At 41.5% G+C, this 57,671-nt stretch carries 58 protein-coding genes (2 of these 58 only partly in view); 29 read left to right on the top strand and 29 right to left on the bottom strand.

The genetic code is table 11. The annotated features are described in order from the left end of the window. The 4 genes from QWZ17_RS04200 to accC form a co-directional block, all read left to right on the top strand. Positions 1-785: the 3' portion of a Hint domain-containing protein gene (locus QWZ17_RS04200; protein ID WP_290303691.1), read on the top strand. 214 nt of this gene lie to the left of the window's left edge; 785 of the gene's 999 nt are visible here — the last part of the coding sequence; its start codon lies beyond the left edge, outside the window; its stop codon occupies positions 783-785. A 132-nt stretch (positions 786-917) separates the two neighbouring features. Then, positions 918-1,754: an SDR family oxidoreductase gene (locus tag QWZ17_RS04195; RefSeq protein WP_290303690.1), complete on the top strand. Its 837-nt coding sequence runs from the start codon at positions 918-920 to the stop codon at positions 1,752-1,754. A 106-nt stretch (positions 1,755-1,860) separates the two neighbouring features. Beyond that, complete coding sequence (locus QWZ17_RS04190; protein WP_290303689.1) at positions 1,861-2,397, top strand: c-type cytochrome; 537 nt, start codon at positions 1,861-1,863, stop codon at positions 2,395-2,397. Between the two features lie 515 nt (positions 2,398-2,912). Continuing rightward, complete coding sequence (gene accC / locus QWZ17_RS04185; protein WP_290303688.1) at positions 2,913-4,394, top strand: acetyl-CoA carboxylase biotin carboxylase subunit; 1,482 nt, start codon at positions 2,913-2,915, stop codon at positions 4,392-4,394. Here accC and QWZ17_RS04180 read toward each other — a convergent pair whose 3' ends face one another. Further along, entirely contained in the window at positions 4,395-5,039 is a 645-nt protein-coding gene (locus QWZ17_RS04180; RefSeq protein ID WP_290303687.1) for an HAD family hydrolase, read from the bottom strand. 163 nt (positions 5,040-5,202) lie between these two features. Between QWZ17_RS04180 and QWZ17_RS04175 the strand changes: the two genes are divergently transcribed. Next, entirely contained in the window at positions 5,203-7,038 is a 1,836-nt protein-coding gene (locus QWZ17_RS04175) for an ABC transporter ATP-binding protein (protein WP_290303686.1), read from the top strand. A gap of 236 nt (positions 7,039-7,274) precedes the next feature. Continuing rightward, the gene (locus QWZ17_RS04170; protein ID WP_290303685.1) at positions 7,275-7,601 is read left to right on the top strand and encodes a hypothetical protein; all 327 of its coding nucleotides are present in this window, start codon (positions 7,275-7,277) and stop codon (positions 7,599-7,601) included. Between the two features lie 105 nt (positions 7,602-7,706). Here the strand turns inward: QWZ17_RS04170 and QWZ17_RS04165 are convergent, their stop codons facing one another. The 7 genes from QWZ17_RS04165 to QWZ17_RS04135 form a co-directional block, all read right to left on the bottom strand. Beyond that, entirely contained in the window at positions 7,707-7,856 is a 150-nt protein-coding gene (locus QWZ17_RS04165) for a hypothetical protein (RefSeq protein WP_290303683.1), read from the bottom strand. A gap of 74 nt (positions 7,857-7,930) precedes the next feature. Further along, complete coding sequence (locus QWZ17_RS04160; RefSeq protein ID WP_290303682.1) at positions 7,931-8,347, bottom strand: DUF983 domain-containing protein; 417 nt, start codon at positions 8,345-8,347, stop codon at positions 7,931-7,933. A 4-nt stretch (positions 8,348-8,351) separates the two neighbouring features. Continuing rightward, positions 8,352-9,227: a helix-turn-helix transcriptional regulator gene (locus QWZ17_RS04155; protein ID WP_290303681.1), complete on the bottom strand. Its 876-nt coding sequence runs from the start codon at positions 9,225-9,227 to the stop codon at positions 8,352-8,354. Positions 9,228-9,310: 83 nt separating this feature from the next. Then, complete coding sequence (locus tag QWZ17_RS04150) at positions 9,311-10,132, bottom strand: SDR family oxidoreductase (protein WP_290303680.1); 822 nt, start codon at positions 10,130-10,132, stop codon at positions 9,311-9,313. 85 nt (positions 10,133-10,217) lie between these two features. Further along, positions 10,218-11,984, bottom strand: coding sequence for an ATP-binding protein (locus QWZ17_RS04145; protein ID WP_290303679.1), 1,767 nt, complete (start codon positions 11,982-11,984; stop codon positions 10,218-10,220). A gap of 255 nt (positions 11,985-12,239) precedes the next feature. Further along, on the bottom strand, positions 12,240-13,190 hold the full coding sequence (locus QWZ17_RS04140) for an aldo/keto reductase (RefSeq protein WP_290303678.1): 951 nt from the start codon (positions 13,188-13,190) through the stop codon (positions 12,240-12,242). Between the two features lie 1,152 nt (positions 13,191-14,342). Then, complete coding sequence (locus tag QWZ17_RS04135) at positions 14,343-16,487, bottom strand: FUSC family protein (protein ID WP_290303677.1); 2,145 nt, start codon at positions 16,485-16,487, stop codon at positions 14,343-14,345. A gap of 300 nt (positions 16,488-16,787) precedes the next feature. Between QWZ17_RS04135 and QWZ17_RS04130 the strand changes: the two genes are divergently transcribed. Then, entirely contained in the window at positions 16,788-19,355 is a 2,568-nt protein-coding gene (locus QWZ17_RS04130) for a phosphoenolpyruvate carboxylase (RefSeq protein ID WP_290303676.1), read from the top strand. Between the two features lie 128 nt (positions 19,356-19,483). On the opposite strand, the gene QWZ17_RS04125 is transcribed toward QWZ17_RS04130, so the two are convergent. From QWZ17_RS04125 to QWZ17_RS04115, 3 genes are all read right to left on the bottom strand, one after another. Continuing rightward, complete coding sequence (locus QWZ17_RS04125; RefSeq protein WP_290303675.1) at positions 19,484-19,918, bottom strand: carboxymuconolactone decarboxylase family protein; 435 nt, start codon at positions 19,916-19,918, stop codon at positions 19,484-19,486. A 135-nt stretch (positions 19,919-20,053) separates the two neighbouring features. Further along, positions 20,054-20,629, bottom strand: a complete 576-nt coding sequence (locus QWZ17_RS04120) for a Crp/Fnr family transcriptional regulator (protein WP_290303674.1) — start codon at positions 20,627-20,629, stop codon at positions 20,054-20,056. 94 nt (positions 20,630-20,723) lie between these two features. Continuing rightward, the gene (locus QWZ17_RS04115; RefSeq protein WP_290303673.1) at positions 20,724-21,152 is read right to left on the bottom strand and encodes an SRPBCC family protein; all 429 of its coding nucleotides are present in this window, start codon (positions 21,150-21,152) and stop codon (positions 20,724-20,726) included. Positions 21,153-21,352: 200 nt separating this feature from the next. Between QWZ17_RS04115 and QWZ17_RS04110 the strand changes: the two genes are divergently transcribed. Then, a complete protein-coding gene (locus QWZ17_RS04110) occupies positions 21,353-21,946 on the top strand; it encodes an SMI1/KNR4 family protein (RefSeq protein ID WP_290303672.1) in 594 nt (197 codons plus the stop codon). Positions 21,947-22,117: 171 nt separating this feature from the next. Here the strand turns inward: QWZ17_RS04110 and QWZ17_RS04105 are convergent, their stop codons facing one another. From QWZ17_RS04105 to QWZ17_RS04095, 3 genes are all read right to left on the bottom strand, one after another. Beyond that, complete coding sequence (locus QWZ17_RS04105) at positions 22,118-22,783, bottom strand: YdeI/OmpD-associated family protein (RefSeq protein ID WP_290303671.1); 666 nt, start codon at positions 22,781-22,783, stop codon at positions 22,118-22,120. Positions 22,784-22,936: 153 nt separating this feature from the next. Continuing rightward, positions 22,937-23,467, bottom strand: a complete 531-nt coding sequence (locus QWZ17_RS04100; RefSeq protein ID WP_290303670.1) for an RNA methyltransferase — start codon at positions 23,465-23,467, stop codon at positions 22,937-22,939. Positions 23,468-23,563: 96 nt separating this feature from the next. After that, positions 23,564-24,730, bottom strand: a complete 1,167-nt coding sequence (locus QWZ17_RS04095; RefSeq protein ID WP_290303669.1) for a galactokinase — start codon at positions 24,728-24,730, stop codon at positions 23,564-23,566. Between the two features lie 200 nt (positions 24,731-24,930). Between QWZ17_RS04095 and QWZ17_RS04090 the strand changes: the two genes are divergently transcribed. After that, positions 24,931-25,224, top strand: a complete 294-nt coding sequence (locus QWZ17_RS04090) for a YciI family protein (protein WP_290303668.1) — start codon at positions 24,931-24,933, stop codon at positions 25,222-25,224. Positions 25,225-25,292: 68 nt separating this feature from the next. On the opposite strand, the gene QWZ17_RS04085 is transcribed toward QWZ17_RS04090, so the two are convergent. Both QWZ17_RS04085 and QWZ17_RS04080 read right to left on the bottom strand, forming a co-directional pair. Beyond that, positions 25,293-25,715 (bottom strand): hypothetical protein, encoded by a 423-nt coding sequence (locus QWZ17_RS04085; protein ID WP_290303667.1) that lies wholly within the window; start codon positions 25,713-25,715, stop codon positions 25,293-25,295. An 82-nt stretch (positions 25,716-25,797) separates the two neighbouring features. Next, positions 25,798-26,661: an aldo/keto reductase gene (locus tag QWZ17_RS04080; RefSeq protein ID WP_290303666.1), complete on the bottom strand. Its 864-nt coding sequence runs from the start codon at positions 26,659-26,661 to the stop codon at positions 25,798-25,800. A gap of 202 nt (positions 26,662-26,863) precedes the next feature. On the opposite strand from QWZ17_RS04080, the gene QWZ17_RS04075 reads away from it, so the two are divergent. Beyond that, positions 26,864-27,292: a DUF6526 family protein gene (locus tag QWZ17_RS04075; protein ID WP_290303665.1), complete on the top strand. Its 429-nt coding sequence runs from the start codon at positions 26,864-26,866 to the stop codon at positions 27,290-27,292. 100 nt (positions 27,293-27,392) lie between these two features. Here the strand turns inward: QWZ17_RS04075 and QWZ17_RS04070 are convergent, their stop codons facing one another. The 4 genes from QWZ17_RS04070 to QWZ17_RS04055 form a co-directional block, all read right to left on the bottom strand. Continuing rightward, positions 27,393-27,797 (bottom strand): DUF1761 domain-containing protein, encoded by a 405-nt coding sequence (locus QWZ17_RS04070; RefSeq protein ID WP_290303664.1) that lies wholly within the window; start codon positions 27,795-27,797, stop codon positions 27,393-27,395. 204 nt (positions 27,798-28,001) lie between these two features. Next, the gene (locus QWZ17_RS04065; RefSeq protein WP_290303663.1) at positions 28,002-30,728 is read right to left on the bottom strand and encodes a carboxypeptidase-like regulatory domain-containing protein; all 2,727 of its coding nucleotides are present in this window, start codon (positions 30,726-30,728) and stop codon (positions 28,002-28,004) included. A gap of 282 nt (positions 30,729-31,010) precedes the next feature. Further along, the gene (locus QWZ17_RS04060) at positions 31,011-31,970 is read right to left on the bottom strand and encodes a hypothetical protein (protein ID WP_290303662.1); all 960 of its coding nucleotides are present in this window, start codon (positions 31,968-31,970) and stop codon (positions 31,011-31,013) included. A 99-nt stretch (positions 31,971-32,069) separates the two neighbouring features. Further along, a complete protein-coding gene (locus QWZ17_RS04055; protein WP_290303660.1) occupies positions 32,070-33,017 on the bottom strand; it encodes a hypothetical protein in 948 nt (315 codons plus the stop codon). Between the two features lie 128 nt (positions 33,018-33,145). Here QWZ17_RS04055 and QWZ17_RS04050 point away from each other — a divergent pair, with 128 nt between their 5' ends. After that, positions 33,146-33,613 carry a CYTH domain-containing protein gene (locus QWZ17_RS04050; RefSeq protein ID WP_290303659.1) on the top strand — a complete coding sequence of 156 codons (468 nt, stop codon included), beginning with the start codon at positions 33,146-33,148 and terminating at the stop codon, positions 33,611-33,613. 7 nt (positions 33,614-33,620) lie between these two features. Here QWZ17_RS04050 and QWZ17_RS04045 read toward each other — a convergent pair whose 3' ends face one another. The 5 genes from QWZ17_RS04045 to QWZ17_RS04025 all read right to left on the bottom strand — a co-directional run bounded on the left by QWZ17_RS04045 (position 33,621) and on the right by QWZ17_RS04025 (position 37,352). Next, positions 33,621-33,914, bottom strand: a complete 294-nt coding sequence (locus QWZ17_RS04045) for a hypothetical protein (RefSeq protein WP_290303658.1) — start codon at positions 33,912-33,914, stop codon at positions 33,621-33,623. 397 nt (positions 33,915-34,311) lie between these two features. After that, entirely contained in the window at positions 34,312-34,530 is a 219-nt protein-coding gene (locus QWZ17_RS04040; RefSeq protein WP_290303657.1) for a hypothetical protein, read from the bottom strand. Between the two features lie 143 nt (positions 34,531-34,673). Next, positions 34,674-35,225: a GNAT family N-acetyltransferase gene (locus tag QWZ17_RS04035; protein ID WP_290303656.1), complete on the bottom strand. Its 552-nt coding sequence runs from the start codon at positions 35,223-35,225 to the stop codon at positions 34,674-34,676. A gap of 3 nt (positions 35,226-35,228) precedes the next feature. Continuing rightward, positions 35,229-36,386 carry a M28 family metallopeptidase gene (locus QWZ17_RS04030; RefSeq protein ID WP_290303655.1) on the bottom strand — a complete coding sequence of 386 codons (1,158 nt, stop codon included), beginning with the start codon at positions 36,384-36,386 and terminating at the stop codon, positions 35,229-35,231. Positions 36,387-36,404: 18 nt separating this feature from the next. Next, on the bottom strand, positions 36,405-37,352 hold the full coding sequence (locus QWZ17_RS04025; RefSeq protein ID WP_290303653.1) for a hydroxypyruvate isomerase family protein: 948 nt from the start codon (positions 37,350-37,352) through the stop codon (positions 36,405-36,407). A gap of 278 nt (positions 37,353-37,630) precedes the next feature. Here QWZ17_RS04025 and QWZ17_RS04020 point away from each other — a divergent pair, with 278 nt between their 5' ends. Together QWZ17_RS04020 and QWZ17_RS04015 are read left to right on the top strand one after the other, a co-directional pair. Beyond that, entirely contained in the window at positions 37,631-37,996 is a 366-nt protein-coding gene (locus QWZ17_RS04020; RefSeq protein WP_290303652.1) for a BlaI/MecI/CopY family transcriptional regulator, read from the top strand. Continuing rightward, entirely contained in the window at positions 37,996-39,660 is a 1,665-nt protein-coding gene (locus QWZ17_RS04015; RefSeq protein WP_290303651.1) for a M56 family metallopeptidase, read from the top strand. Before QWZ17_RS04020 ends, QWZ17_RS04015 begins: the two co-directional genes overlap by 1 nt. A gap of 99 nt (positions 39,661-39,759) precedes the next feature. Here the strand turns inward: QWZ17_RS04015 and QWZ17_RS04010 are convergent, their stop codons facing one another. Next, a complete protein-coding gene (locus QWZ17_RS04010; RefSeq protein ID WP_290303650.1) occupies positions 39,760-40,272 on the bottom strand; it encodes a hypothetical protein in 513 nt (170 codons plus the stop codon). A 246-nt stretch (positions 40,273-40,518) separates the two neighbouring features. Between QWZ17_RS04010 and QWZ17_RS04005 the strand changes: the two genes are divergently transcribed. Then, on the top strand, positions 40,519-41,043 hold the full coding sequence (locus QWZ17_RS04005) for a hypothetical protein (RefSeq protein ID WP_290303649.1): 525 nt from the start codon (positions 40,519-40,521) through the stop codon (positions 41,041-41,043). Between the two features lie 372 nt (positions 41,044-41,415). After that, the gene (locus tag QWZ17_RS04000; RefSeq protein ID WP_290303647.1) at positions 41,416-42,018 is read left to right on the top strand and encodes a GIN domain-containing protein; all 603 of its coding nucleotides are present in this window, start codon (positions 41,416-41,418) and stop codon (positions 42,016-42,018) included. Positions 42,019-42,140: 122 nt separating this feature from the next. On the opposite strand, the gene QWZ17_RS03995 is transcribed toward QWZ17_RS04000, so the two are convergent. After that, positions 42,141-42,377, bottom strand: a complete 237-nt coding sequence (locus QWZ17_RS03995; protein ID WP_290303646.1) for a hypothetical protein — start codon at positions 42,375-42,377, stop codon at positions 42,141-42,143. Positions 42,378-42,765: 388 nt separating this feature from the next. Here QWZ17_RS03995 and QWZ17_RS03990 point away from each other — a divergent pair, with 388 nt between their 5' ends. The 10 genes from QWZ17_RS03990 to QWZ17_RS03945 all read left to right on the top strand — a co-directional run bounded on the left by QWZ17_RS03990 (position 42,766) and on the right by QWZ17_RS03945 (position 52,872). Next, complete coding sequence (locus QWZ17_RS03990) at positions 42,766-43,374, top strand: GIN domain-containing protein (RefSeq protein WP_290303645.1); 609 nt, start codon at positions 42,766-42,768, stop codon at positions 43,372-43,374. Between the two features lie 127 nt (positions 43,375-43,501). Then, positions 43,502-44,227: a head GIN domain-containing protein gene (locus tag QWZ17_RS03985; protein ID WP_290303644.1), complete on the top strand. Its 726-nt coding sequence runs from the start codon at positions 43,502-43,504 to the stop codon at positions 44,225-44,227. Between the two features lie 45 nt (positions 44,228-44,272). Continuing rightward, positions 44,273-45,250, top strand: a complete 978-nt coding sequence (locus tag QWZ17_RS03980) for a c-type cytochrome (protein WP_290303643.1) — start codon at positions 44,273-44,275, stop codon at positions 45,248-45,250. Between the two features lie 113 nt (positions 45,251-45,363). Further along, positions 45,364-46,719 (top strand): trigger factor, encoded by a 1,356-nt coding sequence (tig, locus tag QWZ17_RS03975; RefSeq protein WP_290303642.1) that lies wholly within the window; start codon positions 45,364-45,366, stop codon positions 46,717-46,719. Positions 46,720-47,009: 290 nt separating this feature from the next. Then, a complete protein-coding gene (locus tag QWZ17_RS03970) occupies positions 47,010-47,738 on the top strand; it encodes an ATP-dependent Clp protease proteolytic subunit (protein WP_290303641.1) in 729 nt (242 codons plus the stop codon). Between the two features lie 248 nt (positions 47,739-47,986). Continuing rightward, positions 47,987-49,225, top strand: a complete 1,239-nt coding sequence (clpX, locus tag QWZ17_RS03965) for an ATP-dependent Clp protease ATP-binding subunit ClpX (protein WP_290303640.1) — start codon at positions 47,987-47,989, stop codon at positions 49,223-49,225. A gap of 343 nt (positions 49,226-49,568) precedes the next feature. After that, a complete protein-coding gene (locus QWZ17_RS03960) occupies positions 49,569-50,423 on the top strand; it encodes an AMP nucleosidase (RefSeq protein WP_290303638.1) in 855 nt (284 codons plus the stop codon). Positions 50,424-50,615: 192 nt separating this feature from the next. Then, entirely contained in the window at positions 50,616-51,233 is a 618-nt protein-coding gene (gene recR / locus QWZ17_RS03955) for a recombination mediator RecR (protein ID WP_290303637.1), read from the top strand. Positions 51,234-51,236: 3 nt separating this feature from the next. Beyond that, the gene (locus QWZ17_RS03950) at positions 51,237-52,070 is read left to right on the top strand and encodes a glycosyltransferase family 2 protein (protein WP_290303635.1); all 834 of its coding nucleotides are present in this window, start codon (positions 51,237-51,239) and stop codon (positions 52,068-52,070) included. Further along, on the top strand, positions 52,057-52,872 hold the full coding sequence (locus QWZ17_RS03945) for an SDR family oxidoreductase (RefSeq protein ID WP_290303634.1): 816 nt from the start codon (positions 52,057-52,059) through the stop codon (positions 52,870-52,872). The genes QWZ17_RS03950 and QWZ17_RS03945 overlap by 14 nt, the downstream gene beginning before the upstream one ends. Before the next feature lie 115 nt (positions 52,873-52,987). On the opposite strand, the gene QWZ17_RS03940 is transcribed toward QWZ17_RS03945, so the two are convergent. Then, entirely contained in the window at positions 52,988-53,941 is a 954-nt protein-coding gene (locus tag QWZ17_RS03940; protein WP_290303633.1) for an ion channel, read from the bottom strand. Positions 53,942-54,039: 98 nt separating this feature from the next. Continuing rightward, the gene (locus QWZ17_RS03935) at positions 54,040-54,423 is read right to left on the bottom strand and encodes a four helix bundle protein (RefSeq protein WP_290303632.1); all 384 of its coding nucleotides are present in this window, start codon (positions 54,421-54,423) and stop codon (positions 54,040-54,042) included. Positions 54,424-54,757: 334 nt separating this feature from the next. On the opposite strand from QWZ17_RS03935, the gene trpD reads away from it, so the two are divergent. From trpD to trpA, 4 genes are all read left to right on the top strand, one after another. After that, the gene (trpD, locus tag QWZ17_RS03930; RefSeq protein ID WP_290303631.1) at positions 54,758-55,747 is read left to right on the top strand and encodes an anthranilate phosphoribosyltransferase; all 990 of its coding nucleotides are present in this window, start codon (positions 54,758-54,760) and stop codon (positions 55,745-55,747) included. A gap of 2 nt (positions 55,748-55,749) precedes the next feature. Beyond that, on the top strand, positions 55,750-56,394 hold the full coding sequence (locus QWZ17_RS03925) for a phosphoribosylanthranilate isomerase (RefSeq protein ID WP_290303630.1): 645 nt from the start codon (positions 55,750-55,752) through the stop codon (positions 56,392-56,394). Then, a complete protein-coding gene (trpB, locus tag QWZ17_RS03920) occupies positions 56,378-57,559 on the top strand; it encodes a tryptophan synthase subunit beta (RefSeq protein ID WP_290303629.1) in 1,182 nt (393 codons plus the stop codon). Before QWZ17_RS03925 ends, trpB begins: the two co-directional genes overlap by 17 nt. 84 nt (positions 57,560-57,643) lie before the next feature. Then, positions 57,644-57,671, top strand: partial view of a tryptophan synthase subunit alpha gene (trpA, locus tag QWZ17_RS03915; RefSeq protein WP_290303627.1) — the 5' portion only. It continues 773 nt past the right edge of the window; the window shows 28 of its 801 coding nt (coding positions 1-28); it begins with the start codon at positions 57,644-57,646; its stop codon lies off the right edge, out of view.

Raw genomic sequence — 57,671 nt, 5'->3', positions numbered from 1 at the left:
GATCGGATGGCTTAAAAAAACGTATCGATCTGTATAAACTCATCGCCAAAGAGGGCATGCAGGAAATTGGCCTGATGATATTTTACACCAACGAAAAAGGCAAAATGTACAAGGCTTTAATGCCTGATTTTACCGCCGATGCCAAAGTTTGGGAAAAATACTTTTTAGATATTGATAACATCAACAAAGAGGAAACCAATTTTATCCTGAAACTATCGTATGTGCTTTCAAAAGAAATGAGCTTTCAGCAATATAAAATGCTGAATGGCGGCAAGGATATGAAAGAAGAATCGGCTACTTATGGTAACGATATTTGTTTCCCCGGTGATGAAATGGTTACCATGGCAGGTGGCGGTACCAAAATGCTTAAAACCGTTAAGGCCGGCGATGAAGTGATCACCATCGATCCCGCAACCAACAAAAGTTCGGTGGTAAAAGTAAAAGAACTAACCACACACGATGCAAAAAACTATGCGCTGACACGATTGGTATTGGTATCGGCAGTGGTGAAAGATACCAAGGCTGGCCAGTTCATTAATCTTAACTCCAAAGTGTTACAGGCTACGCCAAACCACCCTATGTTAACCAAACAAGGCAGTCAAAAAATGGGCGAGATTAAAACCGGCCAGGAAGTACTTTGCCTGAATGAAAAAACCGGCAAATACGAAGCTTTTACTGTTCTTCAAAAAACAGAAAAAGGCGGCGGCATTCAAAAGGTATACAACATTGTAGCCGATGGCGGCAGCACACTGTTGATGAATGGTGTTATGGTGATGCAGAAGTAAAAGGCCAAGAGCCCCTCCAAGCCTCCCCTGAAGGGCAGGCTTAAAAAAGATCACCTATAGATAGAAGCAAAACAACTATCTTGCGCGCTAATCAAAAAACTCCCCGTTGGTTAACGGGGGCTGGGAGGCCTCATGGCAATAAAAACAACTGTTATAACCGGAGCCACATCGGGCATAGGCGAGGAAACCGCGCTGGCATTGGCTAAAGAAGGGCATGCGCTTTATTTACTGGTGCGTAATATTATTAAGGGCGATGAACTCCAAAAACGCCTTATTACCGAAACAGGCAACAGCCAGATTTATGTACTAAAGTGCGATTTAGCCGATTTACAAACTGTAAAGGATGCAGCTGCCGAGTTAACAGGTAAACTGTTTGCAATCAATATATTGATCAATAATGCAGGTGGCGTTTTCCAGGAGCGGGAGTTAAGTAAGGATAGGTTTGAAATGACTTTTACTACCAATCACATAGGTCATTTTTTGCTAACCAATAGCCTGATGCCGCTACTACAAAAAGGGCAGGCGCGTGTTATTAATGTAAGTTCTGAAGCACATAAAATTGGTGTGCCGCAATTTGATGATCTGCAATGGGAACAATCCTATAACGCCTGGAAAGCGTATGGGATGAATAAGCTGTTCAATATCTATTTCACCCAATCGTTGGCGTCAAAATTTGGCAGCACGGGTATTCTTGCTTTTTCGCTGCATCCGGGTGTGGTAAGTACTGGTTTCTGGAATGAGTTTAAGGGCGTTAAGAAACTACTGGTGGCATTAGGCAGATCATTCTTCATGATCTCGGCAAAACAAGGTGCAGAAACCACGGTATTCCTGGCGACAGCACCACGACTTGATAAATATAATGGCAGCTATTTTAAAAAGAAAAAGGTAGCAAAAACATCGACCCTTGCTACAGATACCGCCGCACGTGATAAGCTATGGGCCATCAGCGAAAAACTGGTAACCAGGTAAATACAGTATACCGCATTGTATCTGAAAAATTACCTGTGGTTGGAGCATTTAAAAGTTGTAACATTCAAAGTTAATATCTACATTAGATGACTTAAATATGACAATTATGCTGATAAACAAAAAAATGTTAGTCACGCTGGGTTTAATGTCGGTAGTTGTGCTTGGAGCCATGACTTCCACAACACCAAAACCTGCTGATGAAGGTTGGAAAAACCTTAAAGTATTGCCTAAAAATATTACAAAAGATCAGCTTCATGAAGTGATGGAAGAGTGGGAGCATTCATTGGGTGTGCATTGCAATTTTTGCCATGTACGTGATGAAGCAGCCAAGCAAATGGATTGGGCAAGCGATGCCAAGCCAGAAAAGCAAATGGCACGTGATATGTTCAAGATGATGGATAAGATCAATGATAAATATTTTCATGCTAAAAAAGATTCGTTAGGTATGGTGATGAAAGCGGGTGTTAATTGTAATACCTGTCACCGCGGTGTTGCGCATCCAGAGGTAACCGTACCTGCGGGTCGCGGCCCTGGTGGCCCTCCTCCGGGCGGTCCGGGTATGCCTCCGCCTCCGGGTATGGCACCGGCTGGTCAGCAAGGGCCTCCGCCAGCGGGTACTCCGGCACCAGATAAAAAGGAATAATTGCCCATAAGGTAATTTTAAAACCGCTCTTAATTAAAAATTAAGGGCGTTTTTGGTTTACAATAGGTGAAAAAACGGGGTAAATACGGGTGTTTTAACCCTTTTTGTAGGGTGTTTGCCCAAAGTTCATTATAAATTCATGATTTATGGTTAATTTAGTTGTAAATAATACCCCTAATTAAAACAACTACACTATGACAGCCGATATAGGTACAAAATCAGGTATCGACAATGTAACCCGGATGAAACCGCTTGTTAATCAGCAGGAACTGCGTTGTCGCGGTTGCGCCGGTAGTCTGTCCCGCATAAGGCGCGGGCTATTTGTAAGAACCTTTTTTTCGTGGTTGCCTCTTAAGCATTATGTTTGTTATCGCTGTAACCGTAAAACGTATCGTTTAGATAAAAGAGCATAAGTGTAAGCCGCTTAACTTAAGGTGTGGCGTATTGTTGTTCATCTTTTCAATCTTCCCTAAAAATTCCTGTTGCCAAGCCGTTAAATCAATTACATTTGTTTTATGCAAAAGATATTGATTGCCAATCGTGGTGAAATAGCCTTAAGGGTAATGCGTTCGGCGCGGGAAATGGGTATTAAAACTGTTGCTGTTTATTCAGATGCAGATAGGGATGCCTTACACGTACGCTATGCCGATGAGGCTGTGCATATTGGTGCGGCCCCTTCTAATCAATCATATCTTGTTGGTGATAAAATTATAGCGGCCTGTATTAAAACAGGCGCGGAGGGCATTCATCCAGGTTACGGTTTTCTGAGCGAAAATGCCGCTTTTGCAAAGCAGGTACATGAAGCAGGCTTGATACTCATTGGTCCATCGCCGGAGGCTATGGAAATAATGGGTAATAAATTATCTGCAAAAGCTGCGGCCTTAAAATATAACATCCCCATGGTTCCGGGGACGGAGGAGGCTATTACCGACGTTGCAGAGGCTAAAAAACGGGCTGTCGAGGTAGGCTTTCCTATTTTGATAAAAGCCGCCGCAGGCGGCGGCGGAAAAGGCATGCGCATTGTTGATGGGCCTGATGATTTTGAGGAACAAATGCAGCTGGCCGTATCAGAAGCTACCTCGGCCTTTGGCGACGGATCGGTTTTTATTGAACGTTATGTATCATCTCCCAGGCATATCGAAATCCAGGTTTTAGGCGATAACCATGGCAATATAGTACACCTGTTTGAGCGCGATTGCTCCGTACAGCGCAGGCACCAAAAAGTAATTGAAGAAGCTCCATCTAAAGTGCTTACACCGCAAATCCGTGAGCAAATGGGCAAATGCGCTGTTGATGTGGCCCGTTCTGTAAATTATACCGGCGCGGGCACGGTGGAGTTTATTATGGATGATAACCTTAACTTTTATTTCCTGGAGATGAACACCCGCCTGCAGGTTGAGCACCCCGTTACCGAATTGATAACCGGCATTGACCTGGTGAAAGAGCAAATTAATATTGCCCGTGGCTTACCCATAAGCTTTAAACAGGAAGATTTGCAGATAAAAGGCCACGCGGTTGAGTTGAGGGTTTATGCCGAAGACCCCGCCAATAATTTCCTGCCGGATATTGGCACTTTACAAACCTACATTACGCCTAAAGGCCCCGGTGTGCGGGTTGACGATGGCTTTGAGCAAGGTATGGAAATCCCTATTTATTACGATCCCATGATTGCCAAGCTGATTACCTATGGTAAAGACCGGGATGAAGCAATAGAACGCATGATAAGGGCCATAGATGAGTATCAGATTACCGGAATAACCACCACGCTTGGTTTCGGAAAATTTGTAATGCAGCACGAGGCTTTTACATCTCGCAATTTTGATACCCACTTTGTGAAAAAGTATTTTACGCCCGATGTATTGCAAACAGGCAACGCCGATGAAGCAAAAATTGCCGCTATATTGATGGGACATTTGTTAGGTGCGCAAAAAATAGCCAACTCGACAACCGCGGTTGCTGAAAATAGTAACTGGGTAAAAAACAGGAGCCGGTTGTAATTACAGCAGTTCGGTCAGTTGGCTAAAAGTATCTATGGTGGCTACCATTCCATCGGCTACTACGCCAAAACCATAACTGGCAAAAATGAAAGGCGCGCCTGCTTTGGTAGCTGATGTGTAATCGCCCATGGTATCGCCAACGTAAACGGGTGCTTTAAGCTGATGGTCGTTTACAATATCTTTAATATTATCAGCCTTAGGGTTGCCTTTTGTGCCAAAACACTGATGCCCTAAAAAATGGGGATGCATGTTATTCAAATCTAAAAACACCTCAATGTAACCGCTTTGGCAATTGCTTACTATATATAACTTGTATTTTGTGCCAAGGTATTTCAGGGTTTGTTCAAGCTCTGGATAAAGTTCGCCGCCGCGGGTATGCAAAATTTCCAGTTCGCTAACAGCGCACAAGGCCTGCACTTCTTTGCGCTGTTCAGTGTTAAGGGTGGGAAACAGCTTATCAAAAATGGAATCATACGTCATTCCGGTAATTGATTTTACACGTTCAACAGTCATTTCTTCGTTCAGGTAATCAACTTTTGAAATAGCGGTTTGCCAGGCCAGGGCAACGTTCGCGGTGCTATCCCAAAGGGTTCCGTCTAAATCAAAAATTATACTGTCGAATTTGTTTTTTAGTGAAGTATCCATGCTGGCGGCAAAAGTAAGGGTTTATTTTGCCCTGAAGCAAATGGAATACACTTATTTTGTATTTAAAAGAAATAACAACAGAATGTAAAATACACGCCAATTAACATGGTGAGTTTACAAATAGGTTAAATTTGCTTAAAGCATTACCCAAAGCTATAAAATATTGAATACTAACCGCCCGCCCAAAAATACCATAAACCAGGTTACTTTAAAGGAACGATTTGAAGCGCTTAAAAACCTGCCGGCTTTTTTTAAGCTGGTACGGCAAACCAGCCCATGGATGACGGTAGTTAACGCGCTGTTACGAATTGCCCGATCTGCAATGCCCCTCGGTTTGTTATACGTTGGTAAGCTTATTATTGATAAGGTAGTTTTTATAAGCCACGCGCCCGTTAAGGATTTAACCCCGCTTTGGGAATTGGTTGGGCTGGAGTTTGCATTGGCTATACTTACCGATGCTTTGAGCCGGGCTATTACGCTTATGGATAGTTTGCTTGGCGATTTGTTTAGCAACCACACTTCGGTAAAGATTATGGAACACGCGGCAACGCTTGATCTTGATCAGTTTGAAGATTCGGTGTTTTATGATAAACTGGAGCGGGCCAGGCAACAAACGGTAGGGCGCACTATACTACTGTCGCAGGTGATGAGCCAGGTACAGGATTTGATCACCATGGGCTTTTTAGCCGTTGGCTTAATGACTTTTAATCCATCGCTGATAGTTTTATTATTGATAGCCATTATCCCGGCTTTTTTAGGTGAATCGTATTTTAATGATCGCAGCTACGCGCTCACCCGTGGTCAAACACCAGAGCGCCGCGAGTTGGATTATATCCGATACCTGGGTGCCAGCGATGAAACGGCTAAAGAGGTTAAGATCTTTGATCTTTCGGGTTTCATCATCAACCGTTTTAAGGAATTATCCGGCAAGTTTTATGACGATAACAGGCGCCTAACTATTAAACGATCATTATGGGGAACTTTTTTTGCCATGCTGGGCAGTTTAGGATACTACGGTGCTTATGTGGTAATCATTTACAGAGCAGTAAACGGTAGCGTTACTATTGGCGAACTTGCTTTTCTTGCAGGTTCATTCCGGCAATTACGGGCTTTGTTAGAAGGTATTTTAACCCGTTTTACAGCGGTATCGCAAGGGGCAATATACTTGCGCGACTTTTTTGAGTTTTTCGAGATCGAGCCTAAAATAACGATGGCTGCAAACGCATTGCCTTTTCCTAAAGTTATACAGCACGGTTTCACCTTTGAAAATGTTGGTTTCAGATATATTAACTCCGAAAGATGGGCAAACCGCTACCTGAATTTTACGCTTTACCCAGGCGAAAAACTGGCACTGGTAGGGGAGAACGGTGCAGGTAAAACCACCCTTGTAAAATTACTGTCGAGATTGTATGACCCTACCGAAGGGCGGATTTTATTAGATGGTATCGACTTGCGCGAGTATGACCTTGCCGATTTGAGACTTAATGTTGGTATTATTTTTCAGGATTATTTGCGGTACCAGATGAGCTTTGCTCAGAATATTGCTGTAGGTAAAATAAGCGAGGCCGAAAACCGCCCTCTGATAGAGAACTCGGCGCGTCAGAGTCTGGCCGATGTATTGGCCGCCAAGCTACCCGGTGCCTATGATCAGCAATTAGGAAAGCGCTTTGCCGACGGTGTTGAACTATCTGGTGGCGAATGGCAAAAAGTAGCCTTGGCACGTGCTTACATGCGCGACGCTCAGTTGCTGATATTAGACGAACCAACATCGGCATTGGATGCCCGTGCTGAATTTAATGTTTTTGAGCGTTTTGCCGAGCTAACCAAAGGCCGGTCGGCGGTACTCATTTCCCATCGTTTTAGTACCGTACGTATGGCTGATAGGATATTGGTTTTGGAAAAAGGCCAATTGATAGAAATTGGCAGCCATGAAGAATTGCTGCTTAAAGGAGGCCGCTATGCCGAACTTTTTGATTTGCAGGCGGCCGGGTATAGGTAGTTTGCAGTTTTTAGATATCAGTTTGTAGTAACTATTGCTTGGGATACTGTTATCTTAAATTCAATTATTCCTTGTTTGGGAAAAACTAATTTCAATCTAAACCTAATTTTCTTGAAGATTGCGTAAAAATACGCACGATTTTGGGTGAAATCCCCGTATGTTTTTTAAACATGAAGCCTTATCTTTGAAGTAACATTTAGTTAACACCTAAGTGTACACTTAATACCCCTATCACTATGAAACTTTTTTACCATTTTTTATTTTTTGTATGCGCCTCGCTCATTTTGATCGCATGCGCCAACATGTTTGCTTCCGACAGCAAGAGTCAGGCACAAACAGATGAGTTTACTTCGCCCAGGTCAGACGGCAAAAGCACTGAAGATACTGTTGTGGCTGTTACTCAAACCAGCCCGTTTATCCTTACCGGATTAAAAAGAGCAGCATCTATAGAATTAAACATGGGCTTTGAGTTTGAGCAAAACTGCGCAGTCAAAACGTATAGTTACCTGTATCAGTTTCAAATGGCCATGAATCATTTAGAATCGCCCCAAAAGTTCAAATAAAGTCAGTTAATTTTAGTTTAATTTAGTTAGGGAACAGTTGCAAGCAGCCATTACAGTAATGTAAGGGCTTGCTTGTTTTATGGTGCCGCTAAATACAGCTCGGGGTTAAAATTTAAAACGCCCCAAAGTGAAAAATACGGTTAGCAATGGGATTGCTAACAAAAAGTACGCTTTTGCTAATTGAACGTTATCGGCATTACCAAGTACAAATACCCTGTACATATCGGCTTTTATGGTGTTTAGTTTCGTTTTCATAACTCAAAAAATTAAGTCCGGTAAATGTGAACTGTTATAATTTTGACGAAAACAAATACGCGGGGTTTAACCGGTTATAAATTATCCTTACTCATTTCGGGATGGTAATGCAAGCCTGGTGTAAGCCAGTGTAATAAAGCCACCCTTGAATACCTGAAGTTAAAAGGAGACAATATTACAGCCACAGCCAATATAATACTGCAATATACCCATGGATTATTGCTGCCGCTCAGCACATGAATGGCCACAGCAAGTGTAACCATTTCAGCAACGTTTAAAGCATAACTCACAAACATAGCCACGTAAAAGTAGCCGGGTTCGCGCTCATAGGTTAAACCGCAATGTGAACACGTTTTATGCATCTCCTGGCCTTTAAAACCATACATGCTGTTGATAAATAAATCGCCACGACGACAACGGGGGCATTTGGCGTGTACTATGGCAGGCCAGGCTGCCAGTTTGTATTCTTTATTTTCCATGATCGTATCCATAATTTTAATTTTTTAATATCTGTTTCCTGAATTCTTCGGGATTGATGCCTTCTGCTTTTTTAAAAAATTTGGTAAAGTAAGAGTTATCGCTAAAGTTTAGTTTAAGTGATATCTCGCTGATACTCAGTTTGGGGTTTACCAACATCCGTTTGGCTTCCAATAAAGTACGGTTGCGGATCAACTCCCCTGCCGAAAGCCCTACAAGGTCTTTACAAACCGCGTTAAGATGATTTGGGGTGATGTAAAGCAGTTCGGCGTAATCCTTTGGTAGTTTAATATCTATATAATGCTGCTCTATTAAATTTTGATAGTTTTTAAGCAGTGTTTGGTTGTAAGTAGGTTTAATGCTCACATCCGGATTGGCATTGAGCCTGTTAATGTGAATAAACATTTGCAACATGAGTGAACGTACCATATCGCTGCCACCGGTGGCGGGTTTAATGATCTCGGTAAGGATGTTTTCTAATACCGTCCTCACCATGTTGAAACTATCCTTAGGCAGGTTGATAACGGCATCTTTCAAACTCCCGCTAAAAAATGAAAAGTTATGCAGGTACGCGGGTTGTAATACAAACGACTGGATAAAATCCTCAGAAAAATTAATGATATACCCATCTGTAAAGCCTTCAAAATGCCAGGAGTGTACCTGCCCCGGTATCATAAAATAAATTTGACCGGGTGTTACCTCAAAGCTTTCAAAATCAATAGTATGGCTGCCGCTGCCTTCTGTAAATAACACCAGGTGGTAAAAAGAGTGTCTGTGCGGAAAAAATAGCTTTTTGTGCGAATCGAGATAAGGAGCAAACCGGCTTACTAACAGGTCGTCCTGCCTAACGTCAGACAGGGAACAAATATCATAAACCGGAATGCTTTGCATCATGCCTCAAAGTTATATACAATACCATTACACTAATGGTACTATTGCAATAATGAATGGTACTATTTACTGATTAGTGTAAATAACTATATCAAGCCGAAGTTGCCGGCAACCATATTGAAAAAATCTTCGTTGTTCATTTGTTTCCAGGCGTCGTACAAGCCCTCCGCGTCTTTACCGGCAAGGTAACGAAGCTGATCTTTACCATCGGTGGCGGCTTTGTAAATCACGTCTGCAATCAAATCGGGTTGCGAATAGTTGGGGCGTCCTTTATCAAACCCTTCCCAAACCTTGGCCAGGGCGGCATCATAATCCGTTACCTCGCCCTCTTTAATGGTAGTATGGAGTGATCTGGTCACAAAATCGGTTACCACACCGCCGGGCGCTACCACTTTTACTTTAATATTAAATGGCATCAACTCATATTTAAGCGATTCAGAAAAGCCATCCAAACCAAACTTGGTAGCATGGTACAGGCTGTTAAATGGCAAGCCCACCAAACCGCCTATAGATGTAACGTTTATGATAACCCCGCTTTTTTGCGCTTTCATACCAGGCAGTACCGCTTTAATGGTGCGGAAAACACCAAATAAATTGGTGTTAAACTGTTTCATGATATCCTCATCGCTAACCGGCTCCAAAGGCCCAACAAGGCCGTAGCCGGCATTATTTAGCAATATATCTATCTGTCCAAAATCGGCAATGGCGTTGCTGATGGCACTATTTACACTTTCGGTATTGGTAACATCAAGCGTGTATAGTTTTATGTTTGGGTGCGCTTGTAGTTTATTCTGCCCATCGGTGTTGCGCATGGTGGCTGCAACCTGCCAGCCTTTATTGGCAAAAAACAGGGCAGTAGCGTTACCAATGCCTGTTGACGCCCCGGTTATTAAAATGGTTTGTTTCATAATACAATTTTACAGAAACAAACCCCTAAAAAGAGCTGCAAGTTTTACCCGATTAAAAAATTAACAAACCACTGGCATAAAACTACTATTTAACATTTGTCCATTTCTGGATCACGTTTTCCAGCCGTTCAAAGGTGAAGGGTTTACTTACAAAATCTTTCATGCCTGCCATGGTGCATTCATTTTCATCTTCGCTTAAAACGTTGGCAGTCATGGCAATAATGGGCGGCGCGCTTTTGCCGTGTTTTTTGATAATGCTGCGGGTAGCTTGCAGTCCATCCATTTCGGGCATTTGTATGTCCATAAAAATAAGATCGTAGGGCTGCTTATCAAGCATGTTAATGGCATCCACACCGTTTTCAGCAATATCAATGTTATAGCCAACCTTTTTAAATATTTTGCTGGCTATCAATTGATTCATTTTGTTATCCTCTGCTAACAGGATTTTTAGCGGCCTGTATTTGAAAGCTTCTTTATTATCTGGCTCAACCAATGGTGTGGTTTCCGGGCTGGTTACCTGCAAGGGCAGCGTAAAAATGAACAACGATCCCTGCGCTTCCTTGCTAATGGCCCAAATTTTACCATCCATCAATTCCACTAATTTTTTACAGATAGATAAGCCGAGGCCTGTGCCGCCGTATTTGCGCAACGCGGTTGTGTTCACCTGGGTAAATGGTTTAAACAATTGTGTTAATGATTCCTGGCTAATGCCGATACCATCATCCTTTACATGGAAACTGATATTTTGAATCCCATCTTTTATTTCTGATCCTTTTACGGTTACGGTAACATTGCCTTCATCGGTAAACTTAATGGCATTACCTATCAGGTTAACCAAAATTTGCTGTACCCGGCCTTCATCAACCTTAACAAATTCGGCTACGTTATCGTCAATAATGTAGCTCAATATAATTGGCTTATGCTGGCTGGTAATGCCAGGCATGCTGATGTCAATAATGGTTTTAACGCAGTGCCTTATATTGGTAGTAACCGGGGTAATCACCAGTTTATCGGCCTCTATTTTTGAAATATCAAGTATATCGCTAATAATGTTGATGAGGATGTGGCCACTTGACTGTAAGGTTTGTAAAAGCTCCTGCTGCTCATGCGTAAGTGAGGACCGTGACAGTAACTGCGATGCCCCGATAATGCCGTTTAAAGGCGTGCGTATTTCATGGCTCATATTTGCCAAAAAGTTTGATTTAGCAAACGTTGCCGCCTCGGCTTCCTCTTTTGAGGCACGGAGTTGCACTTGTGATTGCTGTAATTCCTCACTTTTTTGAATGAGGCTGCTTTTATCGGCTTCGTGGCTTTTTTTGATGAAGCCAATTAGTAAACCTACCAATACAATGTTAAGTATGGCAGATGAAATAAGGTCCTGCTCATTGGCCGATTTATCACCCGCGCCTTTGATCCAATCGGGGTGTGCTTTTTCTAAATAATAGCAGGTAATAAATGAGGCTGCTAATAAACCTATAAAAATATAATGGTAGCGTTGTTTTACAAGCAGGGTGATTAATACGATCAAAAATATACCGATCTGCGTTGTTGAGCCATGTAGGCCTCCATTAAAAAACCAGCCCGGGAAAATGGCCGCGATACCCATACCAATGTATACGTACACCACGCTCTCCTTATATCCTATAAATCTGCTTTGGTAATATGCGAAAGTTGAAAACGAAATAATGAATGCATTGGCCAATATTAAACCCAAGGGAAACCCCAGCGAAATATTAACCACCATTGAAATAACGCTGTTTAGTGCAATAAATAAAGAGACAGCGTTAAAAAGTTTGTTTTCGAGCGATAAAGCTGGATTGCCATAACCTATAATTCGTTTTAGCTTTTCCATTTAATACAAAAAATTAATTATACAGATAGCCTTTACGTATAAATGAACAAAAAGGATAGGTTAATTAAGGGATTTTTTTTGATAAAAAACGATTTATTTGCTCAAACGGTCAAATAGTTACGTTTAATTGTTTAATAATTAAATTTGAGGAGATTGCTAATTATTAAGCAATAGGTAGTATTAAAAGAGCTAATTGGAGTAGGGAGGGGAAACCAAAAGAGCGCAACTTTCAAAGCGCGCTCTTTTAATCAAAAATTAATATGCACTGGCTGCGGTTAAAACCTCGATAGCCTCATTGTTTAATTGTAAAGTGGCGGCTTGTGTAAGTTCCTGTAGCTGGTTTAAGCTGGTTGCGCTCACAATGGGCGCCGTTACACTTGGCCTTGCAATGAGCCAGGCCAAAGCTACAGCCGCGGGCTTGGTTTTGTATTGGGTAGATACCTCATCAAGCGCCTTTAAAATGCGGGTGCCTCTATCGCTAAGATATTTTTTTACCATAGCCCCACGGTTAGTACCTTCCAAATCCGCTTCAGAACGGTACTTGCCGCTTAAAAAACCGCTCGCGAGCGAAAAATAGCTAATTATACCTAAGTTTTGCTCCCTGATGAATGGCTCAATAGTGGTTTCGTATTTTTCCCTGTCAAAAAGGTTATACTCCGGTTGCAGGGTTTGGTAAGCGGCTAAACCTTTTTCGCGACTTACTTTTAAAGACTCGTGCAGGCGTTCGACAGAAAAGTTTGATGCGCCTATGGCTCTTATCTTGCCATCTTTTATCAATTGATCAAATGCCCGTAAGCTTTCTTCTACGGGCGTCTCCGCATCATCAAAATGAGATTGATATAAGTCGATATAATCGGTCTGTAATCGTTTTAAGGAGTCCTCGGCGGCCTTAATGATATAGTCTTTTTTAAGTCCCTTTTTATCAGCGGCTAACTCCCCGCCAACCTTGGTTGCAATAATTACTTTATCGCGCTTGCCGCTTTGTTTAAGCCATTTGCCAATCTCGGTTTCAGATTCGCCGCCCTGGTTGCCAGGCACCCATTTTGAGTATACGTCGGCGGTATCTACCGTATTAAAACCGGCATCTAAAAAAGCATCTAAAATAAGGGCGCTATCGTTGCCTTTAACCGTCCATCCAAACACATTGCCACCAAAAACCAAAGGCGCTGTTTTTATGCCCGATGAACCTAATTCACGCTGTTCCATAGTATCAATTATTAAAAATTACGTATAGATAGAAGCCTCGGATAGCGAGATTTGTTTGTCAGTACATTGAAATATTGATGTTACATTTTAGATAGGAGTCCTCGCCATAAAAGCCAGCCGCAAAAAAAATCTGCACATCTGAAACCTAAGAGGCTGTTTAAAAAACCTATAAAAGCCGTCATTTCGAGTTTGTAAATCCAGGGACTCTGAAAGTGAAATGACAACATCAAAAAAATGGGGTCATGCTGAGCCTGTCGAAGCGCGCGGGCGAAGGCCTCTGCGCGCGAGTCGTCGACAGGCTCAGACTGACGGCCCTCTTTGTTTTTTACAACTTGTCATGGGTAGTGGAAAAATTCCGGCGGACTCTGAAAGTGAAATGACGTATCTTTGTGCTAAGCTGTACAGTGTGGCCGATCGTGTTATAGTGCTTATTGCCTGTAGGGTAGTATGGTTCCGAAGAATTGAGTCTGAAAGTATGGTACGATCCTGTTTACAGAGATTTGTCCGATGGGTAGCCTGTCATTTTTTTTAACCTCTTCGGGTACAGCTTTATATAATCAAGGCATCACGCATTTGTACCGGGGTGCCCTAATCGATAATTATTACCGACGGATAGTTTTTTGGCTTTTTTTTAAAAGTTAAACTTTAGTTAACCATCTTGAAATCATTTATTTACAATAAAATCAAGAGTAAAAACACTCAAAAAAGACGCTTTTACCCCTTTAATTACGTCATGGGTAGGCACGAAGCAATTCCCATGAGACAGATCGGCTAAGCAAATTCGCCCTGTACAGTCAGGGGTTGCTTCGTGCCTCGCAATGACGTTTAATACTTTAGACAAAGGTTGGCTTTGAACGCAGACGAAGACTCACCCGGCGAGGCTACGCCCGCCACCCTCTTCACCTGCGGTGGAAAGAGGGGTTTGAACGCTGATTACTAAGTATATCTAAATAAAATATAAACTTTTCAAACCCCTCTTTCCGGCGAAGCCGAAGAGAGGGTGCCGCGCGTAGCGCTGGCGGGTGAGTCTTCGCCGCCAGGTGATCTACGTCATTTCCACTTTCAGAGTCCCCGGATTTTATACCTCGCAATGACGCTGGGGTATAGTAGTTTTATTTAATCGTTTTTAAACAGCTTCTAACATCTACACATCTACTTCAATACACTGTCCGTCACTTTCGCAATATCGTAGCTTATTTTATTAATAAAGCCCAGTTGTTCTTTCAGTAGGGCTTCGTCGGCTGTAAGTTCGGGTTTATCGGTTTCTAAGGGCGATGCGGTTTTACCAATGTTAAAGTCAATATTGGTGCCGTGCAGCTTTTTATTGGTTTCGTTAAGCACGGCTATGTTTTTTTTGATAAGCCTTAGTGCTTCGGGGTGCGGGCGCTGGGCATTTTTTATCAGTCCGGCGGCTATGGTGCTGATGTATGACGATAAGATGTGGTTAAGCACCACAAATTTATGAACCTCTTTGATGTTGCGTTGTTTGCTTTTAGGTTCAGATGTCATGCGCTCAAACGCTGCCGATAGGTTGGCCGATTTTACATATACATCCTTTCGCGCCAGTTTATAAACGGTAATATCAATTATTTTGCCCGATATGCTTTCGGCAATGGTAACCAGGTAATTGATGTTGGCTTTTACCACTTCGCGCAATGTTTCCTCTATCATTTCAAACTCCCAGGTAGGGAAAATAAGGTAGCTTGCAATAAACGCTATAGACGAGCCTATGGTGGTATCAATGATCCTTTCCTGCGCAACATTTAAAAGCCCTACACCTAAAAATTTAAACAGGATAAGCACATATGGCGTCATGAAAATTACGCTCACCACGTAGTTTAAACGCTGAAAACTGTAAGCGCCCAGCATAAAAAACATCAGGAAAATAAACTGGGCTGTGGTATCGGGTATCAGACTCAGTATCAATATCCCTATAGCGCCGCCGCCAACGGTGCCAATCAGTCTTTGGTAGTTGCGCTGTTTTGACAGGCTGAAACCGGGTTTCAATATCACAATAATGGTTAATAACACCCAATAGCTGTGGCCGCCCTGTGCTACGGTTTTGGCCGTAATAAAACCTATTAAACAAACCAGGGCTACACGCAAGGCATGTTTGAACGCGCCCGAACTAAGTGTAAGGTTGTCGAAGAAAATATGGGGTGTGTAATCCTGGTGGGTTACAAATTGCGAGTACTCCACTTCGCCCTTAACCTCGGTTGATTTAAGCGCGGTTTTTGAGTTGTAATACGTGTAAATGTTGTTGATTCCTTCTGATAAGTTGCGCAGGTTGATGAGCACTTTTTTAAGTACCAGCGTGTTGTTTTCCTGCTGGTCTTTGGCGATGGAATCAATTTTGAGTTTTAATTTTTCAAGTTCAACATTAAAATCCATTACGTGCCGGTGGCGGGTGTTTGATAGTACAATATAGGCCACATCGTCAAGCTCATCGGCCATGTGGTGTATAATGCGGGCTATCTCGTTCAGTATGCCGGTGTCTTTAAACCTATCCCGCATCTCCCGGTAATCATAGTGGGTGGCCATAATCTGCTCAAACATATCAACCAGGTCCACAAATGTAAGTACCAGGATTCGGCTGGCCGGCGTGGATTCACGTACCATGAGCCGGCTTTTAAAAAGCATTTCGCGCACGGCATCCTGGTGCTGGCTTACCTGTATCTGTTGCGATACCAGTTTGCGGTAGTTTTCATCAATATCGCTTTCGGGGTTATAAAACTCTGCTTTGATGCGTAAAAATTTGGCTATATCCGCTACGTTTTCGCCCAGGGTTTGTTGCGCGGCCCGGTAGGGGCGAATGCCAAAGAAAACCAGGCTAAAAATCATGTACCATACACCACCCGCCAATATAGTAGCGCTATATGCAACTACCCCCGATGCCGGCAGCGCCTTATCCATCATAAATATCATGATAAGCAGGCTGCTGGTACCCACAGAAGCCGCCCGGTTACCATAAACGGTAAACATGCTGAACAGAAAAGAGAATAGTGTAATTTCTAACCCGAGCGTATAAACATTAAGCCTTGCAAAGCCCGTGGTAACAGCTACAATAAACAGGCACAGGTTACCAATTGCCATGGAATTACGTTTATGCAACACCGGACCGGGGTTGTCAATAACGCAGATGCAAAGCGCGCCCAGGGATAAGGTAAGCCCAAGGTTAAACATGCCAAATTCAAGGAGTAAAAGCGATGGCAGCAAGATACCCGCAGAAATGCGTAAGCCATCAGAAAAATACTGACTGTAGAAAAAGCTTTTGATTTCGCGGGTGTTTAGTTTCATTAATTTTTGAGGCCTTTTTTATTGAGGATAAAGCTATGATGTTTACCATAACCTATGCAAATTTTTGGTGTTGATAAAATGCATTTCATTTAACGCTTTTTTTGCGCCAAAAAAGGTTTGTAAATTTACAAAAATTAAATCTTTGGGTAGTATTTTGGTGAAAATGGCATTAATTTCATATAATCATTATAAATTATTTACTTTTTGCTGAAATTAAATTTTAGATAATTAAATTCACCCCCGGTATTGCTGGCTGACCAATACCCATCAATTTTAACCTTTCAAAATATTCGTAGTACTATGTCTTTAAATTTAAAACTCAGTCAAAGAGAAACAACTTTTAATAATGAAGTTGTTACCCGTTTTGAGTTGTACAATAGTTTGTTTCAAACCCTGCCTTTTTACCAGGTAAAGGATACGGGGATTTTGCTGCCCTTTTTTACATCGCATTGCGAAAAGGGTGCCGCGATGAATGCTTCCCCAACAGATATTATTGAAAGTTTCTTTAAAAAGTACGTGCCGGATATTGATCACCAGGAACAACTTAACCGCATGTTTCGCTTTATCCAGTACATAGAGCGCCAGGTGGTTTTGTTTGATGCTATTGAAGATTCATCGTTTAACAAAATTGGTAAGTTTGATGATACCGGTACCCTGCAAAGCTTATTACAGCAGGCCGCCATGAGCGATGAAACCCGCAAAAACATCAGCGAAAAGCTAAAAGATTTTTCGTTACGCCTGGTGCTTACCGCTCACCCAACCCAGTTTTATCCCGGTACGGTATTGGGGATCATGACAGATTTGATTGAGGCCGTAAAGGTTAATAACATTCCTGCTATTGATGTGTTATTGCAGCAGTTGGGTAAAACACCATTCTTTAACAAAACATCGCCTACGCCAGTTGATGAGGCTATAAGCCTTACCTGGTTTTTAGAAAATATATTTTACTACGCCGCTTCGGGCATTCAATCCAAATTAGAAGAGGAGTTTGAAATAGATGCCAGTAACCAACTGCTGGAAATGGGCTTTTGGCCGGGCGGCGACCGCGACGGCAACCCTAACGTAACCACCGAAACTACGAGGGCCGTTGCCAGCTATTTAAGGCAACGCTTGTTCAGATGTTATTACCGCGATTACCGCGTATTAAAACGCCGCATTACCTTCCGCGGAGTTGAAAAACCGATGGCGCAATTAGAGAAACTCATCTACAAAAATGCTAACGTTGAGCTTGATGTTAAAGACCTGCAGCCAGAGTTATTAAGTTTGTTGCAAACCATTAAACAAACGCTGGTTAATGATCATGATAGTTTGTTTGTTGATATTGTAGAAAACCTTGCGCAAAAAGTGCGTCTGTTTGGCTGCTACTTTGCAACGCTTGATTTAAGGCAGGATAGCCGCGTGTTGCGCAATGTATTTGATTACGTAACCAAACAAACAGAAACCGGCATTGTAAGCGGGTATACTGATCTGGATGAGGACGGTAAACTGGCTAAGTTAACTTTTAATGAAGTTGATTATCAGTGCCCTGAGGATGCAGATGGCTTAACAAAAGATACGCTGAATACCATCAGGCTGATGAAACAAATTCAGCACAATAATGGTGAGCGGGCCTGCCAGCGTTTTATTATCAGTAACTGCCAGCGCGCGTCTGATATTCTGCAGCTTATCGACCTGTTTTTATGGAGTGGCTGGCAAAAAGATACTTTGACGGTTGATTTTATGCCATTGTTTGAAACCGTGAACGACCTGGCCAGCGCCGGCGAAATCATGGAGCAGCTATATACGCACCCATACTATGCCGAGCATTTAAAACTGCGCGGTAACAGGCAAACCATTATGCTGGGTTTCTCTGATGGTACCAAGGATGGCGGTTACCTTATGGCCAACTGGAGCATTTATAAAGCCAAAATTGAAATGACGGCCATAGCCCGTAAGTACGGTGTTAGCCTGGCCTTTTTTGACGGCAGGGGCGGCCCACCGGCACGTGGCGGCGGCAAAACTCACCGTTTTTATGCTTCAATGGGCAACGAGATTGCTAACGAGCACATTCAGTTAACTATACAAGGGCAAACGGTAAGTTCGCAATATGGTTCTGTTGAAACCGCCAGGTTTAATATGGAGCAATTGCTAAACGCCGGGATCATATCCGGCTTGCAGCCAAACCGTAACGATTTGTTGGATGACGGGCACAAATCCCTGATATCAAACATGGCCGAAGAAAGCTATGGCTTATTCATGGCCTTACGGGCACATCCGTTGTTTATGGAGTACCTGGAAAAGTTTAGTCCGCTTAAATTATTATCTAAAATCAATATCAGTAGTCGCCCAACAAAGCGTAACGCGGCCTCGCTTAAGTTAGAAGATTTGCGCGCCATTAGCTTTGTAACTTCATGGAGCCAGCTTAAACAAAGTATCCCGGGCTTTTATGGTGTAGGTACCGCGTTAAGAAAAGTAAAAAACGAAGGTAACTGGCAACAGGTACAGGAACTTTACCAAACATCGGGTTTCTTTAAAACCATGTTGGATAACTGTATGATGTCCATGTCGAAATCCGATTTCAGGGTTACCGCTTACCTGGAGCAGGATAAAAAATTTGGGGCGTTCTGGAAAATGCTGAAGGATGAGTTTGATTTAACCCGCACCATGCTGCTTGAATTAACCAGTAGCAGTGTATTGATGGAAGAATACCCGGTTGAGCGTAAATCAATCGCCATCCGCGAAAAGATTGTATTGCCGCTGGTAATTATCCAACACTATGCCCTGCAATGCATCAATAATAATGAAGATAGTGAACTGACAGAGGTTTATAAAAAACTGGTTATCCGCACCGTTTACGGTATTGTGAATGCTGGTAGGAATTTGGCATAGAAGAAGCCCCTAAATCTCTCCGCTGGTTAGCGGAAGACTTAAAAATAAAAAGCGATGTTCCTGATGGGACATCGCTTTTTTTATAGAATAAACAATTCATTTTTTTAAGTCTCCTTTTTTAGAGGAACTTATGCTGGTTGCATCCCTGTAGAAATTGCAAACCTATTCCAGGCGTTAATGGCTATAATGGCCAATATCACCTGTGCAATATATGCTTCTGGTAAAACTTTGGCTACAGCCTCATAGGTAGCATCAGATACGTGGTGTTGTATCAGGGTTACTTCTTCGGTAAGGGCCAGTATGGCGCGTTCCTCTTCGGTAAAAAATGGTGTTTCGCGCCATGCGTTCAGGGCGTAAATGCGTTGTTCTGTTTCACCTGCTTTGCGTGCATCCTTGGTGTGCATATCAATACAAAAAGCACAGCCATTGATTTGTGATGCACGGATCTTGATCAATTCCCTGTGGGTTTTGCTAACCATGCCTTTGGCTACGTATTGGTCAAGACCTAATAATATTTTATAAGCTTCCGGGTCGGTTTTACCGATGTTTACTCTTGTTTCCATTTTTCTGTTTGTTTTAATACTCCAAAGGTGGCAACAAAACAGCCCTCAAAAAATGAATCAAGATTAAGAAAAGATGCTAAAGCTAAATCTGTTTAGCATCTTTTTTTCTGGAAAATTGAGCTATCCCCTAAATTGCTAAATATTTTTAGCTCTTATCTTACTCAAAAATTGTGGTGTAAAACCAAGGTAGGAGGCCAGCATATATTGCGGTACACGCTGCATAAAAGCCGGAAATCGACTACTGAAATGATGGTAGCGTTCTTCATCGCTCATGCTGTAAATATATTTTATGCGGGTTTGCGTGGCGGCAAAAGCTCTTTGTTGCACTATTCTAAAATAGCGTTCCAGTTTTGGGACAGCCTCAAACAATTCATCAAGCTTTGTTTTGCTAATGCTGATAACTTCAGAATTTTCGACCGCCTGCATATAATAAGAGGATGGGCGACCGCTATCCAGGCTTTCATAATCCGTTATCCACCAGTTTTCAATAGCGAAAAGGGTTATTTGTTCGTTTAGCTTTTTGTTGATAAAGTATAGCCTTAGGCAACCTGAGCTTACAAAGTGTAATTCTTTGCAAACATGATCTGGTTCTAACAGAAAGGATTTCTTTTTGATGGCTTTAACCGTTACCGCATTACAGATCTGCTGCTCTTCAGTTTCTGTTAAGCTGATGTATTTTTTTATATGATCTGTAAGGCTGGATGGCATCATTGAGGAAGTATATGCAATGATACGAACTTTCGGCGGGCTTAAAACTTGCGAAGTTTTCAAAACTTCGCAAGTTTAATTGTCGGTTTAACGGAGATTAATCTTCTTTGTCTACGTAATCTTTCAACGATATACCTGTAATGTGAGTCCAACCGCCTGCAAAGCTTTCGCGTTTGAATGATGGCAGATCGGGGAAAGTTTCCAGGCCGGCATGGGTTAGCCTTAAAAGTGTTCCATCACCATCGGGAAAAAGTTCCCATGTTACTTCCGAATCGCCCGGGTATTCATCATACTGCCAGGTGTAGGCAATTGTACTACCGGGTATAACTTTGGTTACACGGCATAAATGACGGTATTGTTTGGTATCATCGCCCGCCGTAAATTCAAATTCAAAGCCCACGTCGGTTTTAAAATCAGATACGTTAAAGTACCATTCCCTCATTTTATCGGGGTTGGTAATCGCGTCCCAAACTTTATCAACGGGTGCATGGTACGTGCGTTCAATTACAAATGGTGCTGTACTCATAGTTTTTCGTTTTTATGGTTATTACGATGCTGCCGCGAGTTTAGCGTAGCGTGACTCGTGGTATATACAAATTTAAGTTTCCAACTTAAATTCTTATATGCAATGGGGTATATAATTTAGACTGAAAGCCTAAATTAGCAAACCACGGGTTTAACACACTGTAACTCGTGGTCGCGGGTAGAAAGCAATAAAATATTTATATGGAAAGTAATTTAATAAGAAAAATAAAATCCGTTGGCGGGATTGAAAAGACTCTTAGTTGTACTAATGATAAAATACAAATAGAGGAGGGCTTTTTGAGTATAGAAAGAATGTTTAATTCATGTTTACCACAATCTTATAAGGATTTTTACACAAAGGTTGGTTCATTTTCTTTTTTAGAACCTGTTTGCATAAAATGTATTGATGCAGAGAGTTTTATGCTTAAGGACAATAAAGTAAGCGTTGGTAATTTTTATTGCATTTCGGGAAACGATGAATTATCTACAAATAAAGTGTTGCTAACCTTTCAAGAACAATTACCGATTGGGGTGTTACCAATTTTTGAGGGGGAACTTGGAGATCTTATTTGTATAAGTCTACGTAGAGATGATTTTGAATCTATTTATTACTTTAATCACGAGAGTGCGCCTGGAAGAGATTTGTTTTTAATTACAAAAGGGTTTGAGAATTTTATCATGGGGCTGGAAATATATAATGATGAGAATGATGATTTAGTTAAAAAAATGAAAGTGGACTACAGCCCTGAATTAATTGAACTTTTAAAGAAGTCCGGATATGGGCCGAAAGAGTAGCACCTACCTCAAAATCTATTATTCGCTCGACTAAGCGTGTTGCTTAGCAACTACGAGTTAAGCTACACTAAACCAGTTGTATCGAAAAACGATTTAGCTTTTGCTAAACTATCACCAAATTGGTTTTGCAACTTGTAGAAACCTAACTAAATTGAAGAGTAGAGGATAACTTTATCCTTTTTTATCCGAAGGATTTTTCCTTTTTGCCACCAACATTTCCACCATTTTTACCAGCCGCTCTTCGCGGGTTTTCTCCTGTTTGGCAGTAAGTATCCATAGCACGTATTCCTTTTTATTACTGTATGACAGTTGCTGAAACCAGGTAAGCGCAGATGGCTGCTGTTCAAGTGCTGCTTTAATATAACCGGGTAGGGTTACAATCTTATTATCTACGTCAATAAATTCGCCAAACTCGTTGCCCCGCACGGCATCATTGCGCCCTTCGGACACTTTTACCTGTTCAACCGGCTTAAAGCGCAGGGCTGTCCAGGTTTCATTTACGGCTGCCGATGCTACGGGACGTAATCCATACTCAGCGGGCGCATCCCAGCCGCCCATCATTTCCAAGTCGGTTTTTATTTTAGAGGTTTTTTTGGGGTAGATGATCCATAGAACGGTATTCTCCTTCAACAAAGACGTAATCACCTTAAGTTCTGTTGCCAGTTCCGTACTATTAGTTACAAATAGTAAAATGCCATCAAAATTACCAGCGGTATTAAAAGCCAATCCGGCACCATCGGGCAGTGGGTCCAAATTATCTGTAAAACCGACATGAGAATTTTGCAACAACCAGCTTGAGTTCGGTTTAATCTGCAGTTTTTTGGCTAAGGCGTTCATAAGTTAGTTTATAGTTGGTGGTTAGCTTGTAGTTCATAGATCATGGTTCATGGCAGCTGCATGGGTTTATAGATCATGGCAGCTACTACCGCAATTTACAACAAAAGCCACTACCTAACAATACTATGAACTATGATCTATGAACCATCAACCTCAAAGACTTATCTTGGCAAAAAAGTCCCAGAGTACTATACCCGCGGTTATTGAGATATTGAAAGAGTGTTTGGTGCCAAACTGGGGGATTTCGATACAGGCATCTATGGCTTGCATCACTTCGTCGCTAACGCCATTAACCTCGTTACCAAATATGAGGGCGTATTTTTGATCTGCCTGTGGCGTAAATTCATTAAGCATGGTACTGTTTTCGGCCTGTTCAACGGCTATGATCTGGTAGCCTTGTAACCGGAGTTGTTCAACTGCCTGAAGCGGCGTTTCGTAGTAGGTCCAGTTTACAGATAGGGTAGCGCCAAGAGCGGTTTTCTCAATTTCGCGGTGTGGAGGTTGGGCGGTGATACCACAAAGGCAAACCTGCTCTACCGCGAAACCATCGGCGGTACGGAAAATGGAGCCAATGTTGTGCATGCTGCGCACGTTATCCAACACCACTGCAACAGGCAGTTTATCCTGTTGTTTAAATTCATCAACCGAAGCCCGGTTCAGCTCATCTAACTTTAATTTGCGCATCTCTCTATGTTCATTAGTTCATTGGGCGATTAGTTCATTAGTGATGTACTGATGAACTAATCGCCCAACAAAGCGCAAAAATATGATTTGTGACAACTAAATAACTACTTCGGCTAATAAACCTACGCCGTTGCCAATTAATGAACTGTAAACAGATGGCGCGTAGCCTATTTTGTTGGTATAATATTCGGTAACGCCTTTACTGAACGCTTCAAAGGCATCGCCTTTCACTAAAGCGATAGCGCAACCGCCAAAGCCGGCACCCGTCATACGTGCACCTGCAACATCGGGATTGGTTTTGCTGTATTCGGCAACCGCGTCGAGCTCCACGCCGCTTACTTCGTATAAATCACGAAGCGAATCGTGAGAAGCATACATCAGTTGGCCAAATTCATCAAGATTGTTGCCGGCCAATGCTTTCGCCGCCAGCTTTACGCGGTCGTTTTCTTCAATAACGTGTTTGGCACGTTTAAGTACTACAGGGCTGGTAATCAGGTGCTGGTGTTTTTTGAAAGTATCAGTATCAATATCACACAGGTAGTTGATATCAAGCTCTTGCTTTAACTCTGCAAGGGCCGTTTGGCATTCTTCAACACGCTCGTTGTATTTTGATTCGGCCAGTTTACGTGGTTTATTGGTGTTGATGATAGCCAGCACGTATTTGCCCAAATTACTGTCGACTGCTTCATAATCTAATGTATCGCAATTAAGCATCAGGGCTTTGTTTTTTTCGCCAAAGGCAACGGCAAACTGATCCATAATGCCGCAGTTTACGCCAATGAATTGGTTTTCAACGTATTTTGAAAGCTTAACCAAATCCAGCTTACTGTAACCGCTGTTGAAAATATCATTCAGGGCAAATGAAGTAACCACCTCTATGGAAGCGGAAGATGACAGGCCTGAGCCGATAGGGATATCGCCATAAAACAAAAAGTCTAAACCTTTAAGCTCGTGACCTTCTTTTACAAAGCTGTCAATAACACCAATAGGGAAGTTAAACCAGTTTTCGCCAACTTTTTCATAAGATGCCTGCACCGCGATATCCTGCTGCTCACCAAAATTAAGGCTGCGGAAACGGAAAACGCCATCTTCATTTGGCGATATCAACAGGTAGGTACCAAATGTAATGGCACAGGGCATTACAAGCCCGCCGTTATAGTCAATATGCTCGCCTATAAGATTTACACGGCCCGGTGAAAAGTAGGCGTATTCGGCTTCTTTGTTGAAAATGTTGTTAAACTCCTGGTATAAATTATTCTTCATTATTGGTCTTGTTACAATTGGGAAACAAATATTGCAAAAATTGTCAACTATACATTTATAAATAAAAATTATTTTGAAAAAATGTGAAATAAATGGGCCTGTTTTTGAAATTTTGCCATCGATTTTAATTTAATAGTTTTACAGCGGTCAAAAACAAGCACAAAAATGCTTGTCGCTTGTTGATCAATAAAATTTACCCTATGAAACAATACCTGGTTACCGGATACGATTTTACAGATGAAGGCGCACTAAAACGTCGTGCCGATGTTAGACCACATCATTTAGATGGGATGAAGGCATTAAAAGCAAGCGGAAATTTTATATCCGCGGCCGCATTTCTCAGCGAGGAGGGCAATATGATAGGATCTGTAATGATGCTGCAATTTGAAACAGACGAAGAACTGGAAGCCTGGAAACAAGGCGAACCCTACATTACCCAGGGCGTATGGGAATCTGTTGATGTAAAACCTATTAAAGTAGCGGTTATTCAGTAGGCAGTTGGCAGTATACAGTTTGCAGTGGGCAGTTCGCGGTTGGTATGGGCTATTTGTGACACGGTAGGTTACCTACCTAAGCGCCATTTGGTCATTTGCCAGTAGCCAGCGTCGTCTTTGCTGTAAAAGGCGGTGTAGCCAATGCCCATCATGTTAAAATCGAAGGAAAACTCGGTTATGGAGGCATCATCGGGCAGGAAATGGGGGAGTACGCTATCTGCTACCAGGGCTATATGTTCGCTAAGCTCGTCCTTTTCGCTTTTGGCAACCTTAATTTCGGTGCTTTTAACATAATCATCTAACGTGGCAAAGCTATAGTCCGGTAAATCTGCCGATTCATCTTTAAGCTTGCGGGCGGCGTTAAAGGCATCTGCTACGCTCTGTTGCTTGTAGGCCTCCATGGCATTGAGCAAATCGGGCGCAGATATTTCGGGCATACCATCGGCACCGGCGGTATAAAAACTGTTTAGTATTTCTTCCTTGGTTTTCATATTCGTTATCGCTTTGTCCAAAACAAAAGGATGTCAAATTTAATGACATCCTTTTGCTTTATCATGTTAAATAAAAAACTTGTTAAGCTGCGCCAAGTGCGTTTAAGATATCTATATCATCCGCTGATAGTTGGATATCGGCAGTGTTCATGTTTTCTTCCAGGTGAGCTACGCTCGACGTACCTGGGATAAGCAAAATATTTGGCGAATGGTGCAGCAGCCAGCTTAAAGCCACCTGGTGAATAGTGGCCTTGTGCTTATCGGCTACGCGTTTCAATATTTCCTGGCCCTGTACATTGCCGCCACCTAAAGGGAACCATGGTATAAAGGCGATGTTATGATCGCGGGTGTATTCCAGCTCTGCCTCCCATTTGCGGTTATCAACGCTGTACATATTTTGTACCGATACCACTTCAAAAAATTCCTGGGCCTTTTTAATATCGGCCACGCTAACTTCAGATAAGCCGATATGTTTGATTTTACCTTCCTGCTGAGCTTTCTGTAAAAACTCAAATGATTTTTCGGCAGGTACTTTTGGGTCGATGCGGTGCAGTTGATACAACTGAATCTGATCTTGTTTTAAGCGTTTTAAACTGCCTTCCAGGGCCTGCTTCAAATGCGCCGGCGATGAATCAACCGGCCATTCATTTGGGCCTGTGCGTAGCAAACCGCCTTTGGTACCAATAACCAGATCGGTAGGATAGGGAGCAAGCGCTTCTGCTATCAACTCTTCAGATACGTATGGTCCGTAACTATCGGCGGTATCAATAAAATTAACGCCAAGCTCAACCGCGCGTTTTAACACACGGACGCATTCATTTTTATCTTTGGGCGGCCCCCAAATACCCTGGCCGGTAATGCGCATAGCGCCATACCCCAATCGGTTTATCGTAAAATCGCCGCCTAAACTGAAAGTTTTTTCAAATGAACCTGCTGTAGTAGCCATAATGATTGTTGTTTTTAAATTGAACCCAAATAAGGAGACATTGTTTTAGTAGTAGTATCAAGTAGTTAGTATCAAGTATCAAGATTTTTAAAAGCTTAGTTTTGATACCAGAAGGTGTATAAAATGTCAGCCTAAAAGGTCTTGCTACTTGATACTAACTACTTGATACTAAAATCATATCTTTCCCGAAAAATTAAACCTCATGACCGATCAGAATTTTGCTAATCATAAACGTAATGTACCCGGTTTTCATTTTGTGTTAAGCTTTTTGCTTTTGGCGTGTTTGGTGCTTGCTGTCGTAAATTTTGTACAGCAATGGCAAACTAATCTTTTAACGGCGCTGTTGCTGTTGCTTTTCGCTGTGATTGTTTTATTAATGAGCTGGTATATCCGCACTTTTCCGATAAAGGCACAAGACAGGGCTATCCGTGCCGAAGAAAGTTTGCGATATTTTATTCTTGCGCATAAACCTTTACCCGCCACCTTAACCATTGGCCAGATTGCCGCCCTACGTTTCGCGGCCGATGATGAGTTACTCCCGTTGGTTGATAAAACAATTGCCGAAAATCTACACCCCAATGATATAAAAAAGGCCATCAAAAACTGGAAGCCCGATTATCATAGAGTGTAGGTGGATTTCGGAATTGGGATGTTCGATTTCGGATTTTTTTATTTGCTGACTGAATAAGTCTTTACGCAGATATTTTTGACTTTTGAATTCACTTTTGAATTTACCTCCATGCTCCTAAAATAGCACCCATGAGGGTTAGCGATACCAGGCTGTACCCGCCGTTTATAAAAATCCAGCCCCAGCTTTTAAGTTCAAATAAGCCAACAATGGCTATGGCGGCAAACGTCCAGATGCCCGCTAAAGACCCCGCGGTGGCCCCCCATGAAAGGTTGGTTGTGGGCGTTGCTAAAAAAGCGGCCAGGTTTGCAGCCATAACCAGCGAGAAAATGGCAGTCATGCCGAATATTTTTCCTTTGTTGCCGGTTTTTATTTCATCTTGTGTAACCTTTGCGGCAGCCATCCAGGCTTTTTGGAACATCACAGGCGAATACCAAATACCGCCAACTACAAATGCCGACAGCGCGGCCACCACAACGGCAGCCCAGTTAATTAGGGAAGGGTTCATGATAATAAGTTTATGTGTACTATAAAGCTACGAAAATAAGAGTCAAGATGTTAGAGTCAAGAATCAAGATTTTTTGTTCCTTTTAAATATCTTAAACGCCCGGTGAAGTTTTCGAATGTTTTATAAAATAAAATGGCCACCAGTTATTACTGATAGCCATTTTGTATTTTTTTGTCTTGATTCTTGACTCTTGATTCTTGACTCTTATTTTACGTTGAAGTGAATCACTTGCCGGCCTAAATTGCCGTCGCCGTCAATGCCTTCAATAATGGCGCGGTATGAGCCGCGGGCATCGCTGTTAAAAAAGTTAAAGCTGGCTGCGCCTGTTTTATCGGTAATTACCTTGGGATTCCAATAAATGGTATTGCGTAAATCAAGACCAATTACACTGCTTTTGTTAACATCGTATTTAGGTACATAAAAATCTTTTGATTTGCTAAAGCCCTGTACTGCAAACGTAATTACGTTTTGCTTAGGTATTAGCGCTAATAATTGCGAAAGGGAAATCTTCTCTTTTTTAACTACCTTTTTATTTATCACCATAACGCCCTTGGTGTTAGTTGTGCGGTTAATGCCACTCAATCCATCATTCAGGAAAATCTCTACTGACTCTACCTCATCGCCGGTCATCGAGAACAGGTTGTTTACATCAACCTGCGAGCTGTTGATATAGATCTGTACCGGCGTTGTTTTCTTTCCCTGGTTATAATCGCGGGTTACGTAAAAGTTATTATCGGCATAAGTTAAGCCCAGTGCCATAGTGCTTAAGCAGTTAATAAGGATAGGGCAGCCCTTTAACTGGTCGGAATTAATTTCATGATCTGCCTGCGGACTAAGCCCCGCAAAGGTTCCAAAATCGGCATGGCTTGGTTTTTTAACGTTTGGCTTCGCTTTAATCACAACCTCTTTCAATACCCTTGAACTTTGGTATTGCTTACGGCTGTTTTCAAGATAGGGACGAATCACGCTATCAATATTAAGCACCTCATCGGCAACGTTAACGTTTTTATTTACCTTTTGAAAGGCTTCGCCATTAACGCTGATTACCAGGTTTTTGCCATTTGGGTTATCGCGGGCGCTCAAGGTAATTTTCGAGGTGTCCCTTACTACTACGTCAGAGAACTTGAAGTTGCCCGAAAGATCTGTAATAGTTTGTGCCGAAAAGTTATTATCAGGGATAACCAATCTAACGTTGGCTTTACCTACCGGTAAACCGGTATTGGTGCGCAATATACCTGTCACTTCAATACCTTGCTCTGGCAGGGCATAAACCGGCGGGTATTTATCGGCCAAAATATCCTCGTAATTAAAGCGCGTATAACCCTGGGTAAGCATCAATAAATCCAGGTTGTTTAGCTTTTCTTCGTTGGGTTTATTGAAATAATAGTTGGGTTTTTCTATATACCCTTTTAAATCCGAGGTAAGCAGGATATTGCTTAAAATGGTTTGTTCGTTGTTTTCGTCGGATGGTATGGTGGCATCATCTAACACAGCTACCGAAAAACTACCTACCACGGGGGCGGTTTTGTTAAGCGCAGTTACCTGCATTTTTACGTTTTGCCTAACGGTATATGATGGCTTATCTGTTTTTAAATTAAGCGTTAGCTGGTCATTATGCTGTATAAAAACCAGGCGCTGGCATAAGGCGTAGCCGCCTGATGAAAATAGCGTAAGTTGCACTATACCGGTAGGGAATTTTGCTTTGGGCACAGTGGCCGAATAGCTAAGATCTTTTAACGCGATAGATGCGGCATAATAAATAACGCCACCGCTTTGCGCTACCAGGTAAAAGCTTTTGTTTTGCTTGCGCTGTAAAAAAACATCATTGGCCGCTATCTTAACATTCAGGTTTTCGGGATCTGTATTATTTACCGCAAGTCCAATACCCATGTTTTGGGTGCGTGGCAATTTGAATGTAGCTTTGGAACCGTTAGGATAAACAACATTGGCAGTGTAAGTTTTATCGCTCTCTGGCGTTAAAGCAAATACACCCATACCCAGGTGTGTTGAAGTAAATGTGGCTACTTCTGTTCCTTTATCATCTGTAATGTTACCCTTAATGTCAACTCCAAGCCCTTTAGCATTAATGGCTTTAAAAGCAATACGGGTACGGATACCATTTGTTAATTGACCACTCTCCGGAAAAAACTGCACATCAAAATTGGTGATGGAGCCTTTAAGCGGGAATGTATTATTAACCAATTGCCTGTCGCCCATATCAATACTGGTTACCAGTTGCGACGCGTTAATGGTTTCAAGATCATTTTCCGGAAGCTCTACCAACAGATTTCCATTGGCGTCGGTACTGCCTTTGCCCTTACTAATAGCATCGCCGTTGCGCACCAATTGCCAGGTAACTTTTTTATCGGCATAAGGCTCACTTGATGGGTTTTTATAAATAATGTTGGCGTTTAGTTTTATTGGGCCGCCTCTTCTGCCGCTGCTTCTGTAACTTATAAAAGTGTTTACTTTATTATCAATGGCATTACCAACGTTGATGGTACGATCATAAAAATACTCGGGCTCAAAATTGCTCATCCATTTGGTATACGCCCTTATACGATAGGCTCCTTGCTTAAATGATTCGCCATCAAGAGTGATATTTCCGTTGGCAAAGCCGTTGGTGAGCTTTAGCCTAAGCCCGGATATAACAGAATCCTGGCTGTTAAGCAAATCAACATAAACAATACCGCTCAGGGCCGATGGCTGGTGCTTTTCTACCGTTACATATGCTTTAAGCCATATGGTATCGCCAGCGGCATAATAGGGTTTATCCAGATGGAGGTAAACTTTTTCAATTGGAAAAGAGGCCGAGTATTTGGCGGTTTTCTCGATAACGGTATTAATGGGGATGCTATCCTGCTGCGCCATTGCGGCCAGGCCAAAAGAAGATAGCAAAGATAAAACGAGTAAAAATTTTCTTGATATCATTATATAATATAAAGCGGCTAACAGGGGCTAATATAAACATTTAGGGTTGTTGCATACCGGGTGCCCGCAGGTTTTAACACTTTTTTACAATCAAGCCGAATTTTTAACGGAATTTTTAGTCAGTAATTGTTTTAAGGTAAATGCCTGGATCTGAAAGTATAAGACGCCTTGTTTATAAGTGGCTGATTATGTTTTGCTTATATTGCATACATAGTGAGCGCCATACAATAACATTATTGTTACTCTTTAATGCCCTGTAACTGAATTGCCAATGGCAGTGTTTTACTGTGCGGCGGCCACTTTGCCCTCTACGTGTACAGATATCATACTGGAGTGGATGATACCCAGTGTTGAACCCGGTTTTATATCGAGGTAAAACTTTAAATAACTCTCCATAATGGCGGTTGATTGATGGATGTACGCCTGTTCAAATTCCGGCCCGCTGATGCCCAGGTCAATTAACGGTTTGCCATAGTGCATGCCACCTTTATCATCAATATAAATGGTAAAAGAGTAAAAGAAATCCTTATAAGCCTTGTTGATCACAATATCGTAGGTAGGATCAAGGTAATCGTCAGATGGATCAAAGTTGTTTTCGATTGATGGTTTTGTAGTACGACGACTAACTTTTACCTGAGGGCTTTTACTGGTTAGCTGTGCCGCCTGCCTGGCCGAAAATTGTTTTTTGTAATCGGCATTGGCTTTGGCCGATAATGCTTTTATAAAAAGGGTATCCTGCCTGCTGGGGTGCCTTAAAATTGAGGTATCGGTATGCAATACATTTTTTACATAATTATCTGCAAAAAAGCGCATATAAACTTTGGTGCCTTTAATATCCAGCGAATCGCCTTTTTGTTTAATGATCTCCAGCACCAAACTATCTTTAGTTATTTTTTGAACTTTTAACCACGACCGAGCCGCATTAAAAATAGAATCGTACCCACGTGTGAGTGGAAAATTGATGAACGCGTTTTTAGTTGGACTGAAAATACTTACCGAGTCGTCAGACACAAACTTCATTTTCCATTGCGGCTCCAGCTGGTAGCCGTATTCATTAAATGAAAGTCCGTTTTTTTGCCTGCGAGATACCTCAGAGTAGTTGATGCCGTTGTAGGGTTTAAAATCAATCAGCTCCTTTTTTTTATTACCAGGACCGCCACTACAGCCGGTTTGGGCAATTGAAACAACAGTAAGCAGTATAAAACCAATAAGTTTTACAGTTTTTATATTGATAGATAGCATACGGCTTAAAGATATGTAATTTTTGGATTTTTGGACTTGCAGACTTTTGGAGCAAGGATTTTTAGATAAAAGACAAAGGATGTTTTTTGTGTTGGAATTTTATTTTTGAACCTTCCCGTCCACATGCACATTAATTTCGCTGGCGTGTACAATGCCCAGCGTTGAACCCGGTTTTATGGAAAGGTACTTTTTAAAGTAACTTTCCATGATAACTTTAGATTCCCGGATATAATTATTTCTGAGGCCTTCACCCAAAAAAGGTATCAGGGGTTTGCCGTAATGCATTACACCCTTCGCGTCAATAAAAATGCTGAACGAGTAATAAAACTCGGCTTTAACTTTGCTGATAATTACATCAAAGGTAGGGCTCATATAATCGTCAGATACATCAAAATGGTTAAAGATATCGCCTTTGGCTTTCCATTTTTTTACTTTTATCAAAGGGCTTTTGCTTGTTAACTGGGCAGGCTGTCGGGCGGCAAAGGCGTTTGTAAAATCAGTATCTGCCATTTCGGTAAGCTTTTTAATGTATAAGGTATCTCTTCTGCTGGCCCTTTTTAATATACCCGTATCACTGTGGAGTGTGTTTTTAATATAATTATTGGCATAAAGCAGCATATAGGTTTTGGTGCCGCGGGTATCAACGGTATCGCCGTATGAATTAATAATTTCAAGCTTAAGGCTGTCTTTGTTCATTGCTTTAACCTTAAGCCAGGTGCGTGCAGTATTAAAAATAGAATCGTAACCGCGTGTTAAGGGAAAGTTGATGAAGGTTCCTTTTGTAGGGCTGTAAATACTTACCGAGTCACTTGATACAAATTTCATTCGCCACTGTGGTTCTAACTGATAGCCAACTCTGTTAAATGAAAATCCGGCGGCAGTGTGGCGCCAGATTTCGGTATAATCAATACCTTGTACGGCTTTAAATGATATCAAATCGCGCTCGCCCCGGTGTTTAACTATGTTGGGGCTTTGTTTGCAGGCCTGTGAGGTGCATAAAATAAGGGAAAACAACACCAGATAGTTTAAGCAGGTCTTAAATGTCATAAGGTAGAATATTATTTCTTTAAATATAGGTTATCGCCCTAAATAAACTAATATTTGCCGGCTTTATTGCAGTGTTTACAGCAATTAAAACCAACCGCGTTTTATTAGGTTATTAAAAAAAAGGATATATGGGAGTTGAAATTGAACGTAAGTTTTTGGTTGATCATGAGCAATGGCATCAAACGCCAAAACCTGTAGGTACTTATTTTAGGCAGGGCTATATTTTAAGCGAAGAAAATAAAACTATTAGGATACGTGTTACGCCCGATGAAGGGTTTATTACCATAAAAGGCGGCACACAAGGTATTAGTCGACTGGAGTTTGAATATAAAATTCCGGCTATTGATGGCGAAGAAATGCTCAATAATTTTGCTGTATCTGAACTAAAAAAGCGCCGTTATTGTATTGATGTTGCAGGCAAGGTATGGGAGGTGGACGAGTTTTTAGGGGATAACAAGGGCTTGCTTGTTGCGGAGATTGAACTGGAAAGCGAAGACGAAAAATTTATACTGCCAGAATGGATCACTACCGAGGTTACCGGCGACGTGCGTTATTATAACTCAAACCTGGCTGTACATCCGTTTGCAAAGTGGTGAAAAATAATCAGGCCGACTCCGGTAATGCCAACAGCATATCGGGCTGCGATTCGTCTTTAACAGTTTTTACGTATTTGTTTCCTTCGGGGCAAAGAGCTGGAATAAGGCAGGTTTTATTGCCGTATTGGTCAATAATGTAAGCTTCGCCATCTTCATTTTTAATCCAGTCATATAATTTACTACGTTCGGTTATTCCTTTTACGTTTATACGCTCGTTAACCCATTCCAGGGAATCGATAGCCACGTAGGGATTATGATGTGGTTTTTCGTCGGTTTTAATATAAAGTATACGTACTGCCATAACCAGATGCTTTAACTTATTCAGGGATGTTGTAAAACTAAAGCAAATGAACAGGGCAGGAAATAGGTATTTTAACCTGTTTTGCCATGCGTAAAACTACGTTATCGTAATTTCGGAATTCGGAGTTTCGATTTCGTATTTGTAAAAAGGACTGCAGGGGATATATAAAAAATATCTGATTTAAAGTTTCTTACAATAATTTATAGAAGGTGTATTTGTAAACAAGAGGCTTTGGGTAGCCGCGGGTTTTTACGCAAGTTATTTCCTTTACATTAAGTATATAAGCGGTCAGTTTTTGGCTTTGGGCTTTATGCCCTTCGCTTTAAGCTTTCTGGTAAATACAAAAGCCCTGGTTTAAGCAGAACTCAACCAGGGCTTTTGCGGTTAATAATAAATATTAAGCCCAGCCAGTGCCTTTTTTAGCGTTACCTTTTGCGATATGCTCTTCGGCAGTAGCTTTGCCCATAATAGCAGCCATTTTGTTGCCTGCACCATCTGTACCGGTTGCAATATACCTTCCAGATTTAATGTCGATCACAGGATCAACCATTGGTACATTTTTGGTTTTGGTTTTTACTGAATACGCGGTAATTCCGCTTCCGTTTTCTGTTGCCATGATAAGTTTCTTTTTGTGTTTTTTAGTTTAACCCCATTTATACTGAATTGTTTTCAGCCTTAGCTATAATTGGTTTTGAAGTGTAAACATGCATTAAAATTTTTTAATTCAAAATATTTCGCATAAATAATTTGTTAACACATTTACTTTTTTGTTAATAAAGCATAAATAACGGTATCTTCAAAGCGACCATTATGGTATTGGCTCTCCTTAAAATACCCTTCCCTTATAAAATTACTGCATTCCAATAGTTTGATGGACGCTTTATTGTGCGGACTAACATTGGCCTGTATGCTATGGAAATTTAATTCGTTAAAGCCAAAATCAATCACCCTTTGTACAGCTTCCTGCATTAGGCCTTGTCCCTGGTAGGCGGGGTTTAGCAGGTAGCCAATCTCGGCACGGTGGTTCTCCTTTTCTATGCGCCAAAAGCCTATGCTGCCTATAAATTTAGGATCGTCTTTTAAGCAAATGCACCAGGTGATACCATTGTTGGCGGCTAAAAGGTCGTCAATTACCTTAATTAATCCTAAAGCATCATCCAGCGTTTTGCAGAGCGGGCGGCCAATGTATTGCATTACGTTGGCGTCGCTGCGCATTTCAAAAAGATCGGCAGTATCCGCATCTGTAAACCGGCGTAACACCAATCGCTGGGTTGTTAAAATGGGGAAACTACTAAAATCTGGATTAAGCATAAATCAGGGTTTGGCATTTTGCATCAGCGAATCATTAAACTTAACAATAAGCCTGAACAAATCTTTGTATTTATTAAGCGGCAGGGTAGCGCTGATATCAAATACATCGTGGTAAGCTTTAATGCCGCCCATGGTATAAATGAAAAACGCGGGCACACCTTTTTCTGTAAATAAATAATGATCGCTGTTGGCGGCTTTGCCCCGCTTAGCCACTTTAACAAAGTAATGGCCTTCATCGCTGATGCGTTGCATAGCTGCAAACTCATTAGGATATACCGTGGCGTTCACAACGGTAATACCTTCATCGCCTGTTCCGTTCAAGTCAAGGTTGATTAAAAAACGGATGTTTTTTAATGGGATGAGCGGATTTTCTGTAAAGTATTTAGACCCCAACAAACCGGCCTCTTCGCCAGAAAAAGCAATGAAAGCCATGGTGTACGGTTGCGGGTGCGCGGCATAATACCTGGCCAAACTAAGCATTTGCGATAAACCGCTGGCATTATCATTGGCCCCCGGAAAATAAGTATCACTGCCCATGCCGCCTAAATGATCATAATGCGCGGTAATCACAATTACAGAATCGGGCTTTACAGTACCCTTAACCACCGCGCAAATGTTGGCAGTTTTAAAATCGGGGATCACCTGGTTTTCTATATCGATGCTAATAGTATTTAGCGGCAGCTTTACAGCCTTTTTATCAACCTGTATCACCGTATAATCAAGCGCCTTACCTTCAACCGACCATGTTAGCTTATCTTCCAAAGAAACCACCACCCGGTTTTGCCGGTCAACAAAGTGTACACTGTCCGTTTGCTCCAGCTTGCCAATACCATGTACTCCCTTACTATCCGGGCTTACGATAAACTGTTTGCCTGGTGCAAGCTTCACGCCGTTAATAATTACCTCCATTTTACCTGGAAAAACATTTACCGGGTAGCTAAATACCTGCTGGTAATTTTTGCCACCCATCGGTTTTAAACCATAGCTTTTAAATTGGGCTTGTATAAAGGTAGCGGCTTTGTGCACCCCATCGCGCGTATAACCCCGGCCCCAAAAGTAGGGCGAAGTAAGCGTATCAACCAGTTTGCGGGCAAACAGGCTATCCTGCGCAAAACTCAGGTTGGCTATCAACAGGAGCAGGAGGGTGAGTTTAAATTTCATTTATTATTGATGATATGGTCACATAAAACTATCGGCCTCGCGGTAAGCTTTAATCAATGCCAGTTCGCCCTCTTTGCCTGCGCCCGCTGTACCATGCTCCATGCCCAAAACCCCGCGGTAGCCCTTGTTATAAATGTGTTTGAAAATGTTTTTATAGTTCACTTCGCCGGTGCCGGGTTCTTTGCGGCCGGGATTATCGCCAATCTGGTAATAGCCAATTTCGTCATAAACCAAATCGAGCGTTGGGATGATATTACCCTGGTTACGCTGTACATGATACATATCGTACAGAATTTTACATGACGGACTGCCTACAGCTTTGCAAATAGCATAGGCTTGGTCGGGTGTGCGCAAAAACAAATCCGGATTATCACTCAACGGCTCTAACACCATTACAACGCCATGTGGTTCTAAAATGGCCGTTCCCTTTTTTATCGCTTCTATAACATTGCCGGTTTGTACGCCGATGGGCAGGTTGCGCACAAAATCGCCGGGGACAACGGTTACTAACTTACTATTAATGCGCTTGGCTATTTCAACAGCCTGTTTGCACGAGGCTATGAATTTTTCAACCTGGTCGGCTTTGCCGTTTGCCAGCATGTTGCTGTCATTACCCAGGCCAGGTTGCACAAAAACGCCCATGGCCATACCTAATTTAGCTAAAGTATCGCCTATTTTTTTCTGCTGATCTTCTGGTCGGCCGCTCATGCCATTATCTTCAATAGCCCGGAAACCTTTATCATAAGCAAACTTAATCTGATCAATAAAATCATCGCCGGCATGGCTTTTAAACATGCCATCGTGTGTGCCATAATTGAGATTGAAAGGTTTATCGCCGGCAGCCGTGGTAGTAGCTACACCTGCCGGATCGGCACAGCTGGTAAGCGCCGCCGCGTTTAAAACACCTGTAGTTAATAAGGATGCGCCCGCCAGCATAGAGCCTTGCACAAAGTTTCTGCGTTTCATAGGTTGGGATTGGTTTACGAAAGCAAGATAGTTTTTTAGGGACAAAGGAGCAAGGATATTTAGATTAAAGACTTTGGGACAGTAGGACTATTGGACGATGGACTTAAGGACAAAAGATAAAAGACTTGGGGATAGTTGGATGAAAGGGGAGAGTTTTATGATTTGTGTTTTATAAATTATATGCCTGTATATCATACTGTTGTAATTTAAAACTGTAAAATAAGTTATGTAACTTGGTTTTTAGTTGTATAACTGAAAAATCAGTTTTATATTTGAGTATGGAAGAGTTAACAAAAACAGAGGAGCGGGTTATGCAGGTGATATGGCAACTAAAGCAATGCTTTGTGAAGGATATTATTGAGGCGCTGCCCGATGATCCTAAACCACCTTACAACACTATTTCGTCGGTAGTGCGGTTGCTGGAAAAGAAGGGATATGTTGATTATAAGGCTTATGGAAAAACTTATGAGTATTTTCCTAAGGTCACCAAATCTGAATACCGCAAGGCTTTCTTCAGCCGTTTTTTTGCAGGGTATTTCGATAACTCGGCCGAAAGTCTTTTTTCTTTTATGGTCAAAGAAGAGAAACTGAGCCAGGAAGATATTAACAAGCTTAAGGATATCATTAATAAAAGCGAAGAATAATGGAAACCATCGCCTATGTGTTACAGGTATCGGCCTGTACCGGAATTTTTTACTTGTTTTATTATCTGCTGCTGCGCCGGCTCACTTTTTTTACCATTAACCGATGGTATTTGATTATAACGCTGGTGCTAAGCTTTGTAATACCGGCAATAAAAGTGCAGGTTAAACAAGAGGCGCCGTATGTTTCGGCCGTTAGGCAATTCACTTACATAGATAAAATACAGGCAGATAATCAACAGGTAGCCGCTCATCAAAGAAAACAACCATTTATTGTTGATGAACCAATAAATTGGAGTAAGGCGGCCGATTTGCTGTATGTCATTGTCGCGCTGATACTGTTTACACATCTTTTGATATCCGTAACTCTTTTCCTGGTTGGTTTAAGGGGTAAGCCCAGATCAAAATTAGATGGCGTAACCATTTTTAGCAGCCATGCCGCTCTCCGTAATGGTTCTTTTTTCAACTACGTTTTTTTAAATGACGATGGTATTAGTCCGCAGGAGTTAAAATACATTATAGCGCATGAGCTATTACATGTAAGTGCATTTCATTCTGTAGATAGGGTGATAGCCAAAATAGCGCAAATTATCCTTTGGTTTAATCCCTTTGTTTATTGGTACGCCAATGCCATTGAAGCCAACCACGAGTTTGGTGTTGATAAGAAGATGGCCGCTGTAGCCGATAAAAAAATGTATGCCAACTTGTTACTGCACTTATCCGCAACGGGGCAAGGGATGCTTTTGCTTAATGGTTTTAGCACAGTGCCCTTAGCCAAACGCATAACCATGCTTTTTAACAAACCATCAAATAATATGAAAAAGTTAACCTACCTGCTTATGGCGCCCATGGTGCTTGTTAGCTGCCTGGTTTTTGCAACCAGTTTAAAAACAAAAGTTAAAACTCCGGTTCAATCGGCAGTTGCTGATGAGCCGGTAGAAAAGTATCGCCAAAAAGTAAAGCGTGATAAGGCGTACGATTTGGCGGTGGCTGAACAAAGAGCTTACATGAAAACCGAAGAGTATAAAAGCAAATCAAAAATCACGCAACAAATTATGGCTAAAGAAATTGTTGTGAAAATTGCGAAGGTTTTAAAAGATGAAAAATCAACTTTTCTACATCGTTATACAATAACCTACAATAACAATGACTACGATGTATCGATCTATGGTAAAGACAACTCGGATTTGGATGGAAAACTTAGTGAAGGCGATGAAGTGACGATGAAAATGTCTGGCAGTAGTTTTTCTAAAAATATGCCGGTATCATTTTCGCCAGCGTACATCATAAAAAACAATGTGAAAATATTTGAGGAGAAAAGTGTTGCTATAAACGATACTGCACCTTTTTTATATGAAACAAATAAGGTGCGTTTTACCGATGGGAAAATAACCGACATAAAAAGAAACGCGGCGGGGAAATGTATCGGGATTGCTGTAGAGGGAAGTAATAATTACATCTTTAATTTAACCTTTAAATCCAACGCGCCCGATTTAACCGCACTCAAAGAAGGTTATCATGTAACGCTCCGTTTTGTACATGAGGTTAAAACCAGCGACAAAACTTATGATATAAACGATTGGGTAGCTATTGGCAATAATGCAGATACGTATGCTTACAGAAACCCCGACTGGTTCTTAAAGTTTTATGAGCCGGTAAAATCATAAACTAACCGGCTAAGCTTTTTATGAGCAGCTCAACAAAACGGCCTTTCAAAATCAATTGAAAGGCCGTTTTATTTTATAGTAAAACTTTAACAGCAAAAATTATTTGCTGAAGTAAACATTGAATTTTCCATCGGTTATAGCCTTTGTTTTAGCTGTGCCACCGCCAGTGCCTACAAATACAGTATTGGTAAGGGCACCTTTAAAAGTACCCTGCACTCCTGTTGAACTTACCGATGATATGGTTACGCTTACAATGTTTTTAGTATTGTCATCATCATTAAAATAGTTGTCATTTTTTAAAGAATAAAGCATAACGGGTTTATCATCGTCTTTACTTGCAGTTGAGATGTAGGTTTTTCCCGCTGTTGGTTTGCCGCTTAAAGTGATAGAGATAGTTGCGCCGTTTGATGCTGTACCTTGTATGTTGGTAAAAGTAGCCCCGTTAACCGTGCTGCTAAGTGTTATAGCGTTGGTGTTAAATGTGGTAGCTGTACCATCTACACCGGCAGTAATAGTTGCCGACGGCACAGAATTTTTGTCTTTTGAACATGAATTTAAAGTGATCACACCCAGTGTTGCAGCCAATAATAATAAGGTTTTGATTTTTTTCATTTTGCAGGATTTGTCTCGAATTTATTTGTTTAGATTAATAATAAGTTTCAAATATCTAAATTTCAAATTGTAATAATGTTAAATATGTATTATATGTATCCTGAATATGTTTTTTAAGGATATTTTCAATACGTAATAATTGGTAAATTATTGGGCAGGTGATGAGGGGTGTAAATTTAAGATGAACACTCTGTTAAGTGTTAATGCGCGTAATGTTTAAATAATCAGAAGTTTATATTATTGTAGATGTCTTTATCCCCTGCAGCGATCACTAAAGTTATTGTAGTTTTATTTTTTGTAACCTTTGTAAATAATATAGGTTTCGCCCAGCAATCGCAAGTATATCCCAGGGTAATGGGTTATTTTAGCGTTACAAATGCCGTTGAAACCTGGACTAAAGATGGTTTCACAGGCAATTTTAAGAATGCGTATACAGTAAGCTTTCCATTTGGGATCAACCTTTTAAAAAGTGATCACTTTGGTGTGAGTTTTGAAGTAGCTCCCGTTATTCGCACCGAAAAAAATATAGCCAAGGTAAATTCTATCTCCTTTAATCCAGGCGCCATGTTCCGTTTTAAAAACGGATTTACTTTTATTGGCCGCACCGGTTTTGAAACCAATGGCCGTTTTGGATTTAGCCCGGTATTTAACCAGCGATTGATACAAGGGAAGGACGCTAATCTGTTTATCGCCGCCTCTTTTCCAATAAGGTTTGGTAATAATTTCCCCGCATCCATCGGCTCGGGCATCCAACTTGGGGTTTCGTTTTAATTATTTGTTAATGGAAGCTCGTTAAATCGTTTCTAATCTCCTGTTTCACAGTCAGAAAACCTCCTATATTGTCATTGTAATAACACTTTGGGTAGTTTTTTTCATCATAACGTCACTATACGTCAATCAGCTTGGTCGGGCTGTTTTTTGATGCTTATTAAGGGTACCTTTGCGCCGTCAAAAAATAAGACGTGTATTATACTCAAAACTTTATCCCCCGCTCACCGATCATAATCCGCCATTCGCCGATAAAAACCCGGTGTATATCTAAATCACAAAAAAGGGCTGTAACGTTTTAAAAATGCCTGCGTCTTATTGTTGTATTTAAAAATAACACAATACAATTACTTGACAATCAAAATATTAAATATCATGAAATCAAAATTATTCACCATCGCTGCTTCATTATTATTAGTAGCTGGTATCACAAATTCAACCCTTGCTTCTACAATAAATACTAACAATGTTGCTACTGTTTTAACTGATGTAAGCAATATCAACAAAATCGAAATCCGCGGTAATGTCGAGCTTTATGTATCTGCCGGTACAGCCGACCAGGTTAAGGTTTACAATAAATACTACGCCGAAAGCGCGCTGGTACAAAGCTCAAAAGGCGTATTACGCATCGCGTCATATACAAAAGAAAAATTGGTAGTTTGGGTAACTGCAAATGATCTGCGTAACATCAGCGCCTATGACAATGCCGAAGTTAAATCATTTGGTAACCTATCGGCCATTGAACTGGAAGTTAATATGCACAACAACGCCACCGCTAACTTAACCCTGGATACTTACCAAACCAATGTAAACGTAAGCGACCATGCCAAAATTGAACTATCTGGTAAAACCGAAGTTTATTCTTTAACCCACAATAGCCAATCGACAGTAAACAACAACAAATTTATTGCTGCCAACTACACCGATAAATTAAACACCACTGCCAAAGTTCAAAACGACGAATTAGCAGGCATCTAATTCCCCTAATGACTTTTTGCAAAAGTCCATCATATATTCTGAGAAGCTGTTACTTGCAAGTGACAGCTTTTTTTGTTTTGGGGGATTGGGTTGGTTAAGTTGATTGGGTTGATTAAGTTGGATTAGGTTGATTGAGTTGGATTGTAAGGCGATGAAGTATTAGCACCAATTGAATCGGTTAGTATTCGGGAAGCCAAATGTGTCTGCAGAACAGCTTCGGGCGAAAACGGGCAGAACGATGGTGGGCGGTGCGGCGGCGGGGCATAGGAGTTTTTGCAGTAGGGGGCAAGGAGGGTGAGGGCAAAATAATCCCGGCCCAGGTTCTGCCCGTTTTGCAGGGCAAAGGCCCTGAGCGGCAAAGAAGCATTTCTGCTGACTTGATTTTTTGGTTACTTTTTTATCAAGAAAAAAGTAACAGCCCTTCCCGCGGCGATTGAGCGGGCCGATGTTTGTCCTTACCACAACATTAGCTTGGTTTGACGGAGGAGGTCACGAGTACTCAGCTGTTCTGGCCTGATCTGCATACTCGAATCATGTAGTTGAAATGTGACTATCAACTACACCAATCTCAAATCCCACAAAAATAATTCCCCCATTCACCGATGATTACCCGGCGTTCGCCGATAAAAAAACGCTGTACATCTAATACCCCAAAAACTGCTGTAACGTTTCAAAAATGGTGGCGTCTTATTAGTGTATTTAAAAACAACACAACACAATCATTTGACAATCAAAATATTAAATATCATGAAAACTACATTATTCACCATCGCCGCCTCTTTAGTTTTAGTAGCAGGTTTAACAAATTCAACCCTTGCAGCTACTACAAAAAATACTCAAAACGTTGCTACTGTTTTAACAGACGTAAGCAACATCAACAAAATCGAAATCCGTGGTAACGTTGAACTTTACGTATCTGCCGGCACTGCAGATCAGGTTAAGGTTTATAACAAATATTATGCAGAAGGTGCTTTGGTACAAAGCTCAAAAGGTGTATTACGCATTGCATCATACACTAAAGAAAAACTGGTAGTTTGGGTAACTGCTAACGATTTACGCAACATCAGCGCTTATGACAATGCCGAAGTTAAGTCATTCGGTAACCTGTCTGCCATCGAATTAGAAGTTAACCTGCACAACAACGCTACAGCCAACTTAAATTTAGATGCTTACCAGGCTAATGTTAATGTAAGCGATCAGGCTAAAATTGAATTGGCCGGTAAAGCAGAGGTTTACACTTTGGTTCACAACACACAATCAAGCGTTAACAATAACAAGTTTGCTGCTGCCAGCTATACCGATAAATTAACCAATCCAACCCTTGCCCGTAACGAAAACGAGTACGCCGGTTTATAATCGTCAACAATACTTTTGCAAAAGTTCATCATATATTCCAAAAGCTATCATGTAAATGTGGTAGCTTTTTTTAATTTTGATGTAACGTCTATTCCTAACACTACGTCATAAAACACAAAAAAACATCATGAAAAAATTCGGCTTTCAAATTTCTGTAATCGCGGCAATTGCATCGGTAGGCATATTATCATCATGCGGGCATTTACGATGCGTACACGGTTCGGGCAATATTATTACCGAAAACCGCAAGGCCAATAACTTCACCAAGCTTGATATCTCTGATGCCTTTAAGGTGCATTTAACGCAGGATAGCTCATTAACAATCAGCATAAAAGGCGATGATAATGAGCTTAAATATGTATCAACCTCGGTTGAGGGCAACACGCTGCATATTAAATCAAAAAAGAACTTTTGCGATGGCGATAGCATCGTGATTAATATAGGCATCAAAAAAATTGACGAGATCGATGCTTCGGGCGCGGTGGTTATTTCATCTAACGGGAAAATTAATACCGGCGATTTGAGTTTAGGCCTATCCGGTGCTACCAAATTAAACCTGGATATTAACGCCGGCAATGTCGACACGCAAAACAGCGGCGTGGCCGAAATGAATTTAAAGGGACAGGCAGCATCTCATAAAATACAAACCAGCGGTATGTCTAAATTAAATGCCTTTGACTTTGTGGTAGGCGATTATGATATTGATATTTCTGGCGTTGGCAATTGCAAAATCAATGTATTGAAAACCTTAAGCGTACATTCAAGCGGCGCAGCGGAGGTTGAATACAAAGGCTCACCGGCAACCGTTAATAATGATAAATCCGGCGCATCAAAAATTACTAAGGTGGATTAAGTTTTAATCCACCGCTATTAAATTACCCATTAACCTTACCTTATCATGAAAAAGCTTTTGAAGTACACCGTCTATGTCGTGATTGTAGTAGTTGTAATTGCTATCGCTGCTGTATCGTACATTACTTTGGCCTTACCAAACGTGGGTAAGGCCGAAGATATTAAAGTAGCGCTAACACCGCAGCGTATTGAGCGTGGCAAGTACCTGGCAAACCATGTTACCCTGTGTATGGATTGCCATTCCACCCGCGACTGGACAAAATTTGCCGGCCCCATGCTTGAAGGAAGCGACGGCAAAGGCGGCGAAAAGTTTGACGCTGCTGTTGGTTTCCCGGGCAATGTGGAAGTACCAAACATTACCCCATATCATTTAGGTAATTGGACGGACGGCGAATTGTTAAGGGCGATAACAACAGGCGTAAGAAAAGATGGATCGGCCATATTCCCGATAATGCCCTGGCCTTATTATTCAAAAATGGATAGAGAAGATCTGTATAGCATAATTGCCTATATCCGCTCGCTTAAACCAATCAAGGCCGATTATGCTTCGGCCAAGCTTAATTTCCCTTTAAATATTATTGTGCATACTATGCCCCAAAAAGCAAGCCTGGGTAAGGTGCCCGATACAAAAGATACGTTAAAGTACGGCGAGTATCTGGTAACGGCCGCGGCCTATATGGAATGCCATAGCCAGGTTGATAAAGGCAAACTAATACCGGGGCTTGAATACGCCGGCGGCCGGGAGTTTGTAATTCCCAACGCGGGCACGGTACGATCTGCAAATATTACAGCCGATAAAGCAACCGGGATTGGCAGCTGGACAAAAGCCCAGTTTGTAAACGTGTTTAAACAATATGCCGATAGCACCAAAGCAAAGGCGACCGTAAAACCGCATGAATTTCAAACCATTATGCCCTGGTATAAATACGCGGATTTAAAGGAAACCGACCTTGAGGCTATATATGCTTATGTTAAAACAATTAAGCCGATAAAAAACCAGGTAGTAAAGTTTTCGGCTAAGTAATCAGGCTGTTAATTTAAAATAAATTCATACTTTTGCGCCTCGAAATTTGTACAGTCTGCAATAAATTTTAGGCAGTATGGTTTCAATGGATCAAATATATACCCGGTAAAAAGATGAATATTACACAGGAAAAAGTAGATGCCCTGAATGCGGTTGTTAAAATCAACATCGACCCTGCAGATTATCAGCCACGTGTTGATAAAGCTATAAAAGAGAACGCTAAAAAAGCAAAGTTGCCAGGTTTTCGCCCGGGAATGGTGCCTGCAGCTCACATAAAAAAAATGTATGGTAAAAGCATATTGGTTGATGAAATCAATAACCTTTTATCAGATACATTAAATAAATATATAGAAGAGCAGGATCTGCGCATTTTGGGCCAGCCGCTTCCAAAGGTTGACGACGAGAAAACTTACAACTGGGATTTTGCCGACAATTTTGAGTTTAACTACGAATTAGGCTTAGCTCCTGAATTTGATATTGAGTTTTCGTCAAAAGATAAAGTTACCCAATACACCATTAAAGTTGATGATGAGACCCTGGCTTCGAGGATCAAAAATATCCGTCGTAGCTATGGCAAAATGACAAATCCTGACGTATCGGCAGATGATGATGTTCTTTATGGCGAATTAACACAGCTTTCACCAGATGGTAGTGTTTTTGAGGGTGGTATAAGCAATACAGCATCTGTACGTTTAGACCAGGTTAAAGACGAAGCCGTTAAAGCTTCACTAATTGGTTTAAAGAAAGGTGATATTGTAACCCTCGATATTCAGAAAGCTTTTGATAACGACGCGGCTAAAGTTGCCGGCTTATTAAAGATAGAAGAAGACGAAGCAGCTGATTTGAAATCAAACTTCCAGCTATTGGTTAAAAACGTTAACCGTTTAGAAGAAGGTGATTTAAACCAGGAGTTCTTTGACAAATTATTTGGTGAAGGTGTAGTTACAACCGAAGCGGAATTTACAGCTAAAATTACCGAAGAGCTTGAAACAATGATGGTGCAGGATAGCGAACGCAAATTGCAGGACGATATCTACAAAGCAAGCATTGCCAAAGTTGACTTCAATTTACCTGATGAATTTTTGAAACGCTGGTTAAAAGCTACTAACGAGAAACTGACTGAAGAGGAGTTGGCCGGTGGTTATGCTGATTTTGCTCAAAACCTTAAATGGACTTTGATTGAAAACAAAATAATTACCGATAACAAAATCGAGATCAAATACGATGAAGTTTTCGCTTTAGCGAAAGTGCGTTTAGATCAGCAGTTCAGAATGTACAGCCCGCAAGCTATTCCAGAAGAGCAATTAGGCCAGTACACCGTACAATACCTGCAAAACAAAGAGAATGCTAATAAGATATTTGAAGAGGTAAAAGCATTAAAGGTGTTTGATTATATTAAAAGTGTGATCACTTTAGATAAACAAGATATCCTTTATACCGATTTCAGCAAATTGGTTTCAGAGAAATAAGAAACCGGTTTAATTCATATTTAACAAAAGCAACTCACAAGGTTGCTTTTGTTGTATTGAGAAGTTTTTTTGTCCGCAAGTCGGGAAAGTCAGTAAAGTCCGAAAGTGAAAAAACTGACTTTTGGACTTGTCAGCTTGTTTTTTCTTTCGGACTTTCCGACTTCCTAACTACCCTCACCTCAAAATAATTTTTACTTTATACAAACTATCTTTCCATAATTGTATTCAACTAAAAACTATATTTATCGCAGGTAACAATACCTGCACCTAAAATTAACATAACAAAACCCATGAACAGTAACATCGATAAAAACGAATTCAGAAAATACGCGGTTAAACATCACCGCATCAACAGTCTTTTTGTAGATAAATACCTTGGTAACTTTGATAGCCGCCGCATGCCAAGCGGTATTGCTACTACAGTACCAACCGGCATGACGCCCTATATTATTGAAGAGCGCCAGCTTAATGTAGCCCAGATGGACGTGTTTTCACGGTTGATGATGGACCGCATCATTTTCCTTGGCGATGCGATTTATGATAATATTGCAAACATTATCCAGGCTCAATTGCTTTTCCTGCAATCGGCAGATAGCAAACGCGATATCCAGATTTATATCAATTCACCTGGTGGTTCGGTTTACGCCGGTTTAGGTATTTATGATACCATGCAGTTTATTTCAAACGATGTGGCAACAATTTGTACCGGTATGGCGGCATCAATGGGAGCGGTGCTATTGGTAGCGGGTGCCGAAGGTAAAAGAGCGGCATTGCCACATGCAAGGGTAATGATTCACCAGCCATCTGGTGGCGCGCAAGGCCAGCAGTCAGATATTGAGATCACTTATCATGAGATCACTAAACTGAAAAAAGAACTATACCAAATCATTGCTGATCACAGTGGTGCATCATTCGAAAAAGTTTGGGACGCATCAGACCGTGATTATTGGATGATTGCCGAAGAAGCCAAAGAATTTGGTATGGTAGACGAGATTTTAAGAGGAAATAAAGGGAAATAAGTCCGGAAGTTTTTAGTCCGGAAGTCCGAAAGAAGTAAGGGAAACAGTCCGGAAGTTGTTAGTCTGGAAGTCCGAAAGAAGTAAGGGAAAATGCCCGTAAGCTTTTAGTCTGGACGTTCAAAAATAGAAAGCAAAGTGGGGTCTGAAAGTGTTTTTTACTTTCGGACTTTACTGACTTTCCCGACTTGCGGACTTCAAAACTTTTTTTTCTCGCATCAATTTACTAATTTTGATTATAAACCAATCATATGAATAAAAACAGTAAGGAAATCAGGTGCTCCTTTTGCGGTGCCGGTAAACAGGATTCCCTGATGTTGATTGCGGGGCTCGACGCGCATATATGTGATAAGTGCGTTAACCAGGCTAATGAAATATTAGCCGAGGAATTAAAGGTGCGCAAGGTAAAGTCGTCGCCACTGGCGCCGGCCTTGCTTAAGCCATACGAGATCAAAACTCACCTTGATCAATATGTAATTGGTCAGGATGATGCCAAAAAGATACTTTCAGTAGCTGTATATAACCATTATAAACGCTTAAACCAGCGTATTGATAAAGACGAAGTTGAGATTGAAAAATCAAACATCGTTATGGTGGGCGAAACCGGCACAGGTAAAACCTTGTTGGCCAAAACCCTGGCTAAAGTATTAAACGTGCCATTTTGTATTTGTGATGCCACTGTTTTAACAGAGGCTGGTTACGTAGGGGAAGATGTGGAAAGCATTTTAACCCGGTTACTGCAAAGTGCCGATTACGATGTAACCCTTGCCGAGAAAGGTATTGTTTACATTGATGAGGTTGATAAAATAGCCCGTAAAAGCGATAACGCTTCCATAACCCGTGATGTATCCGGCGAAGGTGTTCAGCAGGCATTGCTGAAAATTTTAGAAGGTACCATGGTTAACGTACCACCACAAGGCGGCCGTAAACACCCCGATCAAAAAATGATCACGGTGAATACCAGTAACATCCTGTTTATATGCGGTGGCGCGTTTGACGGTATCGATCGTAAAATAGCAAATCGGTTGCGTACACAAACGGTAGGGTACAAAATGAGGCGCGATGACGATGAAATAGATATGAAAAATCTATACAAGTACATCACTCCCCAGGATTTAAAATCATTTGGCTTAATTCCGGAGTTGATAGGCCGGTTACCTATATTAACCTACCTTAATCCGCTTGATAGGGCCGCTTTACGCAACATACTAACCGAGCCTAAAAACTCGTTATTAAAACAGTACAAAAAATTATTTGATTACGAAGGCGTAAAGCTTGAGTTTGATGATGAAGTGCTTGAATTTGTTGTAGATAAAGCAATGGAGTTTAAGTTGGGCGCAAGGGGTTTAAGATCAATTTGTGAGGCTATCATGATTGACGCGATGTTTGAATTCCCATCTAAAAAAGATGTGAAACGATTAAACATCACTTTAGACTACGCCTTAGATAAGTTTGAAAAATCGGATCTGAAAAAATTAAAAGTAGCTTAACAATTTGCACAAATTTAAAAGCTAACTTTATTGTAATTAACACAGACCCTGGTGAAACGCCGGGGTTTGTTGTATAAGTAAGTTTGCAGTTTTTCAGTGGGTAGTTGCCAGTTTGCAGTTGGCAAACAATGCTGACAAGTAAACAGTTCGCCAAGTCGTTTAACTAAAAAAAATCAAACTGATGAAGGATTGTAAACTGAGGTGTAGCCTAAAATAGGCAACTTCAAATTGAATACTGCCCACTGCAAACTGGTAGCTGCAAACTAATAACTGCAAACTGAACAACTGAATAAGGCGGCCCCACCAGGCTGCCATTGACGGTTAAAACATAAAATTATTTAATATGAACGACGAATTAAACGTTAAAAAGAACCCTACCGACGCCCCGGTAGTGAAAGAAGTACACACCCCGGTAAAATCGGGATTGAAAACTAAAGATGCTATTGTTGCCAACTGGTTACCCCGTTACACAGGGAGGCCGTTGGAGGCTTTTGGTGACTACATCATCCTCACCAATTTTTCAAAATACATCCAACTGTTTTCGCAATGGCACGATGACGCGCCAATTATGGGTATCGAGAAGCCGATGCAAAGTGTAACGGCTAATGGCATCACCATCATCAACTTTGGTATGGGGAGCTCGGTTGCAGCTACCGTGATGGATTTGCTTACCGCAATTCACCCTAAAGCTGTAATATTTTTAGGCAAATGTGGTGGCTTAAAAAAGAAGAACAACGTAGGTGACCTAATTCTGCCTATAGCGGCCATCAGGGGCGAGGGGACATCAAACGATTACCTGCCTGCAGAAGTGCCCGCGTTGCCTTCCTTTGCCCTGCAAAAAGCCATCTCAACCACCATACGTGACTTTGGCCGCGATTATTGGACCGGTACCTGCTATACCACCAACCGCCGAGTTTGGGAGCACGATAAAGTGTTTAAAAAATACCTGAAAGATTTACGGGCCATGGCTGTTGATATGGAAACCGCCACCATTTTTACCACAGGATTCGCCAACAAGATTCCCACAGGTGCACTGCTGCTGGTATCAGATCAGCCGATGATCCCAGAGGGGGTAAAAACTGCGGAAAGCGATTCGACAGTAACCGAGCAGTACGTAGAAACACACCTGCACGTAGGCATCGAGTCATTAAAGCAATTGATCAATAACGGCCTTACAGTAAAACACCTGAAGTTTTAAATTGGTTCATTAGTTCAATGGTTCATTAGTTCTATAGGTTCATTAGTTCACTGGTTCATTAGTTCATTGGTTTGGGCGGATAAAACGCTCAATACCAACCTGAACTTTCGGACATTTTCGACTTCCTGGACTTTCGGACTTTACTGACTTCCCGGACTTTCGGACTTCCCGACTAATCCTTACTTTCGCAAAATGAATTTTTCGTCGAAGTTGCTGGAGAATGCTGTTGCCGAGTTTGCTAAACTACCCGGTGTGGGCCAAAAAACCGCCCTGCGCCTGGTATTGCACCTGCTAAACCAGGATAAGCAAGAGGTTGAACGATTTAGCAGCACCATCAGCAAGCTTCGTAACGAAATTCAGTTTTGCTCGGTATGTCATAACATATCAGATCAATCGGTTTGCGAAATCTGCTCATCCCACAAGCGCGATCACAGCCTCATTTGTGTGGTAGAGGACACCCGCGATGTGATGGCCATTGAAAATACAAATCAGTTTAATGGCGTTTATCATGTGTTGGGCGGCTTAATATCGCCGATGGATGGCGTTGGTCCATCGGATTTACAGGTGGATACCCTTGTTGAACGTTTAAAGGCAAATGAAACCAAAGAGATCATTTTTGCCCTTAGCGCTACCATGGAGGGCGATACCACGCTGTTTTATTTAAACAAACGCATAAAATCTTTCAACATAACCATATCAACCATCGCTCGTGGCATAGCCTTTGGTGGAGAGTTGGAGTACGTAGATGAGATCACCCTCGGGCGGTCTATCGCTACACGTGTTCCGTATGAAAACTCTTTGTCAAAGTAAGGTATGAAACTCTCTGTTGTATTAGTCAATTACAATACCTGTGATATGCTCAGGATTGCGCTCAATTCGGTTGTAAGAGCTGCTGTAGGCTTCAATTACGAGGTTTTTGTGGTTGATAATGCTTCTACCGATAAATCTGTATTGATGCTGCGGGAAGACTTTCCGGAGGTTAAGGTAATTGCCAATACCAGTAATAAAGGTATGGCAGCTGCTTATAACCAGGGCATTAAAGAAACCGTAGGGGAGTATGTTTTAGTAGTCAGTGCGGATACAATTACAGGCAAAAAGACTATTGAGAAAGCTTTGGAGTTTATGGACATGCATCCTGATGCCGGCGGCATGGGTGTGCGGATGATTACCCCGGATGGTCGTTTTTTAAAGGAGTCAAAACACGGTTTCACCAAACCATGGGAGGTGTTTTTTAAGTTAACCGGTTTAGCTAAATATTTCCCTAAATCGCGTTTAACCGATGTGCAACGTAAGGACTGGGTAGAAGAGTTTCAAACTTCAGAAACCGATGTGCTTAATGGTGCTTTTATGCTGCTACGTAAAGAAGCAATTAACCAGGTTGGCGTATTTGACGAGCGCTTTTATACCTACGGGTATGATATCGACCTAAGCTACAGAATCCGCATGGCGGGCTTTAAAAACTACTATTTCCCCAAAACATATATCATCAATTTTAACAGCAAAAACCATGTGAAATTTAGCTGGGAATACCTGAGGGAATATTATGGCGCGATGATTATCTTCGCCACCAAATATTTATTTAAGGTGCCCGAAATAAAGGTGGAGGGCTTACCGCAGCTATACCCTCCTTCATATGAAGTTAAATGATAAAGTTATAATCATCACCGGTGCCTCATCGGGCATTGGTAAATCATTAGCCATTGAATGTGCCAAACGCGGTGCTATCGTTGTACTGGCGGCCCGCCAATACGTTACGCTATGCGTTATTACCCAGGATATTGAAAGGCGCTACCAAACCAAGGCCCTGGCAATACAGTGCGATGTAACTAAAGAGGATGATTGCTCAAGTCTTATTAAACAAACCCTCGCTACATTCGGTAAAATAGATGTGCTGATTAACAATGCGGGTATCTCCATGCGTGCCCTTTTTAAAGATGTTGACCTTAAAGTTTTAAAATCCCTGATGGATGTAAACTTTTGGGGAACAGTATTTTGCACTAAATACGCCCTGCCAGAAATTATTAAAACCCAGGGTAGTATAGTGGGGGTATCGTCCATAGCGGGCTATAAAGGCTTACCAGGCAGGGCAGGGTACTCGGCATCAAAATTTGCCATGAATGGTTTTTTAGATTCATTAAGGGTTGAAAATTTAAAAACAGGTGTACACGTACTAACCGCCTGCCCGGGCTTCACGGCATCAAACATTCGCAATACAGCCTTAAACCAGGATGGCCTGGAGCAAAAGGAAAGTACGCTGGAAGAGGATAAAATGATGTCGTCAGATAAAGTGGCTACCATCATTGTTGACGGTATTGAAAACCGTTCCCGCACCTTAATCATGACCACCCAGGGAAAACTTACCGTGTTGCTTAGTAAACTTTTACCGGCCTTTTTAGATAAAATGGTTTATAATGTATTCGCCAAAGAGAAAAATCCGCTGATTAGGTAGTTCATTGGTTCATTAGTTCACTGGTTCATTAGTACTTGTCTGGCGGATATTTTTAACTGAAAAAGGTTAATCACCTGCTAAGACCAATAAACTAATGAACTAATGAACCAGTGAACTAAAAAGTTGTCGGTACCAGCTCATATTCACTAATCCTGCTCATATCTATAATGGCCTGTCCTTCCTCGTCGCGGTGAAATACAGGAACAAATTTAGCGCCCCAAACAACATCGCTGTAAACGTAGGATGTACGTGAATGAACCGTTTGCGAAAATGTGTCATCAAATGTTTTAAGGATCACCGATACGCTGGCCTGCTTATTTTCAAGTTCCTCTCTGCTCATGTCCTTTAGAGGGCTATTTTCATCAAGCGGGTGTACCACAGTCCAGTTAACGGTTAAAATGCTTACAAACTTTCGCTCCAGTTCTAACTGGAAAAACTTACGGATAGTTTTGCCGTTCACTTCCTCGTTATAACCAAAAACGACTTCTATTTCCAGATCGATCAAAATATTGCGCCTTAAATTAGCAAGGCGAAACATCAGTCCCCAACCATTATCACGGTAGGGAGCGACCAAGAGTTTATCGCTGTACAAAATTTTAGCTGATGGACGCGAGAACCGCCCGTAAAGTAAACCGGTTGCCAATGCAAATGCCAGCAAACCCATCATCGATTCTAAAGCGGCTACGCTATTAGCTAACATACCTTTTGGACTGATATGTCCGTAGCCAACCGTTGATATGGTTTGTGCCGAAAAGAAAAACGCGTCCATAAACCTATCAAACCCGGTATTTCCGCTTTTACCATCAAGTACATCTTTCCCTAAAGAAACATAAACGCCGGCAAAAATGATGTTGGCTGTAAGATACCCGCTAAAAACGATAACCCAAAAACGTCGCCAGCTCATGGTGATCAACGAATGGTAATTATTGGCGGTACTAAAAAAGGGCAAACCAGTACGCTTTACATTGATAGATCCATCCTTATTAATAACCGGCTGGCTTTTTACAACCGGCTGTGTACCAAAGCCAAGATCATCCTCGGGGTTTATTTTATCTTTATGTATAGCCATCTTTTTAATTATTGAATTATTGAATGACTGAATTATTGATTGAAAAAAAAGTCATTTCTGATTGATTGTTAAACCATTGATTCTCAAAAAAACAGTGCCTATTGCAGTGTTTTATTTACCGTGACTGTTTTTCTGGAAGCTGATGCAATTTTAAGAATTTGATTTGCTTCATCTATTAGGATGCTGATATCAACAAGTTTAATTATTTCGGCTTCAACTAAAACCTCCATCCAAAATACTGATTCGTCGGCTTCCTCTACAACGATAGATAGTTTGGCGTGAAATTCGGCTTGGGAACGGGCCCTGCATGCGGCTCTATAATTTGCACCAACGGAAGATGAGGATCGTAACAATTGTCTGCCTATTATTTTCGCTTCTTCTGTTTTCGGTAAGGATTTGAAAAGTTTAATGTTCTCAACAACAAATTTCTTTGTGCGTTTTTTAAACATCTCTGCAAATTCAATCCTGTTTGCATCACTCATAAAAAAATAATTCAATAATTCAATAATTCAATAATTCAATAATTCAATAATTGCTTCCCTGTAAATTTATCATTCTGTTTGTTTTTATAAAAACTATTTCCATATTTGTGGCGCAAATGAAAATGAACACATTAAACAACAATTGGTGGTGGCTTAACGAGATATCGTAAGGCAATTCCGTGTTTGTTTAAAAAATATATTCAAAAGGAAGGGTTGCCATACGGTAACCCTTTTTTATTGACCAGCCCCCCGGCCCCCTGAAGGGGGAGTGATTGGAGGGATGGCGCAAAAAACTTAAAAACAAAAACTCCCCCTTTAGGGGGCTGGGGGGCTTATGAAACAGATACTCAATCATCTATTTGAACACAAAACCTTTAGCAGGGAGCAATCAAAAGGTATTTTGATAAATATTGCGCAGGGTAAGTACAACAACTCGCAAATGGCGGCCTTTATGACGGCTTATTGTATGCGCAGTATTACTGTTGATGAATTGGAAGGTTTCCGCGACGCGATGCTGGAACTTTGCTTGCCTATTGACCTGGAAACCGGCGAACTCATTGACCTTTGTGGTACAGGCGGCGATGGTAAGGATACTTTTAATATCTCTACCCTGGCATCTTTTGTTGTGGCCGGAGCTGGTTACAAAGTTGCCAAACATGGTAATTATGGCGTCTCATCGGGCTGTGGTTCATCAAACGTAATAGAGTATTTGGGGTATCAGTTTACTAACGATACAGATAAACTAAAACGGAGCATTGATAAGGCTAATATTTGCTTTTTGCATGCGCCGCTATTTCACCCGGCAATGAAAACTGTGGCACCTATCCGCAGGGAATTGGGGGTTAAAACTTTTTTCAATATGCTTGGTCCGCTGGTTAACCCCGCTAAGCCCGGGAATCAGCTGGTAGGGGTATTTAACCTGGAACTGGCCAGGGTTTATGCCTACTTATATCAAAAATCAACTACAAAGTATACCATCGTAAACGCTTTGGAAGGCTATGACGAGGTTTCACTAACTTGTGATTTTAAAACCTTTTCGGCCGAAGGCGAGAAGATCAACAGCGTGGAAGCCCTGGGCTTTGAAAAGCTCGATCCATCGCAAATTACAGGTGGGGATACCGTTAGTGCTTCTGCCGCTATATTTAACAGTGTGCTTGGTGGCAAGGGTACGTCGGCACAAAACAATGTGGTGCTTTCAAACGCGGCGCTGGCTATCAGGACTATCACCCCCGAAAAGAGTTTTGCCGATTGCTTTTATGAAGCCGAAGAAGCTTTGTTAAGCCATAAAGCCTTAAATAGTTTTAACCTTTTACTGCAAAACTAATCATGAAAATAAAGGTTTGTGGTTTAAAAGACCCCGAAAATATAAACGCTGTAGCAGCCTTAGGGCCCGATTATGTGGGCTTTATATGCTACAGCCTTTCGCCAAGGTTTATTACCGGATTGCCGGTGGATATAGCTGCAAGCCTGCCATCAAATATTCAAAAGACGGGCGTTTTTGTAAATGAAAGTGCAGAAACTATTCAATCGCTGATAGATACTTACCGCTTTGATGTTATCCAGCTACATGGTGACGAAAGCCCGGAGTTTAGCAATAGCTTTAAGAATAAGGTAAGCGTTTTTAAAGCTTTTGGACTGGATGAAAACTTTGATTTTGAGCAGTTGAACAATTACGTGAACAATGTTGACTATTTCCTGTTCGATACCAAAACAAAGGGTTATGGCGGCTCTGGTAAAACATTTGATTGGGCAATTTTAGATAACTATAAATTGAATGTTCCCTTCTTTTTATCAGGCGGTATCAGCCTTGATAATTTAGAGGAAATTAAGAAGATCAATCACCCGCAATTTTACGGGGTTGATTTGAATAGCAGGTTTGAAACCGAGCCGGGTGTTAAAGACATCGAAAAACTGAAACAAGCATTTGATATCATCAAAAAACAACATATTACAGATGAAGTACGGAGTTAACGAACATGGTTATTATGGCGATTTTGGCGGAGCCTACATCCCCGAAATGCTGTATCCAAACGTAGAAGAGCTAAGGCAGCAATATATCAACATTATTAATGACGAAGGTTTTAAAGCTGAATTTGATGATCTGTTGAAGAATTACGTGGGCAGACCTTCGCCGCTTTATCATGCTAAAAGGTATTCGGAAAAATATGGCGCAAATATATTTTTCAAACGCGAGGACTTAAACCATACAGGTTCGCACAAAATAAACAATGCCATAGGGCAAATTTTGTTAGCCAAACGGCTGGGTAAAAAACGAATCATTGCCGAAACCGGTGCCGGTCAGCATGGTGTAGCCACGGCCACTGTTTGCGCTTTAATGGGCATTGAGTGCGTGGTTTACATGGGCGAGATTGACATGGCCCGCCAGGCGCCAAACGTATCGCGTATGAAAATGTTGGGTGCAACCGTACGCCCGGCATCATCTGGCAGTAAAACCCTTAAAGATGCCACCAATGAGGCCCTGCGCGATTGGATAGGCAACCCGGTTGATACGCATTACATCATCGGTTCGGTTGTTGGTCCGTACCCGTATCCCGATATGGTGGCGCGTTTCCAGTCTGTTATTTCCGAAGAAACTAAAAAGCAGTTGCTGGAGCATACAGGCAATGAATTACCGCAATACGTACTGGCCTGTGTAGGCGGCGGTAGTAATGCCATGGGCATGTTTTATCATTTTTTAGATGATGAGCAGGTTAAGCTGGTTGCTATTGAGGCGGCAGGTAAAGGTGTTGATAGCGGCGAATCGGCAGCTACTACCTTTTTAGGGCAGGAGGGCGTATTACACGGTAGCCGTACCATATTAATGCAAACGCCGGACGGACAGGTTGTTGAGCCTTACTCCATTTCGGCCGGCTTGGATTACCCTGGTATTGGTCCGCAGCATGCGCATCTGTACAAAATAAATCGTGCCCAATACGTAAGCGTTACCGACGATGAGGCAATGAAAGCGGGCTTGCTTTGCTCGCAAATGGAGGGTATTATCCCGGCCATTGAATCGTCGCACGCGTTGGCCCAGCTCGAAAAAATGAAATTTGATATCAATGATAATGTGGTGATCTGTCTATCGGGCAGGGGCGACAAGGATCTGGATACTTATATAAAATACTTTGGTTACTAATTAGTTGATGGTTTATGGATCATAGTTCATGGTTTGTTTAAAACTGTGAGATGATCGATGAAATTATCAGATAAAATTTTTGCTATGAACAATGAACCATTAACCATGAACA

It is taken from the genome of Mucilaginibacter flavus (genome assembly GCF_030409315.1).
In the GTDB taxonomy this organism is placed as follows: Bacteria; Bacteroidota; Bacteroidia; order Sphingobacteriales; family Sphingobacteriaceae; genus Mucilaginibacter; species Mucilaginibacter flavus.
This window is presented reverse-complemented; position numbering and strand designations above follow the sequence as displayed.

Excerpts from the sequence above, each read along its gene's own strand:
- QWZ17_RS04195 (WP_290303690.1), top strand. The coding sequence starts at position 918 with ATGGCAATAAAAACAACTGTTATAACCGGAGCCACATCGGGCATAGGC.
- QWZ17_RS04190 (WP_290303689.1), top strand. The coding sequence starts at position 1,861 with ATGCTGATAAACAAAAAAATGTTAGTCACGCTGGGTTTAATGTCGGTA.
- accC (WP_290303688.1), top strand. The coding sequence starts at position 2,913 with ATGCAAAAGATATTGATTGCCAATCGTGGTGAAATAGCCTTAAGGGTA.
- QWZ17_RS04180 (WP_290303687.1), bottom strand. The coding sequence starts at position 5,039 with ATGGATACTTCACTAAAAAACAAATTCGACAGTATAATTTTTGATTTA.
- QWZ17_RS04170 (WP_290303685.1), top strand. The coding sequence starts at position 7,275 with ATGAAACTTTTTTACCATTTTTTATTTTTTGTATGCGCCTCGCTCATT.
- QWZ17_RS04165 (WP_290303683.1), bottom strand. The coding sequence starts at position 7,856 with ATGAAAACGAAACTAAACACCATAAAAGCCGATATGTACAGGGTATTT.
- QWZ17_RS04160 (WP_290303682.1), bottom strand. The coding sequence starts at position 8,347 with ATGGATACGATCATGGAAAATAAAGAATACAAACTGGCAGCCTGGCCT.
- QWZ17_RS04155 (WP_290303681.1), bottom strand. The coding sequence starts at position 9,227 with ATGATGCAAAGCATTCCGGTTTATGATATTTGTTCCCTGTCTGACGTT.
- QWZ17_RS04150 (WP_290303680.1), bottom strand. The coding sequence starts at position 10,132 with ATGAAACAAACCATTTTAATAACCGGGGCGTCAACAGGCATTGGTAAC.
- QWZ17_RS04145 (WP_290303679.1), bottom strand. The coding sequence starts at position 11,984 with ATGGAAAAGCTAAAACGAATTATAGGTTATGGCAATCCAGCTTTATCG.
- QWZ17_RS04140 (WP_290303678.1), bottom strand. The coding sequence starts at position 13,190 with ATGGAACAGCGTGAATTAGGTTCATCGGGCATAAAAACAGCGCCTTTG.
- QWZ17_RS04135 (WP_290303677.1), bottom strand. The coding sequence starts at position 16,487 with ATGAAACTAAACACCCGCGAAATCAAAAGCTTTTTCTACAGTCAGTAT.
- QWZ17_RS04130 (WP_290303676.1), top strand. The coding sequence starts at position 16,788 with ATGTCTTTAAATTTAAAACTCAGTCAAAGAGAAACAACTTTTAATAAT.
- QWZ17_RS04125 (WP_290303675.1), bottom strand. The coding sequence starts at position 19,918 with ATGGAAACAAGAGTAAACATCGGTAAAACCGACCCGGAAGCTTATAAA.
- QWZ17_RS04120 (WP_290303674.1), bottom strand. The coding sequence starts at position 20,629 with ATGATGCCATCCAGCCTTACAGATCATATAAAAAAATACATCAGCTTA.
- QWZ17_RS04115 (WP_290303673.1), bottom strand. The coding sequence starts at position 21,152 with ATGAGTACAGCACCATTTGTAATTGAACGCACGTACCATGCACCCGTT.
- QWZ17_RS04110 (WP_290303672.1), top strand. The coding sequence starts at position 21,353 with ATGGAAAGTAATTTAATAAGAAAAATAAAATCCGTTGGCGGGATTGAA.
- QWZ17_RS04105 (WP_290303671.1), bottom strand. The coding sequence starts at position 22,783 with ATGAACGCCTTAGCCAAAAAACTGCAGATTAAACCGAACTCAAGCTGG.
- QWZ17_RS04100 (WP_290303670.1), bottom strand. The coding sequence starts at position 23,467 with ATGCGCAAATTAAAGTTAGATGAGCTGAACCGGGCTTCGGTTGATGAA.
- QWZ17_RS04095 (WP_290303669.1), bottom strand. The coding sequence starts at position 24,730 with ATGAAGAATAATTTATACCAGGAGTTTAACAACATTTTCAACAAAGAA.
- QWZ17_RS04090 (WP_290303668.1), top strand. The coding sequence starts at position 24,931 with ATGAAACAATACCTGGTTACCGGATACGATTTTACAGATGAAGGCGCA.
- QWZ17_RS04085 (WP_290303667.1), bottom strand. The coding sequence starts at position 25,715 with ATGAAAACCAAGGAAGAAATACTAAACAGTTTTTATACCGCCGGTGCC.
- QWZ17_RS04080 (WP_290303666.1), bottom strand. The coding sequence starts at position 26,661 with ATGGCTACTACAGCAGGTTCATTTGAAAAAACTTTCAGTTTAGGCGGC.
- QWZ17_RS04075 (WP_290303665.1), top strand. The coding sequence starts at position 26,864 with ATGACCGATCAGAATTTTGCTAATCATAAACGTAATGTACCCGGTTTT.
- QWZ17_RS04070 (WP_290303664.1), bottom strand. The coding sequence starts at position 27,797 with ATGAACCCTTCCCTAATTAACTGGGCTGCCGTTGTGGTGGCCGCGCTG.
- QWZ17_RS04065 (WP_290303663.1), bottom strand. The coding sequence starts at position 30,728 with ATGATATCAAGAAAATTTTTACTCGTTTTATCTTTGCTATCTTCTTTT.
- QWZ17_RS04060 (WP_290303662.1), bottom strand. The coding sequence starts at position 31,970 with ATGCTATCTATCAATATAAAAACTGTAAAACTTATTGGTTTTATACTG.
- QWZ17_RS04055 (WP_290303660.1), bottom strand. The coding sequence starts at position 33,017 with ATGACATTTAAGACCTGCTTAAACTATCTGGTGTTGTTTTCCCTTATT.
- QWZ17_RS04050 (WP_290303659.1), top strand. The coding sequence starts at position 33,146 with ATGGGAGTTGAAATTGAACGTAAGTTTTTGGTTGATCATGAGCAATGG.
- QWZ17_RS04045 (WP_290303658.1), bottom strand. The coding sequence starts at position 33,914 with ATGGCAGTACGTATACTTTATATTAAAACCGACGAAAAACCACATCAT.
- QWZ17_RS04040 (WP_290303657.1), bottom strand. The coding sequence starts at position 34,530 with ATGGCAACAGAAAACGGAAGCGGAATTACCGCGTATTCAGTAAAAACC.
- QWZ17_RS04035 (WP_290303656.1), bottom strand. The coding sequence starts at position 35,225 with ATGCTTAATCCAGATTTTAGTAGTTTCCCCATTTTAACAACCCAGCGA.
- QWZ17_RS04030 (WP_290303655.1), bottom strand. The coding sequence starts at position 36,386 with ATGAAATTTAAACTCACCCTCCTGCTCCTGTTGATAGCCAACCTGAGT.
- QWZ17_RS04025 (WP_290303653.1), bottom strand. The coding sequence starts at position 37,352 with ATGAAACGCAGAAACTTTGTGCAAGGCTCTATGCTGGCGGGCGCATCC.
- QWZ17_RS04020 (WP_290303652.1), top strand. The coding sequence starts at position 37,631 with ATGGAAGAGTTAACAAAAACAGAGGAGCGGGTTATGCAGGTGATATGG.
- QWZ17_RS04015 (WP_290303651.1), top strand. The coding sequence starts at position 37,996 with ATGGAAACCATCGCCTATGTGTTACAGGTATCGGCCTGTACCGGAATT.
- QWZ17_RS04010 (WP_290303650.1), bottom strand. The coding sequence starts at position 40,272 with ATGAAAAAAATCAAAACCTTATTATTATTGGCTGCAACACTGGGTGTG.
- QWZ17_RS04005 (WP_290303649.1), top strand. The coding sequence starts at position 40,519 with ATGTCTTTATCCCCTGCAGCGATCACTAAAGTTATTGTAGTTTTATTT.
- QWZ17_RS04000 (WP_290303647.1), top strand. The coding sequence starts at position 41,416 with ATGAAATCAAAATTATTCACCATCGCTGCTTCATTATTATTAGTAGCT.
- QWZ17_RS03990 (WP_290303645.1), top strand. The coding sequence starts at position 42,766 with ATGAAAACTACATTATTCACCATCGCCGCCTCTTTAGTTTTAGTAGCA.
- QWZ17_RS03985 (WP_290303644.1), top strand. The coding sequence starts at position 43,502 with ATGAAAAAATTCGGCTTTCAAATTTCTGTAATCGCGGCAATTGCATCG.
- QWZ17_RS03980 (WP_290303643.1), top strand. The coding sequence starts at position 44,273 with ATGAAAAAGCTTTTGAAGTACACCGTCTATGTCGTGATTGTAGTAGTT.
- tig (WP_290303642.1), top strand. The coding sequence starts at position 45,364 with ATGAATATTACACAGGAAAAAGTAGATGCCCTGAATGCGGTTGTTAAA.
- QWZ17_RS03970 (WP_290303641.1), top strand. The coding sequence starts at position 47,010 with ATGAACAGTAACATCGATAAAAACGAATTCAGAAAATACGCGGTTAAA.
- clpX (WP_290303640.1), top strand. The coding sequence starts at position 47,987 with ATGAATAAAAACAGTAAGGAAATCAGGTGCTCCTTTTGCGGTGCCGGT.
- QWZ17_RS03960 (WP_290303638.1), top strand. The coding sequence starts at position 49,569 with ATGAACGACGAATTAAACGTTAAAAAGAACCCTACCGACGCCCCGGTA.
- recR (WP_290303637.1), top strand. The coding sequence starts at position 50,616 with ATGAATTTTTCGTCGAAGTTGCTGGAGAATGCTGTTGCCGAGTTTGCT.
- QWZ17_RS03950 (WP_290303635.1), top strand. The coding sequence starts at position 51,237 with ATGAAACTCTCTGTTGTATTAGTCAATTACAATACCTGTGATATGCTC.
- QWZ17_RS03945 (WP_290303634.1), top strand. The coding sequence starts at position 52,057 with ATGAAGTTAAATGATAAAGTTATAATCATCACCGGTGCCTCATCGGGC.
- QWZ17_RS03940 (WP_290303633.1), bottom strand. The coding sequence starts at position 53,941 with ATGGCTATACATAAAGATAAAATAAACCCCGAGGATGATCTTGGCTTT.
- QWZ17_RS03935 (WP_290303632.1), bottom strand. The coding sequence starts at position 54,423 with ATGAGTGATGCAAACAGGATTGAATTTGCAGAGATGTTTAAAAAACGC.
- trpD (WP_290303631.1), top strand. The coding sequence starts at position 54,758 with ATGAAACAGATACTCAATCATCTATTTGAACACAAAACCTTTAGCAGG.
- QWZ17_RS03925 (WP_290303630.1), top strand. The coding sequence starts at position 55,750 with ATGAAAATAAAGGTTTGTGGTTTAAAAGACCCCGAAAATATAAACGCT.
- trpB (WP_290303629.1), top strand. The coding sequence starts at position 56,378 with ATGAAGTACGGAGTTAACGAACATGGTTATTATGGCGATTTTGGCGGA.